This is a genomic window from Pseudomonas sp. 21615526 (genome assembly GCF_013386245.1).
Taxonomy (GTDB): domain Bacteria; phylum Pseudomonadota; class Gammaproteobacteria; order Pseudomonadales; family Pseudomonadaceae; genus Aquipseudomonas.
Genome location: NZ_JACAOM010000079.1, coordinates 1 through 50,267 on the forward strand (window position 1 = coordinate 1; position 50,267 = coordinate 50,267).

Below are 50,267 nucleotides of genomic sequence, written 5' to 3' on the forward strand. Positions count from 1 at the left end.
TCGATGCACCTGAACTTCGGTATCGATGTGATCAACCAGATCAAAATCGAAAACCCGCACTTGTGGGATGCCGAGATGAAGGAAGAAGCGACCCAGATGATCCTGCAAGGGACTCAGCTGGAGATTGAATACGCGCGTGACACCATGCCACGCGGTGTGTTGGGCATGAATGCGGCGATGATGGAGGATTACCTCAAGTTCATCGCGAATCGTCGTCTGTCGCAGATTGGTCTGAAGGAAGAGTATCCAGGGACGACTAACCCATTCCCGTGGATGAGCGAGATCATGGACTTGAAGAAAGAGAAGAACTTCTTCGAGACCCGTGTGATCGAGTACCAGACTGGCGGCGCGCTGAGCTGGGATTGATTCCTTAGCCAACTGAAAAGCCCTGACTTGTTCAGGGCTTTTTTGTATTTGCAGAGTGCCAAATCCTACAGCCCAGTAGGAAATTTCGTAGACGTGCTAGTGGCCACTCAGTATCGTCCGAGGACTTTCTACCCTCGGCGACTGTATGGATATTACAAAAGACAGCATCGACTGGAGCGACGAGGAATTAGCCGCGGCAGTCGAGACCTACTTGAAGATGTTGGCGTTGGAGAAGAGCGGCCAACCCTTTAATAAAGCCCATGAAAACCGATTGCTACGTCAGGGACCAATCGCAGGTCGTACAGAAGGCTCCATCGAGTTTCGCATGCAGAATATCTCTGCGGTTCTGGTCCAAATGGGCCTGGATCGAATCAAGGGGTACAAACCTGCAAATAACGTGGGCTCGGGAGTAGAACAACAGATTCGCAAAGCCCTCACTGCCCTTCGTATATTTGAATCAGATGAAACAGCGCAAACTGCAGATGAACAAATCCTCGTCCGCCGAGCCTCCAAGCTACTGCAGCAGCCCATCGAGAAGGTGCCGGACGGAATTGCGAAGCCACAGAAAGTGTCCATTGTCGGTACGGCTTTTGTTCGCGATCCCAAAGTACGCGCTTGGGTATTGAATGAGGCCAATGGCATTTGCGAAGGCTGCGGTTCAAACGCTCCCTTCGAAGTGGATGGCTTGCCATTTCTTGAAGTACATCACGTCAAGCACCTCGCCCAGAAGGGTTCGGATCGCATCACCAATGCTGTAGCCTTGTGCCCGAATTGCCATCAGCGTTGTCACCGATCAAGTGACCGCGGTGACTTCACCAAAGGGCTTTACTCGAAAATCGAAAGATTGAAAGAAGAGTAAACTTCTGTGGTCACAACTGATGTATTACCAAAATTACGAGATAGGACCGAGACCCGCCCGTGAACCCAGACATGCTCGAATCCGGCCCCTTGGATGCCAAAGTACTCTCCGTCTTTGACTTCGACGGCACCCTGACCCACCACGACAGCTTCGTGCCGTTCCTGAAGTTCGCCTTTGGTAAAGGCGAGTTCGTGCGCAGGATGGTGAAGCTGGCGGTGCCTGGCGCGCAGTTTCTGTTGCGCGTCATTAGCCGTGATGAGCTCAAGGCGCAGTTGATCCGCACCTTTATGACCGGCGTGGATAAGGCGTGGGTTCAGCAGAAAGCGGAAGCGTATTGCCAGGCCTATTGGAACAAGTTGATGCGGCCAACCGGGCTGCAATCGGTGGCCGATGAGGTGAAGTCCGGGGCGGTGGTGACGCTGTGTTCGGCATCGCCAGCGTTGGTGTTGCAGCCGTTTGCGGATCGGCTTGGGATCAAGTTGATAGGCACTGAGCTTGAGGTGGTTGACGGAGTATTGACGGGCAAGCTCACCGGGAATAATTGCCGGTGTGAGAATAAGGTGCTTCGGCTTGAGGCGGTTTATGGGGATCTGGGGGAGTATCGGCTCAGGGCCTGGGGTGATACGCGCGGGGATCGGGAGTTGTTGGCGGCGGCGCAGGATGCGCATTTTCGGCATTTTCATGCGAAGAAGAAACGAATCAAGCAACGCTGAATCGCCTGGACGACCTATCGGTGTGCGCTGGATTGACTGCCTTAGGCGGCGATCCAGTTTTCCACGATCAAGCCATTCACTCGCTTGAACTCACCTTCGTTGTTAGTCACCAAGACCAATCCTGAGCTTCTGGCGTGGCCCGCGATGTGCAGGTCATTTACGCCGATTGGAGTGCCCTTCTTTTCGAGATCGGAGCGGATCGAGCCGTAGTGAAAAGCGGCCTTGTCATCGTAGTGAATGACGTCAAGCCGGGAGATGAAGTCCTCCACCGCCCGAGTATTTCTCTCAACAAACTGGCTTTTTTCGGCCCCGTGCATCAATTCCGCAAGGGTGATCGAAGAGATCACCATACGACCTACATTCGCATTGAATTTTTCCAGTATTTCCATAGGCCGACGCTTGATGATGTAGATCACGATGTTCGTATCAAGCATGTACTTAATCATCAAAGGACTCTCGCTCTTGCTGGGTTTGGTCGGCGCGCTCCTCCATAAAATCATCAGATACCGATTCGCTTGCAAGGAAAAAGCTGTCCCAAGTGTTTTCAACCGGCGAAATAATCAGTTCGCGCCCCACGGCACGCACCTCTACAGTTTTCACCCCAGCGGGAAAACGCATGTCAGCAGGGATGCGGATATTTTGTGTACGGTTATTGGTGAAGATCGTTCCAGTAGACATAAGGAACACCTCTCAAGGCATGGGAAGACAGGTAAGAATGATAGTTTGCAGATGCTCTATTGCATAGCTCTATAGCAGCTACCCGACAAGCGTAGCCGAACAGGTAGCTGTTGGTGGCGGCGCAGGAGGCGCATTTTCATGCGAAGAAGAGTTTGGGCAAGTTGCGGCGGTGATGCGGGTGGATAGGGTCTGCGGGTAGACCGAGTTGATCCCATCACAGCCTCGCTGGGGCTCGACAGCTCCCACAGGGGGTCTCTGTATGTCCTCAGGGTTGGATGAGCGGATTAGATTGGCGCTTTCAGATCCACGCCCAATGCCGTTGCGAAGGCTTTGACCAGCGGGCTTCGTGGGGCGTTGTGGCGCAGGATAAGGTTGAACGCTGTGCTCAGGTGGATCTGCTCCGGGCATAACACGCGCAGGCGCCCTTCCTTCACCAGCGGCGCGGCGTAGTGTTCCGGGAGGAAGCCCAGGAAGCGGCCGGTGAGGATGAGGATGGCCACGGCTTCAACCTGTGAGGCCGAGGCGGACTGACTGTCGTAGCTGACGAAGTTGGCCTTGTCGCTGTGGATCGCGTAACGATGGTTGACCACTTCATGCTGGCGCAACACATCTGCGTTGATGTCACTCGCTTCAAACAGCGGATGCCCGACGGCGCAGTACGCGTGGGACTTTTCTTCGTACAGCGGGAAATAATCGAATTCTTCCCGTCGCTGGTACACCGGGACGATGCCGACAATCAGCCGCCCTTCCACCACGCCCCGTTCAACTTCGTCCAGTTGCGAGGCATGTAGACGTAATCTTATTTTTGGCGACTCTGTATGTAATCTTCCCAGCGCGTTAATCAATGGTGAATTAACGTCGGAGACGGTGTTATCAATAACGCCCACACTAAGGTCGCCGATCAGTTCATTCTGCGCCGAACTAAGCTTGTCTCTGAAACTGTCTACCGAGGCAAATAATTCAATGGACGCTTGATAGACTAATTTGCCTTCTTCGGTCAGGCCAAACCCTTCCCGCCCTCGCGTACACAGGCGCATGCCGATGCGAATTTCCAGGTCGGAAATCTGCTTGCTGATCGCCGCCAGGCCCACATTCAGCTCGTTCTGCGCCGCGCTGAAGCCGCCCGCTTCGACCACAGCCTTGAACACCCGCAGCAATTTGAAGTCCAGGCCGCTGAGTTGCAGGGGCGGTCTTGTGCCGGGTTTTGGCGGTATGTTTCCAGAATTGGAAAGTGGGGTTTCCATAATACGTGTTGACCTCAAGTGCCATATTCAACAGGCTTTGACCTACTCCATGAACATCGCCGGGCGGCAATAATGAACATACTTAACCGCCCTTGGCAACCTTGAATATAGCGGGTTGAACAGCTTTTACCGGCTGATTTAACGCCCATAAAAACCTGACACTACGATCAGGACTTTTCGTTTTGCTACTGCCCTCCGAATCCATAAGGCCAAGCCACGTCCATCGGGCTTGTCACTTCTAAAAACAAGCGTGAGGAACACCATGTCTCAGCCCACCGATCGCCTCTGGGGTGCTCGTTTCAAGTCCGGCCCGTCTGCTGCTTTGGCGGCGCTGTCCCGTTGCCCCGAGCGCTATTTTCGCCTGACGCCCTATGACCTGGCTGGCTCCCGGGCCCATGCCCGTGAGTTGCAGCGCGCCGGGTTGTTGGATGAGTCGGAAACCTTGCGCACCCTGGAAGCGCTGGACCGGATTGGTGAGGACTTTGCCGCTGGCCGCCTGCACCCGACGCTGGATGACGAGGATGTGCACACCTTCATCGAGCGGGTGTTGACCGAGCGTTTGGGCGCCCTGGGCGGCAAGTTGCGCGCCGGGCGTTCGCGCAATGACCAGACGGCCAACGATTTGCGCCTGTTCCTGCGAGACCACGCGCGCACCATCACCACCGAGGTGTTGGGCTTGCAGCAGGCGCTGGTGGACCAGGCCGAGCAGCATATCGAGAGCATCTGCCCGGGCTTCACCCATTTGCAGCAGGCGCAGCCGATTGTGTTCGCCCATCACTTGCTGGCCCATGCGCAATCGATGCTGCGGGATGTGCAGCGCCTGGTGGATTGGGATGCGCGTACGGCGTTGTCGCCGTTGGGTGCTGCGGCGATGGCGGGCTCGGCGATTGCGCGCCAGCCGGAGCATTCGGCCAAGGAGATGGGTTACACCGGGCCGTGCGAAAACTCGATTGATGCTGTAGCCAGTCGTGACCACGTGGCGGAGTTTCTGTTTGTGGCGGGCATGCTCGGGGTGAATATTTCGCGGCTGTCGGAGGAGTTTTGCCTGTGGTCGTCGCGGCAGTTTCGCTGGGTGCAGTTGGACGATGCCTACGCCACCGGTAGCTCGATCATGCCGCAGAAGAAGAACCCGGACATTGCCGAATTGGCGCGGGGTAAAGCGGGGCGGTTGATTGGCAACCTGACCGGGCTGATGTCCACGCTCAAGTCGTTGCCGCTGTCGTACAACCGCGATTTGAGTGAAGACAAGCACAGTGTGTTGGACAGCGTGGATACGTTGCTGCTGGTGCTGCCGGCGATGGCCGGGATGGTCGCGACGATGAAGGTGCAGGTGGAAGAGCTGCGGCGTCAGGCGCCAATGGGTTTCACATTGGCAACTGAGGTGGCGGATTGGCTGGCCACTCGTGGTGTGCCATTCAAGGAGGCCCATGAGATTACCGGTGCCTTGGTGCAGGCCTGTGAGAAGCATGAAATTGAATTGTGGGAAGCCTCGCCGGCGTTGTTGGCAGAGGTGGATACGCGGCTGACGCCGCAAGTGCGTGAGTGCCTGACCCTGGAAGCGGCGATTGCGGCGCGCAGTGGTTGGGGCGGTACGGCGCCGGATCGGGTGCGGGAGCAGATTGGGCGGTTGAAGGTGGCCCTGGCTGCGCAACAGAAGTGGGCAGAAAACTACACCGGCTTTCGAATTTAAAGATCGTTCCCACGCTCTGCGTGGGAATGCCTCTTGTGACGATCCGCGTCACGCTTTGGGGACGCAGAGCATCCCTTGCTGCATTCCCACGCAGAGCGTGGGAACGATCAGTGTATTCAGTTGTTTTGGAGAGTCACCATGAAACAAACCCCGGCAGAGCGCTTGCAAGCCGAGCGCCAGCAGACCGAGAGCCAGTTCGATATCACCCAGTACGAGCACGTGCCGCGTCGCTATTACGGGCGGATGTTTTTTGCCACGTTGATCGTGATCGCACTGGCTGCCTTGCTGCGTGCATTCGCCAACGGCCAGATCGAATGGTCCTACATCGGTCAGTTCCTCACGTCCGAGGCGATCATCTGGGGCCTGGTGAACACCATCATCATGTCGATCCTGGCCATGGCGCTGGGCGTGGTGATCGGGGTGATCACGGCGATCATGCGCATGTCGGCCAACCCGATCCTGCGTTACGTGGCCATCACCTACACCTGGCTGTTCCGGGGTACGCCGCTGATTCTGCAACTGCTGTTGTGGTTCAACCTGGCGCTGATTTTCCCGGTGATCGCGATTCCCGGGCTGTTCAGCATCGACACCGTGGACCTGATGACGCCGTTCGTGGCCGCCCTCCTCGGCCTGAGCATCAACCAGGGTGCCTACACCGCTGAAGTGGTGCGCGCCGGCCTGTTGTCGGTGGACACCGGTCAGTACGAAGCCGCCAAGTCGATCGGCATGCCGAGCCTTCAGGCGCTGCGTAGGGTGATTCTGCCCCAGGCGATGCGGGTGATCATTCCGCCTGTAGGCAACGAGTTCATCAGCATGGTGAAAATGACCAGCCTGGCGAGTGTGATCCAGTACTCGGAGCTGCTGCACAACGCGCAAAACATCTACTACGCCAACGCCCGGGTCATGGAGCTGCTGATTGTTGCCGGCATCTGGTACCTGGCGGTGGTGACTGTTCTTTCATTCGGTCAGAGCCGCCTCGAGCGTCGTTTTGCCCGCGGCGCCGGCAAGCGTTCGTAAGCCCTGACTGAGGAGATTTGCCCCATGAGAAGCATCGTCAAGGCCGTGAACCTGAACAAGTATTACGACCAGTATCACGCGTTGCAGGACATCAACCTGGAAGTCGAACAAGGCGAAGTGCTGTGCATCATCGGCCCGTCCGGTTCCGGCAAAAGTACCCTGCTGCGCTGCGTCAATCAGCTGGAAAAAATCGACAAGGGCGGCCTGTGGGTCGATGGCGAACTGGTGGGCTACCGGGTCGTCGGCAACAAGCTGCACGAATTGAATGAATCACAGATCGCCCGTCAGCGGTTGGCCACCGGCATGGTGTTTCAGCGCTTCAATCTGTTCCCGCACATGACTGTGTTGCAGAACATCATCGAGGGCCCGTGCCAGGTGCTCAAGCGCTCGCCCAAGGAAGCCACCGAGGACGCGCTGGAGTTGCTGGCCCGCGTCGGCCTGGCGGACAAACGCAATGCCTACCCGGTGGAGTTGTCCGGCGGCCAGCAACAACGTGTGGCAATTGCCCGTGCGTTGGCGATGCGCCCCAAGCTGATGTTGTTTGACGAACCCACGTCAGCCCTCGACCCGGAGCTGGTAGGAGAAGTGCTGTCGGTGATGCGCGATTTGGCCACCACCGGCATGACCATGATTGTGGTCACCCATGAGTTGGGCTTCGCCCGCGAAGTGTCCAACCGCATGGTGTTTATGGATGCCGGCCAGATTGTGGAAGCCGGCAGCCCGGAAGAAATTCTAATAAGCCCACAAAACCCGCGTACCCAAAGCTTTATTTCTGCCGTTCGCACTTAACTAAAAAACTAACGAGAACGCCCCCATGAAAAATCTGTTTCTTCCAAGTTTGCTCGTAGGCCTGATGGCCTCCACTTCGGTTTTGGCGGCATTGCCGGCAGCGATCAAGGACAAGGGTGAGATCAGCGCGGCCATCGTGCCGAACTACCCGCCGATGGATTTCAAGGACACCGCCACCAACAAGCTCACCGGCCTGGACTTTGACCTGGGCAACGCCCTGGCCGAGCGTTTGGGGGTGAAGATCAAGTGGCAGGAAACCGGCTTCGAACAAATGCTCAGCGGCCTGACTACCAAGCGCGTGGACATTGTGCTGTCGGGTATGACCGACACCGCCGAGCGTCAGAAGGCGGTGACCTTTATCGACTACTTCACCAGCGGCCCGCAGCTGTACACTCTGGCCAAGCGTGAAGACCTGAAGGAATTGACTGACCTGTGCGGTAAAAAAGTCGGCACCAGCCGACGTACGACCTGGCCGTCGGAAATTGCCGCGTGGAGCAAGGAAAACTGCGAAAAGGCCGGTAAGCCAGCCATCGTGGTGATTGGTACCGAGGGCTCGGCGGATGCGCGGGCTCAGTTGCAGCAGAACCGTCTGGATGCGGCGATGCAGGGCAGTGAAACCATTCCTTACCTGATGTCGCTGGACAAGGGTAAGTACAAGCCGGTGGGCCTGGCGATTTCCAAGCAGTTCACCGGGCTTGGGATTGAGAAGAGCAATACCGAGTTGGTCACGGCCATCAGTGAGGCGTTGCAGGGCATGATTGATGACGGGACCTACGGCAAGATTCTGCAGAAGTGGGATCTGGAGCAAGGTGCGGTGGAAAAAATCAGCATCAATGCCGGCCAGTAACTCGATCTAAATGTGGGAGCGGGCTTGCTCGCGAATGCGGTGGATCAGCCAGTACAGTTGGCACTGACACACCGCATTCGCGAGCAAGCCCGCTCCCACACTGGATCTTCATCGCCTTGAAAAAAGAATAAGGACATCCGCCCCACCGTGGCCACGTACTCCCTGGTAATCCGCCGCCTGATGATCTGCTCGGTGACCATCGTCGTCAGCCGCGCCATGACCAGCCCATTGCTCGCCCTGTTGCTGAGCACCCGCCTGGGCCTCAACCAGCAAGACATCGGCTTGCTGATGGGCATCGCCGTGTTCATCGCCACCCTGCTGGGCCTCTATGGTGGCTACATCATCGACCGCCTGGAAAAGCGCAAGCTGCTGATCCTGGCGATGCTTTCCAGCTCCATCGGTTTTCTGTTGCTGACCTTCGCCAGCAACCTGTACCTGACCACCCTGACCCTGGTGATCACCGAAGCCGCTTCGGCACTGTTCCTGATCGGCTCCAAGGCGATCATCAGCGAGAACCTGCCGGTGGGCCAGCGGGCCAAGGTGTTTTCCCTGCGCTACACCCTGACCAATGTCGGCTACGCCACCGGCCCGATGCTCGGCGTGGTGATTGCCGGGCAGATGCCCCTGGCACCGTTCCTGATCGCCAGCGCGATTGCCTTTGGCAGCCTGTTCCTGATGATCGGCATCCCACCGACCCAGCGCGACGACAGCAACAAACCCTTAAGTTTTCTCAGCACCCTGAGGACCCTGCGCAGCGATCGCACCTTGATCCTGTTCACCAGCGGCAGCCTGTTGAGCACCATTGTCCACGGGCGCTACACCCTCTATCTGTCGCAGTTTCTGCTGGTGGCCTACAAGCCGGAGAACGCGCTGAAAATTCTCTCTGCGGTGCTGGCGTGCAACGCCATCACGGTGATCCTGATGCAGTACCAGATCGGCCGCTTCCTCAAGCGTGAACAACTGCGCTACTGGATCGTGCTCGGCACCTCACTGTTTATTGCCGGGTTGATCGGCTTCAGCATGGCGGACGGCCTGGTGTCGTGGTGTGTCGCGATGTTTGTGTTCACCCTCGGGGAGATGATCATCTACCCGTCCGAGTTCCTGTTTATCGACACCATCGCCCCGGACGCCCTGCGCGGCAGTTATTACGGCGCACAAAACCTGGCGGCATTTGGCGGGGCGCTGAGCCCGGTGATCTGCGGCTACCTGCTGATCAACGCATCCCCCGCCTCTATGTTCTATGTACTCAGCGGGCTGACGGCGGTGGGTGGCACCTTGTGTTTCCTGAGTGGCCGGCGTGTGGTGGTCCGTGCGTAATTTCTACTGATATTTGCTCGATATCCCGCTATTAATAGCGAAATCTCTCACGGACCCGAGCCCCATGAAATTCGACACGGCCTACAGCCTGAGTCTCGACGACAAGCTGTCGATCTATGACGTGCGCGACCTGAATTTCGACGAAACCGCCGCCTTCGATTCCGACAAGGACAGTTTCCTGTGCCCCAACGACGAATGCCGGGCGGCGTTTGCGGCGGGCAATGTGTTGGGCACGTTCAATGCAAAAAACGTCAATTACCTGCGTACGCCCCACTTCAAGAACATCCCCAGCACCCGGCATATTGAAGGTTGCCGGTACGCCAGTCGCCCTGCCGGAAAAGGCGAATCTGAGGATGGGCCGGAGGAAAACTTTCCGTCGGAATTTGTCCTGACGCGGCGCCAGTACGAACGCAAAACGCCGGTCATCGGTGCTGAGGCTGGCACCGCACAAGAGCCGCCGAAAACGCCGGCAACCCGCAACGCCTTGTCTCACAGCTCAAGCGACACCACCCCGGACAAGACCAGCGTCTTTGCCCACCCAGTGGAATGCTACGTGTCGAATATCGGCGACAAGGACAAGCTCAAAAGCATGCCCTTGAAGATCGGTGATCACAGCGCGACCTACTGGACGTTTTTCAAGAAGATCGAATACCTGCAGGACAACAAAGGCCTGATCTACTGGGGCAGGATCAAGGAGATCAAGGACTACACCAGCAGCTTTCGCATCGACTTCGAAAAGAAGGCCTGGCTCGACAAAAAGCCCTATTCCATCAACGTTTACCTGAGCAAAAAACTGATCGAGAACTACCGCAAGCGCAAGGCGTTCCTGGAGCAGATCAAGGCCGCGGTGGACAGTGATCGAGCGCTGTATTGCTTCTTCTACGGGGTAACGCCGGAGCTGAAACAGGTGCCAAGCAAGAAAAACCCCGAGCAGACGTTCGGGGTGTTCAGTGCCAATATCGAGAACCTGGATCACCTGATTATTCGCGAGGCGCCGGGGTTGGGAGAACGGTAATGCGATTCCAGGTCAGGCCCTTCGGCTGAATAAACGGTACTTTTCACGTGCAAGTGCGGCGCCCGCAGGGTCCAAGCCGCCTACCGTGACCAACCAGTGAATCAGCATTTCCTCATCCGGTAAATGAAGCCCCTTCACATCTTTCAAGCTTCGAGGCGTATGGTTGATTCGAGCGTCGTAATGCAGAGCGCTCCAAGGCATTGCAACAAGATCCACGCCTTCTGCGTCCATCTCAAAACTCCGCAATATTTCGTTGATTTGAGTCTGCGCACTCCGATCACCCCGCTGCTGTAGAGAGTACGACTCGACCAAACTGACGAATTGCTGTTCAGGCACAGACGGATCAACCAAATCCAAAACATCAGACTTTAAGGCGAGATCCAAAACACCACTCATCCACCGATTAATAAAGGTGCGCACGAAGCCATCGGCGTCGGCTTTTTTCATATCAAAAAACAGCATGCAATAGCGGGTTTTCAGATGTATCGCCAACAGCACATGTTTACGTTGCACCGTCGCGGCATGGACCAGCCACTGATGAGGGTCGGCGTACAGGTCATCGCCCTGGCGCTCTTGTGTCGGCGGTTTTTGAACCGGGGTAATTTTTTTGCCTTTGTGAACCCGGCTAAAAAAATTACCAGCCGCCTGCGTACAATTAAAACTAAGCATCAAGATATTTCCTGAACATTCTTACTGAAGTCTAAGACGAGACTCAGTCGCCTTGTACGTGTGCAGCAACCCACTCGATTTCGTAACGCTGCCTGACCGAGTAGCCGATAGCGCTCAATGTCTCTTCGCTTAATACCGACAACTCTGAATCACTCAACAAATCATGCCTGATCATTTGCGCAAGGCTCTCGCGGGCTTTCGAACGACTGTAGAGATCAAACATTCGGACGACATCGTTATCGCGATCCCTGGTGAGGCTATACAGCATCCTGTACCGAGCCTCGGCAGAAAGCGTTTCGCGCTCGCTGATGGTCTTTGCATCAGCCAGTACGCCTAGGTAAAAGCGTTCAAGCGCCAATGCCCTGAGGACCTTGAACTTCTGCCAATCGCTTTCGGAAATGGACATGACATCCCCCGGTCACTTTCTTTTGAATAGAGAAGTAACCCTAGCCTGCGGCTAAAAGAACGCAAAATCCACTTGCGTCAGACCAGCATGCTCACCATCACCACGCCCAACAACCCGATATACACCCGCGCATGCAGTGCATCCGGGATGCGACCGATCCACGGCGTGGCCAGGCGAATGCCCAGCAGCGAGCCCAGGGTGAGGATGGCGAACGCCAGCAAATCGACATAGCCGACATACCACGTGCCCAATTGCACCTTGGCGAATCCCGCCATGAGCATGTAGGTAAATGTACCGGCCAGCGCCACCGGCACGCTCAGCGGGTTGGCCATGGACGTGGACTGGGACATGCTCAAGCCACAACGGCGCAACAGCGGCACGGTCATCACGCTGCCGCCCACCCCCAGGAAGGTCGCGATCAGGCCAATGGCGATGCCGCCGCCCGTCACTTCCATGCCGCTCAGGCGTCGTGGCTGGAGTGTGTCGTCCTGGCTGAGAAAGCCCCTGCGCAACAGACAATCGACGATGGTGATGGCCAGGTAGGCGATAAAGGCGTACCGCATGAAATCGCCGCTGGCGAACATTGCAGCCCCTGCCCCCAGCACGGCGCCAACCCCGATGTACCCGCCCAACGGCCACAGGTAGTGGCAAATCAGATTACCTTTGCGACGGTGTTTTCCAGTGGCGATCAGCGCGTTGACGATCATCACGCAGGTCGAGGTGGCGACCGCGATATGCATCGCTGATCCACTCACGCCCGCGTCGTGGCTGAGCTTGAGCATGCCGTACAGCAACGGCACCACCACGAACCCGCCACCGAAGCCGAACAGCACAGCGGTTACGCCGGTCATGCAGCCGAACAGTGCCAGTAATAGATAGAACATCGAGAATCGCCTTCAGTATCAGGGAGAGCTGTCGACGATAGAGACTCAAGGCTTGGCCCGCTTGCGCATGTCGGCCAATAATGTGCGAGATATTGCCACTTCCGGAATCAGCTCCATGCGCAACGTTTCCATCGCTCAGCTCGACCTGACCCCGCGAACGGTCGTGGCAATCGGCACCGACTATCCCCACGGCTATCTGCTCAAGCGCCACAGCCATCGGCGCGGCCAGTTGTTGTATGGCGCCACCGGGGTGATGCAAGTCAGCACCCAGCAAGGCAACTGGGTTGTGCCGCCCCAGCGCGCGGTGTGGATTCCCGCCCAAGTGCCCCATGAAGTGCTGATGCTCGGCGTGTCGACGCGCAGCCTGTATATCGAACCGCACGCCGTCACCGACTTGGGCACCGACTGCCACGTCATCAACGTTTCCCCCCTGATGCGCCAGCTGCTGATGGAGGCGGTGGAGCTGCCGCTGGAATACGACGAGGCCGGGCGCGACGGTGCGCTGGTCAGCCTGCTGTTGCATGAACTGGCACGCGCCACGCACTTGCCCCTGCATATCCCGCTGCCGGAGGAACCACGGCTGCTTGAGCTGTGCCTGACGTTTCTGCAGCGGCCGGACGTGCACCAGTCACCGGTTCAATGGGCGCAACAATCGCACCTGAGCCTGCGCACCTTCAGCCGGCATTTCCGCCAACAAACCGGCCTGAGCTTCGTGCAGTGGCGCCAGCGAGCCTGTGTTGTGCAGGCCTTGGCGCGGTTGGCCAGCGGTGCAAGCGTCACCCGGATCGCCCTGGACCTGGGCTATGAAAACCCGGCGGCATTTTCCAGCATGTTCCGCCGGGTGCTTGGGCAGTCACCGAGCACCTACCTGGAAGGGGCGAAATAGAGCGGCGGCAGCGCTATCGGAAAATCCAGTTGATGAGCGGTCAAAACAACTGTACAAAAACACAGTATAGTTTGCCCTCCCCCGTCGAACCTGGAGAAAGTCCATGTCCTCTCTGGCAATGAGCAGCACTGTAGAACAGCAGATCGTCCTTCATCAATTCACCCCACGGCACAGCGTCCAGGCCCGCCTGATGCTGGGCTGGAGCCGGGAAGACCTGGCCCGGGAAGCGGATGTGGAAGTGGACGCCCTTCAACGTTTTGAAAGCCATGGCGACGTGGACGATGCTGTCCGCCTGAGTGTGGCGTTTCGCCTGGAGGCTGAAGGGTTGGTGTTTTTCCCGGGCTTTGCGCCGGGTTGGGGGATGAATGTGCGGGGCTCTTTGCCACTGTCGTCAGAGCATTCAGTGCTTGAAACGGTTGAGTAAGATTTCTCTTCGCGCTGACGCTTATCCCTATTTAGGTATATCCTCTCATGAGTTCATGGAAGCCACTCCTCTGGGTGGGCGGTAGCAAGAAAGATCTGCAGCAAATGCCTGGGCCTGTTCAAGATGTGTTTGGCTTTGCGCTCCACCTCGCCCAAGGAGGAGGCAAGCACTCACAGACCAAGGCATTGAAAGGGTTTGGCGGTAACGCGGTACTTGAGGTGGTGGAGGATTTCGACAGCAACACTTATCGTGGTGTGTATACCGTCCGTTTCGACTCAGCTGTTTATGTCCTTCATTGCTTCCAGAAAAAGTCGACGAAAGGCATCGCTACAGCACAGCACGACATACAACTGATCAAACAGCGACTCAAGGCGGCGCAGGATCATGCACAAGCATCACAACGCGATTGAGATCGAAGAAAGCACCGGCAATGTCTATGAAGACATCGGGCAGCCCGACGCCAGTGAAATGCAGGTCAAGGCACAGCTGGCGACGAAGATTGGTGAGATTCTCAAGGCACGTAGCCTCACTCAGGCACAAGCCTCCGTCATTCTCGGTTTATCCCAACCCAAGGTGTCTGAAATGCTGCGTGGCAGGTTTCGGGGTATCAGTGAAGCCAAAATGCTTGAGTGTTTGTCGCGCCTGGGGCGCGATGTGCAAATCGTTATTACGGCTGCGCCAGCTTCACGTACTCAAGGACGTATTGAAGTGCTATTCGCCTGAGTTGCCCTAGGTTCTGGCTCCCGCAAGTTCACGCCTGCAACTGCAACGCCCGACGGATCATTTGTGGCGGTTGGCCAAACGCTCGCAGGAAGGCTCGACGCATGCGCTCCGGGTCACCGAAGCCCGTCTCCCGGGCGACAACGTCGATGGAGTGGCTGCCGGATTCGAGCATCAACCGGGCGGCTTCAATGCGCAGGTGTTCTACCGCCTTGGCCGGCGATTGCCCGGTTTCGGCGCGGAACAGTCGGCTGAACTGACGCGGGCTGAGGTGTGCCGCTTGCGCCAGTTGCTCTACCGAGAGGTCCTCGTGCAAGTGCCCTTTGGCCCACGCCAGGGCGGTTTGTACGCGGTCAGACTTTGGGTCCAGTTCCAGCAACGCCGAGAACTGTGACTGGCCACCGGCACGGCGATGGTAAACCACCAGTTTTTTCGCCACGTCGCGGGCCACTTCCACGCCCAAATCGTGCTCGACCAGGGCCAGGGCCAGGTCGATGCAGGCGGTCATCCCGGCAGAGGTCCAGAGCGGGCCATCGACGGTGAAGATCCGGTCTTCCTCCAGCTTCACATTGGGGTAGCGCTGGCGAAACGTCATGGCGTGGTACCAGTGGGTGGTTGCCTTGCGCCCTTCCAGCAGGCCGGCCGCTGCCAGGTGGAACGAACCGGTGCAGGCCGATGTAACCCGGCGCGACGCCGTCAATGATGCTTGCAGGTACTCCACCATGCCAGGAGTGGGCTCAAGTAGTTCGTTGTCCCCCAGCACCAGGATCGTGTCGTAGACCTGCTGTCCGAACGCCAGGCTATCAATGGCAAAGCCCATGGAGCTTTTTATCGGCCCGCCATGCTCCGACAACAAGTCCACGCGGTAGAACGGTCGCCCCACAACGAAGTTGGCAAACTCGAACACGCTGCTGGTGGACAGGCTGAGCACCTGGAAACCGGGAAAAAGCAGGATACCGACGGACACCATGGCCAAACCTCATGTCTCTAAAGGAGGGATATATGACATTGCAGCCATCACATTACACCCATAATCTTGGTTCCAACAAGGCCGATCCCCTCCCCGGCCCATTTGGAGCAACTGCCATGTCGCAACACAAAGGTTATGCCCTGATTACCGGTGCCTCGTCAGGAATTGGTGCGGTGTATGCCGACCGCCTGGCCCGTGCCGGCTACGATCTGATTCTGGTGGCCCGCAACCAGCAACGTCTGGAGCAGTTGGCAACACGCTTGAAAGCCAATACCCAGCGTGACGTGCAGGTGATAGCGGCCGATCTCAATCTGCCAGCCGACTTGGCGCGAATCGCCCGGATCGTGCACGAAGACAGCCGTATCAGCCTGCTGGTGAATAACGCCGGTGTGGGCGCCACGGCTTCGCTGCTGGAGTCGGATGCCGACAAAATGGACGCGATGATTCTGCTGAACGTACTGGCGCTGACCCGCCTGGCCAAAGCCGCGGCAACCAACTTTGTCGCCCAGGGCCGTGGCACGATTATCAATATCGGCTCGATTGTCGCTCTCGCTCCCAAAGTGCTGAACGGCGTGTATGGCGGTACCAAAGCGTTCGTGCAGGCGTTCAGCGAATCGCTGCAGCATGAGCTGAGTGACAAGGGCGTGGTGGTCCAGGTAGTGCTGCCAGGCGCTACCGCCACGGAGTTCTGGGACATCGCCGGCCTGCCTGTGAACAACCTGCCGGAAGCCATGGTGATGACCACCGAGAACCTGGTGGACGCCGCCCTGGCAGGCCTTGCCCAGGGTGAAGCCGTGACGATTCCGTCCCTGCCGGACAGCGCCGATTGGGACACCTACGAAAGCGCACGGCTGGCCCTGGGCCCGAACCTGTCGCACCGTGAACCCGCCGCTCGTTATGGGTTGAAGTAATCCGGACTAGCGCAGGCCGGGTGTAAACGCAGGCTTCCTGATTGCATGGGAGGCCTGCTCATACCCGTAGGCGACCGACAGCAACGTGGCTTCGCTCAAATTTGCCCCATAAAAGTGAACAGCCGTTGGCATCCCTTCGTCGTCCATTCCCGATGGCATGGAGATACCGGGATAACCGGCCACTGCCGAGTAGTAGTAACTGTACGAGTGAAAATTGGACACTATTGCATCAAGCTTATGCTCGGCCAGTGGCTTATCGATGGTGCTTTTGAAAATCGGGCCGATGGCAGCCCATAACTCATTGCGCGCCTCATCACTGATATCCATCCCGTTGATCATGGTGAGCATCTGTTGATCCGGCACACCCGGACCGCTGTTGCGCTCGTTGAATTCAATCAGCTCAGCCAGCGACTTCACCGGCAAGCCCGCCCGTCCGGCCAGGTAGGCTTCAAGCTGGTGTTTAACGTCCGATAACAACGCGTCGTTATATTGTTCATGGGTTTCGTACGGGACGCCCTCACCCAGTTGACCCACGGGTACCAATGTCGCGCCCTTGCCCCGCAGCAACGTAATGGCATCCTCGAAGTGCTGCCTGTCGGCTATTTTCGCCGGGTCGTTGGCATCTTCTGCTGATAACTCAGGCAACGGCGTATAGCCGATGCGCTTGCCCACCAAGGCGTCAGGCTTGATTCCCTGGGTGTAGCGGTTGGTATCCGTCATCGCATCCAGTGCTTGCGCCGCATCACGTACGTTACGGGTGAAGGTGCCCACCGTGTCCTGGCGGGAACTGGTCATCACCCCTTCAGTGCTCACTAACCCTTCGGTCGGTTTGAAACCAATAACACCGTTGTAAGCCGCCGGCGTAATGATTGAACCATTGGTTTCGACCCCCAATGCCAAGGGCACAATCCCTTGAGCAACGGCTACCGCAGAGCCCGTACTCGATCCCGCCGCCTGGCCATCCAGCCGATGCGGGTTGAGGGTCAAGCCGCCCCTGGAGCTCCAGCCATCAACCGGAGCCTCAGAGCGAAAATTGGACAATTCGCTCATGTTGGTTTTTCCAATAATCACAACGCCAGCCTTCAGCAGGTTGTCCACCACCTTGGCGTTCCTTGAAGCGGGCCTGCCCACCAGCGCCATGGAGCCACCGCTGGTCTGCATCTTGTCGCCGGTTTCGAACACATCCTTGAGCGCTATCGGAACGCCATGCAAAGGCCCGCGCACTTTGCCTTCGGCCCGTTCCAGATCCAGCGCACGGGCTTTCACACGAGCGTCAGGATTGATTTCAATGAATGCATTGCCGCCCTGCAAGCCCTTGTCCATGTTGGCGATCAGCTTCAGCGAATCCCTCACCACCGAATCGGAACTGGCCCCATTGGGCCGGGTCATGGCCGCTGCCAAATCGTCGGCACTCCTGTAGGCCTGTGGCGGGTTCACCACTGCATCGAAAAGCCCCGCTGCCCATCCCGCGCCCAAACCTGGTCCGATCATAAATACTCCCCGCCTGCCTGAATGTTGGGAATACCGTTCGATATCCCTGCCTCAGTCTAAGAAGCGAAATACTCGATGACTCGGGGGCAACTCTTACCGCGGCGTACGATCACTCTCCCCATGGCGTAGGCCCTTAAAGCCGCCCTAGAGCCTGCTGGCAACCTCGCACCAACGCCGCCAGACGATCTCTGGACCAGTGCGCACCATAGAACCAGACGACCCTCGACACCCCGTCGACGTCGGTGCCCGCGGGCACGCTGAAGCGTGGGTTATCGGCAGTCGCTGCTTTGTGGAAAGCAACACCTTGCGCATCCGCCACCACCCCATCCAGGCGGTTTTCCGTGACCCGGTCGTTAATCTCATTGCCGGGGTCCAGGGTGAAGTGACGTGTGTCATCGGTCACCCGCGCCGTCACAGGCACCAATTGCGCACCGGCTGCACGCAGTACGTCCAGTACCCGGGCAAAGTGCGAGCTGTGTTTGGCGGGTTTGCGCACATCACCGGTAACGTACTCGCTGGCAAAACCAATACGGCTGCCAGCCAAGGGCGGTGTGTTGATCAGATGACCCGAATCAGCGACGGGTGGAATCTCCACCATCACCCGCCCCTCAGGGTCGACACCGCTGAGGGCAATCAGTGATAACGCGGGATCACGCACGCTGTGCATCATGGGGCCAGGGAGGTCGAGCCTGGGGCCGTAACCGCCCGTGGAGCCAAACTCCAGGCCGCCCTGGTGAGTGGCCGAATTGACGATCGTACCGGCCGCATGACTGCCAAACACAACACCCTGGCTGGCAGTGGGGGCGCAAGGCTGGGGAGTACAACTGTCCCCCGATCCTGAAGGCTTGAACAGGCAGCGCACGCCCGGCCCCGTGACCTTCCTACTCTTATCGTCCATACACTCCCACGCCCCGGAATAAAGTTTCGAGGCGTGATTGCATCCCTTCAGCGAGGTGGATGTCTGTCGGAAATGGCTGGTTATGGCTCGTTCAAAATCCCTGAGCGCGCGATCAGACGGTGATTATCCGCTGACGTGCGCTTCACTGCCCTGATGCTCGACTTCCAGCCACCAGGCCTGCCCGCGCTCCGGCTGGTTGAGCATGAACGCCTGCCCCATCGCCGGTGTGGTGATCGACACGTTACGCTCCCATGCCAGCGCCATGATGCGGTCGAAGGGTTCGTGCCATGCATGAAACGCCAGGTCGAACGTGCCGTTATGGATCGGCAGCAGCCAGCGGCCCTTCAAGTCGATGTGCGCCTGCAGGGTTTCTTCCGGTTGCATGTGCACGTGGGGCCAGTCGACGTTGTAGGCACCCGTCTCCATCAGGGTCAGGTCAAACGGGCCGTACTGCTCGCCGATACGCTTGAAGCCCTCGAAATAGCCGGTATCACCGCTGAAGAAAATTCGCCGTGAGCCGTCGATCATCACCCACGAACACCACAGCGTCTGGTTGCCATCGAACAGGCCGCGCCCGGAAAAGTGCTGGGCCGGCGTGGACACAAAACGAATCCCGTCCACTTCAGTGCCCTGCCACCAATCCAGCTGCCGCACCTTGCTGGCATCCACGCCCCACTTGACCAGGGTATCGCCCACACCCAGCGGCGCGAGGAAATAGCGGGTCTTGTCCGCCAGTTGCACCACCGCCTTGTGGTCCAGATGGTCGTAGTGGTTGTGGGAAAGAATCACCGCCTCGATCGGCGGCAGGTCCTCAAGGCTGATCGGCGGCTGATGGAAACGCTTGGGGCCCGCCCAACTGAACGGCGAAGCACGCTCGGCGAACACCGGGTCGGTCAGCCAGAACTTGCCGCGCATTTTCAGCAGCACGGTGGAATGGCCGAGGCGGAAAACGCTATGGTCCGGGGCGGCAAACAGTTGCTCGCGAGTCAGCGGCTGCACCGGGATCTCACCCACCGGGCGCGTGCTGCGGGGCTTCTGGAAGAGCATCTTCCACATGATGCCCAGGGTCTTGCCCAAGCCGCCATGCTGGATGGGCTTCTGATTGGTGAAGTGACCTTGATGCTGTTCGGAAGACTTGGGCGCTGTAGAAGAACTGTCGAGACGGGTTGAGATCGTGGCCATTACCGAGGAACTCCTGCAGACTGCTCTAAAAATTACACTGCACAGTGTAGTTTCTAGATTGCAACAAAACCGGGAGCAAGTAAACTACCGAGTGTAAGTTTCCCTTCAGAGCCGAACTCCCACCATGACTGTACCCCTGCGCCTCACCGACCGTAAACGCGAAGCCATCGTGGCAGCCGCCATTGCCGAGTTTCGTGACAACGGGTTCGAGGTCACCAGCATGGACAAGATTGCCGCCACGGCGGGGGTTTCCAAGCGCACGGTGTACAACCACTTCCCGAGCAAGGAAGAGCTGTTCGCCGAGATCCTGCATCAACTGTGGGCCAGCAGTGTTGCGCAACTGGACGTCAGCTACGCCAGCGACCGCCCGCTGCGGGAGCAACTGCGCGGGTTGCTGCAGGCCAAGATGACGATGATGTCGGACGCCAACTTCCTCGACCTGGCCCGGGTCGCGATTGCCGCTACCATCCACTCGCCGGAACGTGCCCAGGACATGGTCAACCGCCTGAGCAAGCGTGAAGAAGGCTTCACCCAATGGGTGCGCGCCGCCCAGGAAGACGGCCGGCTGAGCTGCACCGACCCATGCTTCGCCGCCCACCAGGTGCAAAGCCTGCTCAAGGCCTTTGCCTTCTGGCCACAGATCACCCTCGGCCAGCCGACCCTGGACGCCGACGCTCAAGCGAACGTCATCGAGTCGGCCATCGACCTGTTCCTCGCAGGCTATGAGGTCGTGCCACAGCACTGACCTGTTGCAGGAACGACATCCAAGGTCGTTTTTTATCTGATTCGCCGCGTGTCCTTTGCAAATGGCCTGGAAGGACACTGATTATTCCCACGCGAATAACTGACAATATTCACACGTATTATCCGACCAGTGGTTTTCCCGATCACGTGTGCCGTCGTACCTGCAAAAAAAGAATCGACCCAGGAATCTATGGAAAACCAACGAGGCAAAGGGCTGTCATTTGCCAGACGTATCTACAGGCCAAGGATCATCGGCCTGGGCATCGGCTGCATCAGCGTCATCGCCGCGCTCTACCCACTGCAAATGCCAGGCTGGGTCTGGGCGTTGCTGCTGTTCAATGGTTTTGGCTGGGCGCACCTGGCCTATCAACTTTCGACCCGCTCCGATTTCCCCTACAAGGCGGAACGGCGAAACCTGCTCTACGACTCACTGCTCGGCGGGTTCTGGGCGGCGACTACACAATTCACGCCACTGACGGCCGTGACCATCCTGTCGATGATGACCATGAACAACGTCGCCGCCGGCGGCAAACGCCTGTTCCTCCACGGCATCGTGGCGCAACTGGCAGGCATCGGCGTGTCCTGGCTGCTGTTTGGCATCCACTTCAATCCCGACGTCAGCCTGGTCCAGGTCTACGCCTGCCTGCCGATGCTGACCCTGTATCCCATGGCGCTGGGCATGGTCTGCTACCGCCTGGCGATCAAATTGTCGGAACACAAACGCGCCCTGAGCGCCTTGAGCCGCACCGACAGCCTCACCGGCCTGCTCAACCACGGTTCGTGGAAAGACCTGCTGCACCTGAAGTTTCACAAGTGCCAGCAACAACATGGGAACGCCACCATCGCACTGATCGACATCGACCATTTCAAGCAGATCAACGACAGCTATGGGCACATCATCGGTGACCAGGTTCTGCGCCAACTAAGCCTGGAACTTCGACGCAACCTGCGGGCAAACGACCTGGCCGGGCGATACGGCGGCGACGAGTTCTGTGTGATTCTTCCGGACATGCCCATGGAACAGGCCGCGCAAGTCATGGAACGCATGCGCGAGGTGTTCAGCAATTACCGCAACCCGGAAATCCCCGAGCTGCGGGTCAGCCTGAGCATTGGCCTGGCGTCTTTCCAGAGCACCTTCACCGACGCGGCCATGTGGCTCAACGCAGCGGACCGCGCGCTGTACGCGGCCAAGGACACCGGCCGTAACCGAGTCAATATCAGCGACTACGTGGTCGCCCATTCCGCCTGAATCCCGCCCTCTGCATCTCGTCTGAATTAAACGCGCCCGTCGCCGACCGATAGCATAATGCCGCCATTGGTCGACTGGCATAGAACTTCTTGCCGGCCATACGACTCAGAACCCGCTGTTCCACCCCGCTGCCAGCACAAGGAAGCTGGCAATGAGCACGTTTGCCGTATGGCCAGGCCTTACGGTGGCAGGCGCCCCCATGGATACCCCTGACGCTTGCTTCCCCCGAGCACACGACCATGCTATTCAACGCCCATAAAAAAACCATCAGTACCCTGCAAGCCACCATTGCCCAGCAAGCCAGCCTTCTCGACGCCATCGACCGCTCAATGGCGGTGATTGAATTTGATCTGCAAGGCACGGTCCTGCGGGCCAACGAGAATTTCCTCAAGGTCATGGGCTACACCGCCGACCAAGTCGTGGGCCAGTCCCACCGCCTGTTCTGCACCCCGGCCTTTGCCCGCAGCGCCGAGTACGGCCAGCTATGGACGCAACTGCGCAACGGCCAATTCCAGTCCGGCACCTTTGAGCGCGTGACCAGCAACGGCCAGCCGATCTGGCTGGAGGCCAGCTACAACCCGGTGCGCGACGAGTCCGGCAGCGTGGTGAAAGTGGTGAAGTACGCCATGGACGTCACCCCGAAAATGCAGGCCGAGAGTGAAGCCAACGCCAAGTTGCAGGCCATCGACCGCGCCATGGCGGTGATCGAGTTCAACCTCGACGGCACCATCATCAGCGCCAACCAGAATTTCCTGCAGCGCATGGGCTACAACCTGGCGCAGGTGCAGGGCAAGCATCACCGCATGTTCTGCACACCGGAGCTGGCCAACAGCAGCGCCTACAGCGATTTCTGGCGACGGCTGAACCAGGGTGAGCTGTTCAACGGCCAGTTCGAACGCATCGACAAAAACGGCCAGGTGGTGTGGCTGGAAGCCAACTACAACCCGGTGTACGACGCCAGCGGGCGCCTGTGCAAGGTGGTGAAATACGCCTCCGACGTCACGGCCATGGTGGAGAAACACGCGGCCGACGCGCAAAGCGCCACCCAGGCTTATCACATCTCGCTGCAAACCCGGGACATCGCCGAAAAAGGCGCCGAGGTGATCCAGCAGACCGCCACCGGCATGCGTGAGATTGCCGCCAATATCGACGGTTCTTCCGCGCTGATCGCCAAGCTGGGCGAGCGTTCGCAGCAGATCACCGCCATCGTCAACACCATTCGCGGGATTGCCGACCAGACCAACCTGCTGGCATTGAACGCTGCCATCGAAGCCGCACGCGCCGGCGAACAAGGGCGTGGCTTTGCGGTGGTGGCCGATGAAGTGCGGCAATTGGCGGCGCGCACCAGCGGTTCAACCGCAGAGATTTCGTCGATGATCGAGATGATCCAGACCGAAACCCGCCAGGCCATCGACAGCATGGACGGTACCCGCGACCGCGCCGCCCAGGGCGTGGACCTCGCCAACCAGGCCGGCACCGTGATCCTGCAGATTCGCGAAGGCGCCAGCGAGGCGGTGCAGGCTGTGAGTGCGTTTGCCAATGAACGGGGCAACAGGTAAGCGACAGGCTTCTTCATGTGCCAGGCCGAGGGCTCGGTCTATAGTGGTGGCTTGTCTTACGCCACGGATTCGAGCCCGCCATGACCCCGGATAAACCTGAAGCCAACGTTGACCACCTGCGCTTTCATCGTAAACACGCCCATCTCGCGCCGACCTTTGGCAACGACACCTTTGCGTTGAAAGCCGAAGCCTTCGCGCGCTTCTTTGGCACCCCGACGTTCCTGGGGGCGCAGACGGCAATCGTGATTCTGTGGGTCGTGCTCAACATGACCGGCATCACGCACTTTGACGTCTACCCGTTCATCCTCTTGAACCTGGCGTTCAGCCTGCAATCGGCCTACGCCGCGCCGTTGATTTTGCTCGCCCAGACCCGCCAGGCCGCACGGGACAAGGCCCAATCCGACGCCGACGCCCAGCACCGCGAAGCCCTGGCCGTGGCCAACACCGAACGCCAGGCCCAGGCGGCGCAGACCACCAAGCAACTGCTGGAACTGTTGGAGCAGAACACCAAGCTCACCGAGATGACCAAACAACTGACCGAACGCATCGAAGGGCTGACCAGCGAAATGCACGACCAATTCGTGCGCAAGACCTGACCCTGCCACGCATCCAGTGTGGGAGCTGGCTTGCCTGCGATTGCATCACCGCGGTATGCCTGATGCACCACAGCGCCTGTATCGCAGGCAAGCCAGCTCCCACAGTTATCTCACCGGCAAGCGCACATGCTGGCCCAACTGATCAAATAACGTCACCACCGAGCGCAAGGCCCGGCAATCGGGGCGCGTCAGCAGCCACAGGGCGGTGTCGTGCCCCACCAGCGGCGGGCTCAACGGTTCCAGACCCGCGCCCAGCAGGTAATCCGGCAACGCGGCCACGCCGAGTCCCGCGCGCACCAGCTCGGTTACCGAAACCATGCTGTTGCAGCGATAGGCTGGCATCACTCCCGGCAAGTGCTGGCGCCGCCAGGTGACGGTGGGGTGATCCGGCAGGAAGTCATCCGGCGCGATCCAGTTCAGGGCCGCCAGTTCCTCCCCCGCATGCTGGCGGGAATAGTCGGCACTGGCGCACACCCGATACGACACCGTGCCCAGGCAACGTCCTACCAGATGCTCGGGCGGTGCCTTGGTCAGGCGCAGGGCGATATCCGCATCGCGGCGGCTGAGGTTGGCGAAGTCATTGGACGTGCTCAGCTCCAGGGTCAGCGCCGGGTAGCCCGGCATGAACTGCGCCAGGGCCGGCAGCAACAGTGACTGCAATACCGAGTCCGTGCACGTCAGGCGCACCGTACCGCTGATCACTTCACCGCCCTGCTCCACTCCCACCCGTGCTGCCTCCAGCGCCTGTTCGGCACGTTCGGCCTGCTCGGCGAGGGTGGTGGCCAAGGTGGTGGGCAGGTAGCCGGCGCGGCTCTTTTCGAACAGCGTCTGGCCCAGCGCCGTCTCCAGCCGCCGCACCGCGCGAAACACCGTAGACACGTCCACTCGCAGCAACGCCGCCGCCCGCGCGAGCGTGCCGCCGCGCACCAGGGCGAGGATCAGGGAAAGGTCGGGGTAGTCGATCTGATAGTGCACCGCTGCATTGAACATGTGTGTTAACGCCAATATTGATTGCGTGAGCGCCAATCTATAGTGAGCGCCAGGACTCAACAAGCCACGGATACCCTCGATGAATAAAACCACCCTGCACCTGGCCCTGATCGGCGACTACGATGCACAGGTCACCGCCCACCAGGCCATTCCCCTGGCGTTGCAACAGGCCGGCGCGGCGCTGGGCCTGACGGTGCGGTTCGACTGGCTGGCCACCGACACGATCAAATCCACCGAACAACTGCAGCACTACGACGGCTTCTGGTGCGTCCCCGCCAGCCCTTACCGTGATCTGGACGGCGCCCTGCTGGCCATCCGTTATGCCCGTGAACAGCGGCGCCCTTTCCTCGGCACCTGCGGCGGTTTTCAACACGCGGTGCTGGAATATGCCCGCAACGTGCTGGGCTGGGCCGACGCAGAACACGGCGAACTGGCTCCCGATTCGCCCCGTGCAGTACTCACGCCCCTGACCTGTGCGCTGGTGGAAGCGACCGACACCATCCGCTTGATGGCCTATACCCGCATCGCCGAGGCCTACGCCACCCTCGATATCCATGAAGGCTACCGTTGCCGCTATGGCATCAATCCAGACTTCGAAAGCGCATTGCTGGAAGCCGACCTGATTGCCAGCGGCCATGACTCGGCGGGTGACCTGCGGGCGGTGGAGTTGCTGGGCCATCCGTTTTTTGTCGCCACCCTGTTCCAGCCGGAACGTGCGGCGCTTAAAGACGTCACCCCGCCGCTGGCCATTGCGCTGCTGAAGGCCTGCGCATGATCGCCAAGACACCCAAACCGCCGTACTACGCCGTGGTGTTCAGCTCATTGCGCACTGAAGGTGACAACGGTTACGGACAAGCCGCCGACCGCATGCTGGAACTGGCCCGGCAACAACCCGGTTTTCTCGGCGTGGAATCGGCGCGCGGGGACGACGGGCTGGGCATCACGGTGTCCTACTGGAGCAGCGAAGCGGAGATCCTGGCCTGGAAGCAGCACGCCGAACACACTGAGGTGCGCGAACAGGGCCGCGCCACCTGGTACTTGGCGTGCCATACACGAGTGTGCAAGGTGGAGCGGTCTTACGCGTTCGAGCGCTGAAACCTCAGCCCGTGTAAAACACTTAATGTGGACAAGGGAGGCTCTGTGGTGAGGGCGCTTGCTGTAGTGAGGGAGCTTGCTGTGGCAGGGAGCTCCCTCACCACAGCAAGCTCCCTGCCACAGCAAACTCCCTCACCACAGCAAGCTCCCTGCCACAGTAAGCTCCCTAGCCACAAAAAGCGCTCCAGCCGCAGGGCTATGCGGCACTCAACTGACCAGACTGCGCACCGCACTGATCTGTGGAATCTCCACCCGACGCATGTACACCCGCAGCGGTTCCGTGATGTTGATGCGATCGTCGATGTTCTGGTCCAGCAACAACTGGATCCGCTCGCGGGACAAGGTCATGGCCTGCCCGTCGACCGGCAGCCAGACAAACTCGGCGGTTGGGATAATGCCGTCATCGGCCACGTCCATGCCGAAGGAGTCTTCGCTGAAACGGACGATGTACTGGCCAGTCTTGCGGTTCAGGCCGACAAAACCCTGGAGTTGGTCGGCGGCCTGGCAGATAAGCTCGGAGGTGATGCGCATGGTAAACCTCACTGAAAAGTCCTACTTGGACTGGAAAGATGGTTTACACGCGTGGCAGGAAAATCTGCCCTCTGATGGGGCAATTCAAGGCAAGAGTACTGTATCGCACCGCACAAAAGTGCAGAAAAATGGCCGGTGAACACGTTAATGTCGGTTTGGTGATAGCGCCATTCGCAAGCAATTGTTAAAAAGGAGCCCTTCTCAAAGTTACCTCCACGAAAGGACTTCGCATATGCCTGTCACGTTTACCAAGAGTGCCCTGCTGCTGGCCCTGATGCTGGGCCTTGGCCACGCACAGGCGGCAAGCCCGATCAGCCCTACCGAATTAGCCACCAACGAAGGCATTCCGCACCCCGCCGTGATTGCCCACCGTGGCGCCTCCTTCGATGCACCGGAATCCACCGCCGCCGCCTACAAAGTCGCGCGCGACCTGGGTGCCGACTACTTGGAAATGGACCTGCAGCGCAGCAAGGACGGCGTGCTATTCGCCCTGCATGACAACAACCTGCAACGCACCACCGACGTCGCCACCAAGTTCCCGGAGCGCAAGGACAGCCCGGCCAACGAATTCACCTGGGCCGAGCTTAAAACCCTGGACGCCGGCAGCTGGTTCAACGCCGCCTACCCGGACCGTGCCCGCCCGGGCTTCGTCGGCCTGAAAATCCTCAGCCTGGACGAAATCATCAAGATCGCCGAAGGCAACCCGCAGCACAAACCCGGCCTGTACATCGAAACCAAGGAGCCGAAGCAATTCCCGGGCATCGAGGCCGACCTGAAGAACAAACTGCTGGATAAAGGCTGGTTGAGCTCCACCGGCTCCAACCAGGCCCAGAAAAACATCGGCGTCGGCCAGGGCAAGGGCCGCGTGGTGCTGCAAACCTTTGAGAAAGACAGCCTGAAAGAACTGCAAAAAGAGATGCCCAACACCCCGAAAATCCTGCTGTTGTGGGTAGGTGAAGGCAGCATCGAACCGAAATCCAAGGTGCCCTTCGCCGAGTCCGGCGAGCCGAGCAAAGCCGCCTACTACGCCAAGCAGGAGCCGAAGGACGCCGCCGAGTTCGAAAAATGGATCGACGAGGCCAAGAGCCTGGGCGCCATCGGTACCGGCCCTTCGGCACAACTGACCAACCTGGGCGACCAGAGCTATTCCGACCTGGTCAAACCCGAGATGAACCAGTTGACCCACGACAAGGGCTTGCTGGTGCACGTGTACACCGTGGATGAGCCGGTGGACTTCGACAAGGTCATGAAAGCCGGCGTCGATGGCATCTTCACCAACCGCGCTGCCGAACTGCTGAAGTACTACAAGCGCTGGCCGTCCTCGAGTGTGGCCGACCTGCTGCAGGACAACGGTTACTGAGTGAGTTCCGAATGGTCAGGTCGCCTGTGGCTGGGGCCTGACTACGGGCTGATCCTGGGTGTACCGGGGCGCACTGCGCCCCATGCACACTATGCCCATCAGCTGATGTTCTCCGCGGGCGGGCCGGTCACGGCCAGCCTCGATGGCCGTGCCACCACGGCCCATCGCCTGTTTATCCCGTCCAGAATGCCCCACGCCATCCTCCAAACCCATGGTGAGGTGTTGATGGTGTATGCCGAACCCGGCGCCTTTGACTTCGACTCTTTGCAGGCCGCCCTGGCCGACAGTGAACGGTCCCTGGAAGCACTCGAGCGCACGCTGCGCCAATTGCCGAGACGCGCACTGGAAGATGCCAGGGTGGAGCGCGCGCTGTCGGCGCTGGATCAGCAACTGAGTGGCAAGGTCTCGGCCCAAGCCCTGGCACAGGCGGCGCACGTTTCGTTAAGCCAGCTGGAACGTTTGTTCGCCAACCAACTGGGTTTGCCGGTACGTCGCCTGGTGTTGTGGCGGCGCTTGCGAGTGGCGCTGGGACTGGCGCTCGGCGGCAGCACCCTGACCGAGGCTGCCCATGGCGCCGGGTTCGCCGATTCGGCGCACTTTTCCCGGACCATGAAGCAACTATTTGGCGTCACGGCCGGGGCGTCGTTGCGCAACCTGCACGTACGAATCCTGGACTAGACCCGCGGGAACCGGCGGCTCCTTGCTCAAGCGCACCGTCCTGAACGGGTCGCGCAACTGCGCCACATACTCCCGCGGAAAATCCGGCCGGCTGCCAATCCCCAAGTCGCCCTGCCCCATTCGATAGTCATGGCTGTAAAACGCCGTACCCAAGAGCCAATCCCACAGATTGAAAAACAAGCCGAAATTCACATCCCCAGCCCGGCCATATTTCATGTGATGAAAACGATGCACCGGCGCCCAGGCGAACACCCAGCGCAGCGGCCCCAGGCGCATGTCGACATTGGAATGCTGCAACAGCAGCTGCACGGCAATCGCCAGGGCCAGCAGCAGCGCCACCTCCGTGGGAATGCCCAGCAGGATCAACGGCGCCAACCCGGCCGTGGCTTCCAGCATCTGGTGCAACGGATGCTTCATCAAGCCATTGAAGCCATACAGCCGTTGCACGCTGTGGTGCACCGCATGCAGGCGCCACAAGGCAGCGACTCGGTGGCTGGCGTAATGCATCAGGGTGATGCCCGCATCGGCAATGAAGATCGCCAGCAGCAATTGCGCCCAGAGCGGCCACGCCCGCGGCCATACACCGTCGACGGCCAACAGCGCGGTCAGCACCGGCAAGATCAACAAGCCCGCCGCATTGAGGCCCTCATTGACCAACGCGTGAATCAAGTCGCGACGACGATCACCCTGGTTGCGATTCCACTGCGGCTCATAGGGCAACCACCACTCGGCGATAAACGACACCGCCACCGCCAGAACAAATACCAGCCCCAGCCACTGCAGCGCATCCCTCTGCACCAGCCACAGCGCCCACCCGATAAACCCCGCCCAGAACAAGGGCGCATACACCCAGGCCATTAACTGTTTCATCTGTGCCTCCCGTAAGTGAGACGCCAGCATGAAACCCCGCACTCGCCGCCGATTGAACAAACGGCGCAATTTTAAGGGTGAGTTAAGTTGCGCTGGTTAACCTGATCCCACTTAAACAGCTCACCCCAAAGGATCACACCATGAAAAACCTGACCGCTCTGTTCGCCGCTGCCGCCTTGACCCTTACCGCCGGTTTGGCCCAGGCCGATGTTCGCCCGGACCAGATTCCGAGCCTGCTCAAGTCCGGTGCCGTGATGGATTTTGAAAAGCTCAACGCCAAGGCCGTGGCCCAGCACAAAGGCGCCACCATCGTTGACACCGAACTGGAAGACAAAGCCGGCCGCCTGGTCTACGAGACCGAACTGCGTGACACCAGCAACGTGAAGTGGGACGTGAAGCTGGATGCCAAGACCGGCGAAGTCCTGGAAAACAAGCAAGACACTTGAGTTGAACCGCAAAAACGCCGCGCCGCCTTTGGGCCGCGCGGCTTTTTTATGCGCGCTCGTCGCCCAGAAGAGCAATTAGTCTAATTAGCGTGAACGAATTTGTACCTTACGCCGCCAAGCTCGCTAGAATCCCAACCATCAGCCAAGGCACAACGCCAGCAGCATCAGGACCGGAACCGTTCGCCATGGGGCAAAAAGCCGTCGACATTGCCACCATTGGCAGAATCAGCGCCGTCCCGGCGATTCTCCAGGTAGTCAGCGAGATGACCGGCTTGCGTTTTGCGGCCGTGGCCCGGGTCACCGACGATTCCTGGACCGCCTGCGCCGTGCGCGACCAACTGGACTTCGGCCTGCCCGTGGGTGGCGAGCTGGACCTGACCACCACCCTGTGCCACGAAATACGCGACTCCCACGTCTCGATCGTGATTGACAAAGCCAGCGAAGACCCGCTGTACCGCGACCACCACACGCCGCGTATCTACCACTTTGAAAGCTACATCTCGGTGCCGGTGTTCCGCACCGACGGGCGTTTCTTCGGCACCATCTGTGCCCTGGACCCGAACCCGGCGCAACTGCGCAGCAGCACGATCCAGTCGACCATGGAGTCGTTTGCCCGGGTGCTGTCGCTGCAGATCGAAGCCGAAGAAAGCCTCCAGCAGACCGAGGCCGACCTGCAGCAGGAGCGGGAAACCGCCGAACTGCGCGAACAATTCATCGCCGTGCTCGGCCACGACCTGCGCAACCCGCTGTTCGCCATCAACGTCGGCGCCGAACGGCTGCTGCGCAAACACCCGGACCCGGCCACCGACACGCTGGTGCGGCACATGCTGGCCAGCGGCCGCCGGGCCTCGCAACTGGTGGAAGACGTACTGGACTTTGCCCGTGGCCGAATGGGCAGCGGCATCCCGGTGAACATCAGTGAATGCACCGGGCTTGAAGACACTTTGCAGCATGTGGTGGAAGAGGTGCAGCACGTGCACCCCAAGCGGCTGATCCACGCCCGCATCGGCAATCTCAAGGGTGTGAAAGGCGACCGCGAGCGGCTCGCGCAATTGCTCTCCAACCTGGTGGCCAACGCCATCAGCCACGGCAATCCGCAAGGGCCGGTTGAAGTCAGTGCGCAGGTCAACGCCGGCACGTTTGAGTTAACGGTGAAAAACCTTGGGCTGATCAGTGAGCAAGCCATGCCGCTGCTGTTCCAGCCCTACTCCCGACCGACGGGCGCCCTGCCCCAGGCCGGGTTGGGCCTGGGGTTGTACATCGTCAAGCAGATTGCCGACGCCCATGGCGGGCGGCTGGAAGTGTCTTCCAGCGAGCAGGACGGCACGGTGTTCAGCTTCAGTTTGCCCGCGGGCGATTGACGGCCACCTCAAACCGTCACAAAAGCGTCAAATTCAGTTGCCATGATGCGCTCAGGTGAACCTGTGAAATTTCCTACAGGCACTTTCCCTGCGAGCCTCCATGAACCACAGCATCGACCACAGCCACCAGGACTCCGACCTGTTTGGCTTGCTCTACGGTTTTCGTTTCCGCCCCGGTGAAAAGGGCGAACAGATTGATTCAGCCACTGCCCTTGCGGCCTTGCAGCAACCCGGAGACCCCAACGAATTCCTCTGGCTGCATTTGAACCTGGCCCACGCCGCGTGCGAGCGCTGGATGCAGGCGCACCTGAACCTGCCGGAAGAATTCTTCGAAGCCTTGCACGAAGGCTCACGCTCCACCCGCATCGAACACGTGGACTCAGCCTTGCTGGCGGTGGTCAACGACGTGGTCTTCAACTTCAGCAGCATGGTGTCTTCAGACATTTCCACCTTATGGGTGTGCGCCCGCAGTCGGCTGCTGATCAGCGCGCGCCTGCAACCGCTGCATTCGGTGGACAAGCTGCGCTCGTCGGTTAAGGCCGGTGAACACTTTCGCTCGCCGCTGGAACTGTTGGTGCATTTGCTGCGGGACCAGGGCGAGGTGCTGACACAGATCGTGCGCAAGACCAGCCTCAGCGTCGACCAGATCGAGGACCAGTTGCTGTCGTCACGCCTGTCCACCAACCGCGCCGAACTGGGTGCCGCGCGCCGGGTGCTGGTGCGCCTGCAACGGTTGCTGGCGCTGGAGCCGGGCTCGTTGCTGCGGCTGCTCAATCGTCCGCCCCAGTGGCTGCAGAAGGAAGACGTGAAAGAGCTGCGCAAATCCACCGAGGAGTTTGCGCTGATCATCAACGACCTGATGGCGTTGGGTGAGCGCATCAAGCTGCTGCAGGAAGAGATCGCCGCCAACCTCAACGAACAGAGCAACCGCACGTTGTTCACCCTGACCGTGGTCACGGTGCTGGCGTTGCCGATCAACATCATTGCCGGTTTTTTTGGCATGAACGTTGGTGGCGTGCCGCTCTCCACAGACCCGGAAGGCTTCTGGATTCTGGTGGCGCTGGTGGCGACATTCACCCTGATTGCCGGACGCTGGGCGTTTCGCAAGCGCAAGGATTATTGAATTTGAAATGCGATCAAGTGTGGGAGCTGGCTTGCCTGCGATAGCGGTGGTGACTGATACACCGCTATCGCAGGCAAGCCAGCTCCCACATTTTATCGGCGGTGTTTTATAGACCGGCGGCAACTTCAATTCCCTAAACACTGATTTGCCGCAGCATCTCTGTAACATTCTGCAACGATCATGACGGATATCCTCCCTCAACACTGGATGTTCCGGCATGGCAACCCCTTCGCTGACCGCCTCCACCGCCTCCGTCTCCAACGATCCCAAACCGCGCCTGGACAAAAAACCCGGCCTGGTGACGGTGATCATTTTCTTCGCCGTACTCGCCATGGGCCTGTTGTTCACCGCCTACAGCCTGATGCACGACATGCACGAGCTGGGCACGGTGGTCACCACCTGGACGCCGTTCCTGCTGCTGGGCGTGGCGCTGTTGATCGCCCTGGGCTTCGAGTTCGTCAACGGCTTCCACGACACCGCCAACGCGGTGGCCACGGTGATTTACACCAACTCATTGCCACCGCATTTCGCGGTGGTGTGGTCGGGCTTTTTCAACTTCCTCGGCGTGCTGCTATCCAGCGGCGCGGTGGCGTTCGGCATCATCGCCCTGCTGCCGGTAGAGCTGATTTTGCAGGTCGGCTCCTCCGCCGGCTTTGCGATGATCTTCGCGCTGTTGATCGCCGCGATCCTGTGGAACCTCGGCACCTGGTGGCTGGGGTTGCCGGCGTCGTCGTCCCACACCTTGATCGGCTCGATCATCGGCGTGGGCGTGGCCAACGCACTGATGCATGGCCGCGACGGCACCAGCGGTGTGGACTGGGGCCAGGCGATCAAGATCGGTTATGCGCTGCTGCTGTCGCCGCTGATCGGCTTCGCCTTCGCTGCCCTGCTGTTGCTGGCGCTGCGGGCCTTCGTGAAAAATCGCTCGCTGTACAAAGCGCCGAAAGGCGATACCCCGCCGCCTTGGTGGATTCGCGGCATGCTGATCGCCACCTGCACCGGTGTGTCGTTTGCCCATGGTTCCAACGATGGCCAGAAGGGCATGGGCCTGATCATGTTGATCCTGGTGGGCACCCTGCCGATGGCCTACGCGTTGAACCGCACCATGCCGGCCGGTGAGTCGTTGCAGTTTGCCGCGGTGGCCGAAGTCACCCAGGCCGCCCTGGTAAAAGCGGCGCCGCAACTGGCCCCCGCCGACTCTCGCGGCACCTTGTCGACCTACGTACGCACCAAGGAAGCCACCCCGGAACTGGTGCCCGCCCTGGCGGCCATCACCGGGCATATCGGTGAGGAAGTGAAGAGCTACGGCTCCCTCGCCGCCGTTCCGGCCGAGGCCGTGGGCAACGTGCGTAACGACATGTACCTGACCAGCGAAACCATCCGCCTGATGGACAAGGGCAAGGTCGGCAACTTCGACGCCGACACCCAGAACAAGCTGCAACTGTTCAAGCAACAGATCGACAACGCCACACGGTTTATCCCGCTGTGGGTCAAGATCGCCGTGGCCATCGCCCTCGGGCTGGGGACCATGGTCGGCTGGAAACGTATCGTGGTGACCGTGGGCGAGAAGATCGGCAAGACCCACCTGACCTACGCCCAGGGCGCATCCGCCGAGATGGTGGCAATGCTGACCATCGGCGCGGCAGACATGTATGGCTTGCCGGTGTCCACCACCCACGTGTTGTCGTCGGGTGTGGCCGGGACCATGGTGGCGAACGGCGGTGGCTTGCAGATGAAGACCATCCGCAACTTGCTGATGGCCTGGGTGCTGACGTTACCGGCGGCGATTCTGTTATCGGGTAGCCTGTACTGGCTATTCACCCAATTGTTCTGACACAACCCGATAAAAATGTGGGAGCGGGCTTGCTCGCGAATGCGGTGGCTCAGTCACAGACTTATTGACTGACACTCCGCTTTCGCGAGCAAGCCCGCTCCCACATTGGGTTCAGTGGTGAGTTCAGGTGCTAAACAACCCACCCATCAGCTTCAACCGCTTCTTGTACACCCGCCGCGCCTCCAACGCTTCCTCCAGCGTCACCGCCACAAACCCCGCCCGCTGGTTCGGTTGCATCTGCCCGATCAGATCCAGGTCGGCACTGATCACCGTGCCAATCATCGCGTAGCCCCCGCCCGACACCGCGTCCCGGTGCAGCACGATCGGCTCCAGGCCCGCCGGCACCTGGATCGAACCGATGGGGTAGCAACTGTCGACGATGTTCGACGGATCGGACCCGGCGCCAAACGGCTGTTCCCGTGGCTGAAAGCTCAAGGCATTGCCGCCCTTGAAGCGATAGCCGATGCGGTCGGCCTCCGACCCTACCGTCCAGGGCTCGGCAAAAAAGCTGCTCTTGGCGGCGGGCGTCAGGCGCTCGTAATACAGCCCTGGCACCACCCGCAGGGTCACGTCCCCACCCACCGATTGGCGCAACGCCATGGGCAAACTGTTCCCAGCCCGGCCTTTGCCGCTGGCTTCGCCCACGGGCAGTTCATCACCCTCCACCAGCCGCCGCCCCTGAAACCCGCCCAATGCGCCGAGGGTGTAAGTCGAGCGGCTGCCCAACACCAGCGGCACATCGATGCCACCGGCCACCGCCAGGTAAGTCCGCGCGCCGGCCCTGGGAAATTCAAAGCGCAGTACTTGCCCGGCGCGCACTTCAAACGCGGTGTCCTGATGCACCACCACGCCGTCCAGGCGCGGCGACATCAGCGCCCCGCACAACGCCACCAGGGCATCCTGCTGAAACTCCAGCTCCGGCCCGATCAACGTGCATTCCAGCCCGGCAGCGCCGATGGGGTTGCCCACCAGGTGGTTGGCCGCGCTCAACGCGTATTGGTCCAGGGCGCCGGATGGCGGGATGCCGAGGTGGTAATAACCTTCGCGGCCAAGATCCTGCACGGAGGTGGCGAGGCCGGGTTTGAGTACCTTGATCATGCCAGCGCCTCCTGCAGGGTTTTCGGGTAGCCGATGGGGTCGGCGAGAAAGGCGTCGAGGGAAAACTCCACCGGGCGGATGCGCAGGTCGAAGCGCCCTGCGTCCACTTCTGCCACGGCCAGGTCATAGGCGTCGCGGTCCATGGGTTTGAACTGCACGATGTCGCCGGGGCGGAAGAACACCATGTGCTCTTTCAGGTAAGCCAACTGCTGTTGCGGGTCGTAGATCGGCGCCGGGGTGACGCCGAACATCTGGTAACCGCCGGCGCCGCGTACCGAATAGATACAGCCAAAGCAGCCGCCATGGCCGAGGGTCAATTTCGGCGTGTCGGTGCGTGGGCGCAGGTACTTGGGCACCTGCAACTGCCGCTCGCGTTCCACCATCTGGAACATGAACGGCAAGCCCGCCACAAACCCCACCATCGAGACAAACCACGGCGCGCCACTGTGGGCCGCGATAAACGCGTCCACATCCGCCAGGCCGTTGATCCGCGCTGCGTATTCCAGGTCGGTGCCGGTCGGGTCCTGATGACGGTCGCGAAAGCGCATCAGGGTTTCATGGGTCCAGGGGTCGTTGTACAGCACCGGGATTTCGATGATGCGGGTGTGCAAGGTACGTTCGGCCACGGCCTGGGCTTCGGCGCTTTGTACCGCGTCGAGCAGCACGTGGGGCGCGATGCGGTCCGGGTCGAAACGAATCTGGAACGAGGCGTTTGCCAGGCAGACGTCCAGCACACCGTCCAGGGCCAGGCGTTCCACCGCGCGGGTGACGGCCATGCCCTTGAAGAAAGCCTCCAGGGACATGCTCTCGCTGACCTCGGCAAACAGGTGTTCATCACCGCCAAAGCTGTAGCGGATCGGGGAAGATTCAGCCATGTCTGTTCCTCTTGGAATCATTGTAGAAAGGCAGGCAAAAAATCAGTCAGACCCGGTGTCTGGGCACCGGTGTCGGTCAGCGGGGTGTGCGTACTTCGATGCCCGCCTGATCCAGCGCTTCACGGGTAGCTTCCACCAGTTCAAGGGCGCCGGGGGTGTCGCTGTGCAGGCAGATGGAATCGAATTCGATAAACAGGTCTTCCCCTTCCACCGTACGTACCAGCCCGGTCTGGCAAGCCCGTAGTACGCGCGCCGCAACCGTCGCCGGATCCAGCGCCCGCACATTGCGGGTAAACACGATGGAGCCGGTGAGATCGTACTCACGGTCGGCATAAAACTCCCGCACCACCGGCTGGCCGAGTTCCTTGGCGATACGCCAGATCACCGAATTCGGCATGCAATACAGCAGCAGCGTGGGCTCCAGCCGTTGCAGGTTTTCCACGAGCAACCGCGCCGCTTCTTCATCCCGCGCCAGGTGCATATACAGCGCGCCGTGGGGCTTGATGTGTTGCAGCGTGAGGCCCTGCACCCGGGCGATTTCCCGCAGGGCGCCGAGTTGATAGAGCATGTCGTCCACCAGCTCCTGGGCCGGGGCGTTGATATGGCGTCGGCCGAAACCTACGAGGTCGCGAAAACCCGGGTGCGCGCCAATCGCCACGCCCAACTGCTTGGCGCGTTCGACGGTACGGCGCATGGTGCCCGGGTCGCCGGCGTGAAAGCCGGTGGCGATGTTGGCCGAGCTGATGTAGGCCATCAGTTCACTGTCGACGCCATCGCCGATGGTCCAGGGGCCGAAGCCTTCGCCCATGTCCGAGTTGAAATCCACTGCCTGCATCGGGGTCGCTCCGTTGAAGTTCTTGCGATGGAAATTAGGCTGCCCCTTGACCCCTTGGGAAGATCTATTATCAGATGACCCATCTTCTGAAAATCAGATACCCGATACTGATCGTTCCCACGCTCCGCGTGGGAATGCCGCCCTGGACGCTCTGCGTCCGCCTTTGAAATCGTGACGCGGAGCGTCACAGGATGCGTTCCCACGCAGAGCGTGGGAACGAGCGGAGAAACCAATGTCCCTGACCCTGCGCCAAATCCGCTACTTCGTCGCCACCGCCGAAATCGGCCAGATCTCCCAGGCGGCGATTCACCTGAACATCTCCCAATCGGCGGTGACCACCGCGATCAAGGAGCTGGAAGCGATGCTCGGCGCGCAGCTATTCGTGCGCTCGGCCCAGGGCATGAGCCTGACCGACGCCGGGCGGCATTTCCTCAACCGGGCGTATGTGATTGTGCGCAGCGTCGACGATGCCCTGAACAGCCCGTTGCCGGACTACCGCGCCAGCGGCGTATTGCGGGTGGCCGCCAGCTACACCGTGCTCGGTTACTTCCTGCCGCACCACTTGCAGCGCATGGAACACTGGCACCCGGACGTGACCATCGAGGTGTTCGAACAGGAACGCCAGGCCATCGAACACGGCCTGCTCAACGGCCAGTTCGACATGGCCGTGGTGCTCACCGCCAACCTCACCCACGCGGATATCGTCTCGGAAATCCTCTTCAACTCCGAACGCCGCCTGTGGCTGCCCAGCCATCACCCGTTGTGCGAACGCCCCGCCGTGAGCCTCGCCGATGTGGCCAGGGAGCCGTACATTTTCCTCACCGTCGACGAAGCCGAACAAAGCGCCATGCGCTACTGGGAACAGGCCGGGCAAACCCCCACGGTGCGGCTGCGCACCAGTTCGGTGGAGGCAGTGCGCAGCATGGTCGCCAACGGCAGCGGCGTGGCGATCTTGTCAGACCTGGTGCATCGCCCGTGGTCACTGGAAGGCAAACGCATCGAAACCGTGAGCGTCACCGACAAGGTCACGCCCATGAGCGTCGGCCTGGCCTGGCACCGCGAGCGCGATTTCACGCCGGCGATGCAGGCGTTTCGGGATTACTTCCATGATGCATTCCTGGCGCCGCAGCAGTTGTCTGCCCGGCGTTGAAAGCAGCCTGCAAGGTGGCGGCCAGCCAATCCATGAACACCCGCACCCGCAGCGGCAAATGCCGTTGGCCGGCGTATAGCAGGGACACGTCCAGTGCCGGCGCCGGATAGTCCGGCAGCACCGCCACCAACTCGCCGCTGGCCAGTTGATCGTGAATGCCCAGGGCGGGCACCTGGGTCAGGCCAAAACCACCGATGCACGCCGCCCGGTAAGCGTCGGTGCTGTTGACCGTGACGCGCCCGGCCATGGGAATCCGCTGCACCTTGTTGCCTTGTACGTATTCAAACCCTGGGGAGCGTGAGCCCAGCGGGCGTACGTAATGCACCAGTTGATGGTGAGCCAAATCAGCGAGCGTCCTGGGTACGCCGTGGCGCTTCAGGTACGCAGCACTGGCGCAGTTGATCATCGGCATGCTGCACAACAAGCGGGCTACCACCGACTGGTCCGGCTGCGCACCGACGCGCAAGACGCAGTCGAAACCTTCCGCCAGCAAATCAACCTGGCGGTCGGTGCTGCTGATTTCCAGCTCGATCAGCGGGTGCAGGTCCATGAACTCGGGCAGGCGCGGCAGGATCAATTCCCGGGCCATGACATTGGGCATGTCCACCCGAATGCGCCCCGCCAGCTGCGCTTCATCCTGGCGAAACAAGCCTTCCAGCTCTTCCATGTGCGACAGCAAATCCTTGCTGCGCTCATACAGCACGCGCCCGTCCTGGGTCGCCTGGACCTTGCGCGTGGTGCGCTGCAACAGGCGCGCGCCCAGCAACTCTTCCAGCGCCTGCACATGCTCGGAAACCGTGGAGCGCGGCAAGCCCAGGCTCTCGCCCGCCTGGGTGAAACTCGACAGTTCGGCAACGCGCACGAAGGTACGCAGCAACTCTAGTTTGTTCATGGGATTGTTCGCCTTATCCGGCCAGTGATTCCGGCATAGCTCTGTTTATCACGTTATGGCCGGACAAATACACTCAGTCCCACGAACCATCACACGCTCGAGGACTTCATCATGACCCGTAAAATCGCACTCATCACCGGCGCGAGCCGCGGCCTGGGCAAAAGCGCTGCGCTGCACCTGGCGGCACAAGGCGTCGACATTATCGGTACCTACAACAGCGCGGCGGACGAAGCCCAGGCCGTGGTCGCCCAAGTCGAAGCGCTGGGCGGCAAGGCGGCCATGCTGCAACTGGACGTCAGCCAGAGTTCCACCTTCGAGGCGTTCACCGCCCAGGTCGGCTCGGTATTGAAGGACGTGTTCGGCCAGGCGCACTTCAACTTCCTGATCAACAACGCCGGGATCGGCGCCCACGCCAGCTTCGCCGACACCACCGAAGCACAGTTCGACCAACTGGTGGCGATCCACTTCAAGGGCCCGTTTTTCCTGACCCAGAAACTGCTGCCGCTGATCAGCGACGGTGGCCGCATCATCAATATCTCCAGCGGCCTGGCGCGCTTCAGCCTGCCGGGTTATTCGGCCTATGCCTCGATGAAAGGCGCGGTGGAAGTGCTGACCCGCTACCAGGCCAAGGAACTGGGTGCCCGTGGCATCACCGTGAACACCCTGGCCCCCGGCGCGATTGCCACCGACTTCAGCGGCGGCGTGGTGCGCGACAATCCGGACGTGAACGCGATGGTCGCCAACAACACCGCCCTCGGTCGCGCAGGCTTGCCGGATGATATCGGCGGGGCGATTTCCACCCTGCTGGCCGACGGCAGCAACTGGATCACCGGGCAACGGGTCGAGGCCTCGGGCGGGATGTTTCTGTAACGCGCTCGGATTCTCCGCTAGCATCAATGCTTTCGGATACCTGACAGGCAATCACCCATGAGTTTTGATCCAGGACTGGCCGGTGGCATGGGCGTACTGGCCGCCGTGGTCGACAGCGGCAGTTTCGCCCGCGCCGCCGACAGCCTGGAGATGACGCCTTCGGGGGTCAGCCGGGCCATTTCGCGGCTGGAAAAACGCTTGGGCATCCGCCTGTTCGACCGCACTACCCGCTCGGTGCAATTGACCGACGAAGGTCGGCGTTTCTACCAGGAAATCGCCCCGCTGCTGGCCGGCCTGGAAGAAGCCGCCAGCTCGGCGGCCGACAGCGCCCTGACGGTTCGCGGGCGGTTGCGGGTGAACATCGACCCGTACTTTTCGCGGCTGGTGCTGGGGCCGGTACTGGGTGAATTCATGAGCCAATACCCGCAGCTGCAGTTGGACCTGCACACGCGGGATCAACTCGGGGACCTGGTGGCGGATGGCTTTGACCTGGCCATCCGTTTTGGCATTCCGCAATCGTCATCGCTGATCGCCCGCAAGCTGATGGAAGTGCGGGTGCTGACGTTGGCCTCGCCAGCTTATCTCGAGCGGTATGGTCGCCCTTCACACCCCAAGGACCTGGAAGACGGCCAGCACGTGTGCATCGACTTTCGCGACTCCCAGACCGGCCGGCCGTTTGGCTGGGAATTCCACCGGCCGGGCGAGCAGGTCAACGTCGCCACCAGCGGGCGGCTGGTGGTCAACGATGCAGGGACCTTGTACAGCGTGTGCGAACACGGCCATGCCGTAGCGCAAATGCTCGACCTTGGGCTGGCACCGGCGCTGGAATCCGGCGCGTTGATCGAGTTGTTTCCCGACTGGCCCGACGAGCGCTTCCCGTTGTATGCCTTCTACCCGTCGCGGCATTTGCCGGCGGCCAAGGTGCGGGCATTCCTCGATTTTGTGGCCTCCCTACAACCCCTGTAGGGGCTGGCTTGCCGGCGATGACGTATCCAAAATCGCCATCGCCGGCAAGCCGGACTCCTACGCGGTGCGCATCCGTTTCTGCAGGATCCGCTCCCGCGCGGCGTCATACGCCCAGTGATACACATAGGTGTATGGCAGGAAAAACAGCAACACGCCGATGTCGAGGATAAACGCCTGCATCAGGCTGATGTTCAGCCACCAGGCAATCAACGGCACACAGATCGCCACCAGCCCGCCTTCAAACATCAACGCATGCAGCACGCGGGTCCACACCCCGCCAGACAGTTGCAGGCGCGCCTTGAGACGGTCGAACAGGCCGTTGAAAATCACGTTCCAGGCCAGTGCCATAAGGCTGATGGCCAAGGTCACGACGCCCATCTCCAGGGCCGGTTTATCCATGATCCACGCCAGCAGCGGTGTACAGATCAACAAGGCCAAACCTTCAAAACCAATGGCCTGCCAAACGCGTTCAGTAATCGACTTGGTGGGTGTCATGACCCGTTCTCCGTGAGTGACGATGGTTGCCATCATTACCCTTTGACTCGATACTTCATAACCAGTAACCATCGATCAAGGCGATAGTCATGGCATCCCACGAAGTGCTTCAGGCGTTTGTGCAGGCGGCGACCCACGGTTCGTTTTCAGCGGCGGCGCGCAAGTTGGGCAAGAGCCAGTCCACCGTCAGCGCGGCGGTGGCCAGCCTGGAGATTGACCTGGATGTGGTGCTGTTTGATCGCAGCAGCCGCAAGCCGACGCTGACCCCGGCCGGGCATGTGCTGCTGCAACGCGCCGAGCAGGTGTTGGAAGCCAGCAGCCGCCTGGAGTTGGCGGCCAGTCAGTTATCCCAGGGGTTGGAGCCGAAGCTGAGTATCGCGATGTCCGATACGTACCAGTCGGACCGTTTCGAAACCGCCCTCAGCGCCTTCGAACAGCGCTACCCGGACCTGGAGCTGGAATGCCTGATCGCCGAATGCGAGGACTTGATTGCCCTGGTGCAAAGTGGCCGGGCGCAGATTGCGTTTATCGAGATGCAGGAGGTTTACCCGCCGGACCTCACCAGCACCACCGTGGAAGAGCGCACGGAAATCGCGCTGTTTGTCTCACCCAGACATCCGCTGGCGAACCTTGCGGACATCGACCAGCAAACCCTGGAACAACACCGCGAACTGCGCCTGGCGAGCATCATCAACCCGAATGAAACCCGCGGCCTGGGCCGAGTGTGGTCAGCGCCCAGTTACCTGATGCTGATGGAAATGGCGCAGCTGGGTTTTGGCTGGGCACCGCTGCCGCGCTGGCTGGTGGAGCGGTTTGGCGGCGGCCATCTGTGTGAAATCAAGGCCCGGGGCTGGCCTCGTTCGGTGGCGGTGGATGCGTTGTGGTCACGCCAGCATCCGCCCGGCCCGGCCGGCAGTTGGTTGCTGGGCAAGATGCTGGAATAACGCCGAAACACACTATTCGCAACAATGAAGATCAAATGTGGGAGCTGGCTTGCCTGCGATAGCGGTGTGTCAGTCACCACCGCTATCGCAGGCAAGCCAGCTCCTACATTGAATTTGCGGTGAATTCAAAGGCGCCGTCAGGCGGCTTCAATCTGCGGCGGGCGGTTGTTCTGGAAATACTCATGCAAGGCCCGCAACGCCGGCAACTCCAGGGCCTGGGCGGCAAAGCACAAGCCCACCCGACGCGTCGGTGCCGGCAGGTGCCAAGGGCGAATCACCACCCCGGCCCGCTCCGCCGCCAGCGACTGCGGCAACATCGCCACGCCGACACCGGCCGCCACCATGTGCAATGCCTGGGTCAACGAACCGGCATGCCCGGCCACCGCCTGGGGCGAGCGGCCGTACAAGGCCATCAGCCGTTGGTGGGAATCATGCTGCGGGCAGGTAATCCAGTCTTCGATCGGCGCCCAGGCCTGCTCCTTGCCGCCCGCCGCCATCGGGTGCGCAATCGGCAGTGCCATCACGTAGGACTCTTCCCAAAGCGGCAGGAATAATTCGTCCTCGCAGCACATTTCCTCTACCGCCAGGCGCCCTTCTCCTTCGCAGCCTTCCTGCAAGGTCAGCAGCAAACCCGGCAGGCCCTGGTGCGCCATGCGCAGGAAGGTTTCGATCTGGCTGTCGGCAATATCGCCTTCCACACCCAGTTCCAGGGCGATGCGGTTTTCGCGCCCGCGAAACAAGCGGCTCAACGCATCGGCCTCGGCCACCATGCGCCGGGCTTGCGGGTACAGCACCCGCGCCTCGTCACTGACCTCGACCCCACGAGGCTGGCGCAGAAACAGCGCCACGCCCAGTTCTTCTTCCAGTTGCTTGATGGTCACCGACAACGTCGGCTGGCTGATGAACAGGCGCTGGGCGGCGGCGGTGATATTGCGTTCCTCGAATACCGCGAGAAACGCCTTGAGATGACGCACATCCATAGTTAATACCGATGACAGACAGAGGAATAAGGCATTTTTCAGCCAGCCGAGGGCTAAATATACTGCGCTCCACGTTCAGTTATTTGTTTTTCTTATTTCAGGAGTTCCACCATGAGCAAGCCATTGATCATCATCACCGGTGCCAGTTCGGGCATTGGCGAAGCGACTGCGCGCTTGCTGTCGGCCGCCGGCCACCCGCTGTTGCTGCTGGCCCGCCGCATCGACCGGCTGAATGCGCTGGAGTTGCCGAACACCTTGAGTCGCGGTGTCGACATCACCGATCGCGCTGCGCTGGTGGCAGCGGTGAAAGAAGCCGAAGCGCAATTCGGCCCGGCCGATGCACTCATCAACAATGCCGGCGTGATGCTGCTGGGCGCGGTCAGCGAACAGGACCCGGCACAGTGGGAGCAGATGCTCGACGTCAACGTAAAGGGCCTGCTGAACGGCATCCATGCAGTGGCCGGCAGCATGGTCGAGCGCAAGGGTGGCACCATCATCAACGTCAGCTCGGTGGCCGGGCGCAAGACCTTCCCCAACCACGTCGCCTATGTAGGCACCAAGTTCGCCGTGCATGGAATTTCGGAAAACCTGCGGGAAGAAATGTCGCCGCACAATGTGCGTGTGATCACCATTGCGCCGGGCGCGGTGGAAACCGAACTGCTGAGCCACACCACCGACGAAGCCATCAAGACCGGCTACCAGGCGTGGAAACAGGACATGGGCGGCACCGTGTTGAGCGCCGATGATGTGGCTTCGGCGATTGCCTATGCCTACCAGCAGCCGCAGCATGTGTGCATTCGCGAGATCGTGTTGGCGGCGACGCGTCAGCAGCCGTAACTCATTCATCAAGACAACATCGAACAAATGTGGGAGCGGGCTTGCTCGCGAATGCGGTGTGTCAGTCAACATTTCAGTGACTGATCCACCGCATTCGCGAGCAAGCCCGCTCCCACATTTGGATCTCCGGCGCCTGCACTATTTGAGTTCGGCCAATCGCCGCTCGATAAAGCGCTTTTCGGGCACTTGCTGGGTCAATGCCAGTGCCCGTTCAAACGCCCGCCGCGCGTCCTCCACTCGCCCCAATCGCCGACAAAACTCGCCCCGCGCCGAGTACGCCAGGTGATAGTCCACCAACTCCCCCCGCGCCAGAATGCCGTCCACCAATTGCAAACCGGCCTGCGCCCCATCGCGCATCGCAACGGCCACCGCGCGATTCAGCTCGATCACCGGCGATGGCATCGCTCCAAGCAACACGTCATACAGCCCGACGATCTGCGGCCAATCAGTCTCATCGGCGCTCACGGCTTCAGCGTGTACCGCCGCAATCGCTGCCTGCAGGCTGTAGGGCCCGAAGCGGCGTGTGGTCAGGGATTTCTCCACCAGGGCGCATCCTTCAGCAATCAACGACGCATCCCACAGCGAACGGTCCTGCTCATCCAGCAGCACCAATTCGCCGCCCGCCGAGGTGCGTGCCGGGCGCCGGGACTCGTGGAGCAACATCAGCGCCAGCAAGCCCATCACTTCCGGTTCCGGCAACAACTCCATCAGCAAACGGCCCAGGCGAATCGCTTCGCGGGTCAGGTCTTCACGGGTCAGGTCGGCGCCCATGGACGCTGAATAGCCTTCGTTGAACACCAGGTAAATCACCCGCAGCACACTGTCCAGGCGCTCGGGCAACTCCGCCAGGGATGGCACCTGATAGGGGATCTTCGCTTCGCGGATCTTGCCCTTGGCCCGCACGATGCGCTGGGCGATGGCAGTGGGCGTGGCGAGAAACGCCCGGGCGATTTCCTCGGTGGTGAGGTCGCAGATCTCACGCAAGGTCAGCGCCGCCTGGGCATCCGCCGCCAGCGCCGGGTGGCAGCAGGTGAAGATCAGGCGCAAGCGGTCGTCTTCCACGTCTTCAACGCTCCAGTCTGCCGCTTCCAGCGCATCGGCTTGCGCCTGCAACAACGGGGTAAAACGCGCCTGGCGACGTAAACGGTCGATGGCCTTGAAGCGCCCGGTCGAGACCAGCCAGGCCCGGGGGTTATCCGGCACACCGTCCTGCCCCCAGCGCTCGACTGCGACGAAGAACGCCTCGTGCAAGGCTTCTTCAGCCAGGTCGAAATCGCCAAGCAAGCGAATCAGGGTCGCCAGGATGCGCCGCGATTCGCTGCGATAAACCGCTTCAACCCGGGCCTGCACCGTCAATCGCGCAGGCCTTCGGTCACCAGCGTCACCAGCCGGTCGAGGCTCTGTCCCCAGCCCTCGTGAAAGCCCATGGCTTCGTGGGCCTGCTTGGTTTCGGCGCTCCAGTGCATGGCGCGGGCGGTATAGAGGGTTTTGCCGTCGACGTCTTCAAAGGTAACTTCTGCGGTCATGAATGGCTGGCCCGAAGGGATCCAGCCGGGGGTGAAGGCGTCGGTAAACACCAGCCGACTGGGGGCGGTAATCTCCAGGAATACGCCCTGGGTTGGGTATTCGCTGCCGTCCGGCGCGCGCATCAGCGTGCGAAATTGCCCACCCACCCAAAGGTCCATTTCGCACTCGGGAGTGGTCATGCCGTGTGGGCCCCACCACTGCTGCAACAAGGCCGGCTCGGTCCAGGCGCGAAACACGCGGCTGCGAGGGGCATCAATCAAGCGACTGATGGACAGTTCAAATTCGGCGGGTTTGGGTTGAATGCTCATGGGAAACCTCCTGGGTTTTATTGTTGTGATCAGAGATTCAATTCACGCACGGGGCGCACTTCCACACTGCCGACCCGGGCCGCCGGTATGCCACCGGCCACCTGGATCGCTTCATTCAGGTCCTTGGCTTCGATCAGGTAAAACCCGGCGAGCTGCTCCTTGGTTTCGGCAAACGGCCCGTCGGTGATCGACAACTTGCCGTTGCGCATGCGCACGGTGGTGGCGGTGCTCACCGACTCCAGCGGCTCGGCGGCGAGCATGCGCCCGCTGGCCTGCACGGACTGGCCATAGGCGAAACATTCCGGGTCCTTGGGGCTGTCGGGCGAATCGTGCAGCACCTGTTCGCTGCTATAGATCAGGCAGAGGTATTTCATGGGATTCTCCGTTTTCGGACAACTGACTATAGTTCGCGGCGCTCAAGGTTTCAGGTCGAACAGACCGGCGCCGGTTTCCATGTCGAACGGTGCCGACCAATGTTCATGCACCACTTTCCACTCGCCGCCAACGCGCTGGTAGCCGGCGCTGACGCGCATCCAGCAGGTCTTGAGTACGCCGTCGGGCCCGGTGCCGCCACAGTGCGCGAGCCAGTGGGCAAAGGCGCTGTTATCGCCGGCGACGATACGCATCTCATGGAAGTCAAAGACCCCAGGGCCCGGGCAGAACTCCATGCACGCCTTCCAGTGCGCCTGATAGGCGGCCTTGCCCTTGAACTGCAGGGCGCTAACGGCGTCGAACGCGACGATATCGTCGGCGTAAAAGCTGACAATCTTCTCGACATCCTTGGCGGTGACCGCCTGTTTCCATTGTTCGATCAAGCTGCTGATTGCGGTGCTCATGGCGATACTCCTTGCGGGAAAAATCACTGAAGACACCCTTAGTCGACTGAGCCCCGGGCCAATCGACAGTCCCGCAAAAAATAATTGCGACTACCGCAAACCCGCTAGAATCCGCGCTTCTATGTAGGATTTCGGATGCTACGCCGATGGAAACCCGCCTCGTCGCCTATCAGACGTTGACTGCCCTGCAACAACAGCAACTCAACGTCCTGGAAGTGCATCCCGAACAACTGGGTTTTTCCGGCGATATCTACTGTGCGCTGAACACCCTGCTGGTCAATCCGAATCCCGGCGTGGCAGGCTTTGCGTTACTCGCCGACGAGATTCCCGTGGCCTTCCTGCTGCTCAAACGCCCACCCTGCCTGCCCCATTGGGCGGATGAACACAGCGCCACGCTGCATGCGTTGCAAGTCGATCGCCATCAGCAAGGCCTGGGGTTTGGCAAAGCCTGCCTGCAAGCCCTCCCCGCCGCCGCGCGCCTGGTTTGGCCGCAGATCAAGGCGCTGGAGCTGTCGGTGGACACGGACAATGTGGCGGCGATGGGGCTGTATTTGCAGCAGGGCTGGGTGGACAGCGGGGAGGCGTATAAGGGGCGGATTGGGTATGAGCGCCGGTTGGCGTGGGTGTTTTAAACAATAAGGAGCTGGTGAAGATGCTAACAACCCTGGAACAACTCGAAACCCTCTACGGCCTCCCCCACGAGCGGGCCGTGCGCAAGGAAATCCCGTTTCTCAACGAGGATTACCAGGCCATGGTCCGCGCGTCACCCTTGGTGGTGGTGAGTTCATCCGGCCCGGACGGCATCGACGGTTCGCCCCGTGGCGATGTGCCAGGTTTTGTACGAATTATCGACGAGCGCACGTTGGCGATTCCGGATCGGCCGGGGAATAACCGCCTCGACACCCTGCGTAATCTGGTGGTGGACCCGCGTATAGCGTTGCTGTTCATCATCCCGGGGATTGGCGAGACGTTGCGGGTCAATGGCCGGGCGCAGATTTCCATCGAGCCAGAGTTGCTGGAGAGCTTTGCGGTAAATGGCAAAGCGGCCCGTTCGGTGATTCTGGTGCAGGTGGAGGCGGCATATTTCCATTGCTCCAAAGCCTTTGTGCGCTCCGATTGCTGGAACCCGGAAAAGCATCTGGATCGCTCGGCACTGCCCTCCGCCGGGGCGTTTCACAAGCGCTTGAATGATGGGGCGTTCGACGCCGAAGCCTATGACCGCGAGATGCCGGAGCGGGTCAAGGCCACGCTGTATTGAGAGGCCATTGCAGGAGCGAACGTGCTCGCTCCTGCCGGTGGCGCGGTCAGGCGGATTCGGCGTTGATGGGGATCCAGATTTCCACGGAGCCCGTGCCTTTACCCACATCGAAATCGGCGCTGTAGCGCTCAAAATCAGCCCCGACCACCTTGTACCCGGAGGCCGGCAGCCATTCGAACATGATGCGTTCATAGGTCTGCGCCAGCGCCTGCACCGGGCCAAAATGCGGGAACACGGCATAGCGATGGGCCGGGATTTCAATCGACTGGAAGTTGCTCGGTACATCGCCCTTGGCCGGTACTTCAACGCCGGCCAGGTAGTCAAATTCATCGTGTTTGGCGTTGTAGCACACGCCATAGGTTACGCCGCCGACGCGTTTCTTGATCTCTTTGAAGCAGCTGTCGAACAGCTCCCACAACTTGGGAATATCGCCAATCGTGGCCTTTGAATAACGCCCTTGCACACCCGCGATCACCAGGGCCTTGCCCTCTTCCATGCGCGGCTGTAACGGCAGTTTTGTCTGTTGATCCATCTGAACAGTCTCCTTCTTATGAGGGAACAAACCCGCGTCGAGTATAGGGGCATATCCCCGTCGCACTCCAAACAGAAATTTTTCCCACAGCATCTGGACAATTGGCCATCACCGACCGTATTGTCTGCCCCGCAGGCCACCGCAGTGGCCGACGTCGCTCGGACGGTTCCGGGCGCTTACGTATTTCGAGGCAACAATGGCCGAACCCCGTTCGCCGCGCCGCTTTGCGCGCATAGATCGACTCCCCCCTTACGTGTTCAATATCACTGCCGAGTTGAAGATGGCTGCGCGTCGGCGCGGCGAAGACATCATCGACTTGAGCATGGGTAACCCGGACGGCGCCACTCCACCGCACATTGTGGAAAAAATGGTCACCGTCGCCCAACGCGAAGACACCCACGGTTACTCCACTTCCAAAGGCATTCCGCGGCTGCGCCGGGCGATTTCGCGCTGGTACAAAGACCGCTACGAAGTGGACATCGACCCGGAAACCGAAGCCATCGTGACCATCGGTTCCAAGGAAGGCCTGGCGCACTTGATGCTGGCCACCCTGGACCAGGGCGACACGGTGCTGGTGCCCAACCCCAGCTACCCGATTCACATCTACGGTGCCGTGATTGCCGGCGCCCAGGTGCGTTCGGTGCCGCTGATTCCGGGGGTGGACTTCTTCGCTGAACTGGAACGTGCGATTCGTGGCTCGATCCCCAAGCCGAAGATGATGATCCTCGGCTTCCCGTCCAACCCCACCGCACAGTGCGTGGAACTGGACTTCTTCGAACGGGTGATCGCCCTGGCCAAGCAGTACGACGTGCTGGTGGTGCATGACCTGGCCTACGCCGACATCGTCTACGACGGCTGGAAAGCTCCGTCGATCATGCAAGTGCCGGGCGCCAAGGACATCGCGGTGGAGTTTTTCACCCTGTCCAAGAGCTACAACATGGCCGGCTGGCGCATTGGTTTCATGGTGGGCAACCCGGAACTGGTCAACGCCCTGGCGCGGATCAAGAGTTACCACGACTACGGCACCTTCACCCCGCTGCAAGTGGCGGCGATTGCGGCGCTGGAAGGCGATCAGCAGTGCGTGAAAGACATTGCCGAGCAGTACCGTCAACGCCGTAACGTGCTGGTGAAAGGCCTGCATGAGCTGGGCTGGATGGTCGAGAACCCGAAGGCGTCGATGTACGTCTGGGCGAAGATTCCCGAGGCGTACGCCGCAATGGGTTCGCTGGAGTTTGCCAAGAAGCTGCTGCTTGAGGCGAAGGTGTGTGTGTCGCCGGGGATTGGCTTTGGTGAGTATGGCGACGACCACGTGCGCTTTGCACTGATCGAAAACCAGGACCGGATTCGCCAGGCGGTGCGGGGCATCCGGGCGATGTTCCGGGCGGATGGGCTGGTCAAGAAAGCTGACGCCTGACCCGATCCAACGGCAGGAACCCAATCAATGTGGGAGCG

Annotated in this window: 58 protein-coding genes; 34 read left to right on the forward strand and 24 right to left on the reverse strand. The window is 60.4% G+C overall.

Translation table 11 applies throughout. The features are described from left to right. From HX786_RS22170 to HX786_RS22180, 3 genes are all read left to right on the forward strand, one after another. Positions 1 to 366 (forward strand): ribonucleotide-diphosphate reductase subunit beta (locus HX786_RS22170; RefSeq protein ID WP_073525043.1); only part of this gene is annotated, 366 nt, incomplete at its 5' end. Positions 367 to 511: 145 nt separating this feature from the next. Continuing rightward, positions 512 to 1,225, forward strand: coding sequence for an HNH endonuclease signature motif containing protein (locus HX786_RS22175; protein ID WP_177035194.1), 714 nt, complete (start codon positions 512 to 514; stop codon positions 1,223 to 1,225). A 71-nt stretch (positions 1,226 to 1,296) separates the two neighbouring features. After that, entirely contained in the window at positions 1,297 to 1,938 is a 642-nt protein-coding gene (locus HX786_RS22180; RefSeq protein WP_087693117.1) for an HAD-IB family hydrolase, read from the forward strand. 41 nt (positions 1,939 to 1,979) lie between these two features. Here the strand turns inward: HX786_RS22180 and HX786_RS22185 are convergent, their stop codons facing one another. The 3 genes from HX786_RS22185 to HX786_RS22195 all read right to left on the reverse strand — a co-directional run bounded on the left by HX786_RS22185 (position 1,980) and on the right by HX786_RS22195 (position 3,860). Then, positions 1,980 to 2,384, reverse strand: coding sequence for a type II toxin-antitoxin system VapC family toxin (locus tag HX786_RS22185; RefSeq protein WP_008432929.1), 405 nt, complete (start codon positions 2,382 to 2,384; stop codon positions 1,980 to 1,982). Next, positions 2,377 to 2,616 (reverse strand): type II toxin-antitoxin system VapB family antitoxin, encoded by a 240-nt coding sequence (gene vapB / locus HX786_RS22190; RefSeq protein ID WP_008432930.1) that lies wholly within the window; start codon positions 2,614 to 2,616, stop codon positions 2,377 to 2,379. Before vapB ends, HX786_RS22185 begins: the two co-directional genes overlap by 8 nt. Before the next feature lie 284 nt (positions 2,617 to 2,900). Then, positions 2,901 to 3,860, reverse strand: coding sequence for a LysR family transcriptional regulator (locus HX786_RS22195; protein WP_087693116.1), 960 nt, complete (start codon positions 3,858 to 3,860; stop codon positions 2,901 to 2,903). Between the two features lie 262 nt (positions 3,861 to 4,122). On the opposite strand from HX786_RS22195, the gene argH reads away from it, so the two are divergent. The 6 genes from argH to HX786_RS22225 all read left to right on the forward strand — a co-directional run bounded on the left by argH (position 4,123) and on the right by HX786_RS22225 (position 10,535). Next, positions 4,123 to 5,550 carry an argininosuccinate lyase gene (gene argH, locus HX786_RS22200; protein ID WP_102369728.1) on the forward strand — a complete coding sequence of 476 codons (1,428 nt, stop codon included), beginning with the start codon at positions 4,123 to 4,125 and terminating at the stop codon, positions 5,548 to 5,550. 138 nt (positions 5,551 to 5,688) lie between these two features. Beyond that, a complete protein-coding gene (locus tag HX786_RS22205; RefSeq protein WP_177019354.1) occupies positions 5,689 to 6,567 on the forward strand; it encodes an amino acid ABC transporter permease in 879 nt (292 codons plus the stop codon). A gap of 24 nt (positions 6,568 to 6,591) precedes the next feature. Beyond that, complete coding sequence (locus tag HX786_RS22210) at positions 6,592 to 7,356, forward strand: amino acid ABC transporter ATP-binding protein (protein ID WP_003211502.1); 765 nt, start codon at positions 6,592 to 6,594, stop codon at positions 7,354 to 7,356. A 25-nt stretch (positions 7,357 to 7,381) separates the two neighbouring features. After that, positions 7,382 to 8,203: an ABC transporter substrate-binding protein gene (locus tag HX786_RS22215; protein ID WP_102605193.1), complete on the forward strand. Its 822-nt coding sequence runs from the start codon at positions 7,382 to 7,384 to the stop codon at positions 8,201 to 8,203. A 147-nt stretch (positions 8,204 to 8,350) separates the two neighbouring features. Next, positions 8,351 to 9,520: an MFS transporter gene (locus tag HX786_RS22220; protein WP_003211499.1), complete on the forward strand. Its 1,170-nt coding sequence runs from the start codon at positions 8,351 to 8,353 to the stop codon at positions 9,518 to 9,520. A gap of 64 nt (positions 9,521 to 9,584) precedes the next feature. Next, complete coding sequence (locus tag HX786_RS22225; protein WP_178912590.1) at positions 9,585 to 10,535, forward strand: hypothetical protein; 951 nt, start codon at positions 9,585 to 9,587, stop codon at positions 10,533 to 10,535. A 12-nt stretch (positions 10,536 to 10,547) separates the two neighbouring features. Here the strand turns inward: HX786_RS22225 and HX786_RS22230 are convergent, their stop codons facing one another. The 3 genes from HX786_RS22230 to HX786_RS22240 all read right to left on the reverse strand — a co-directional run bounded on the left by HX786_RS22230 (position 10,548) and on the right by HX786_RS22240 (position 12,494). Further along, positions 10,548 to 11,204 (reverse strand): hypothetical protein, encoded by a 657-nt coding sequence (locus HX786_RS22230; RefSeq protein ID WP_023659241.1) that lies wholly within the window; start codon positions 11,202 to 11,204, stop codon positions 10,548 to 10,550. A gap of 43 nt (positions 11,205 to 11,247) precedes the next feature. Next, a complete protein-coding gene (locus HX786_RS22235) occupies positions 11,248 to 11,610 on the reverse strand; it encodes a hypothetical protein (RefSeq protein WP_178912591.1) in 363 nt (120 codons plus the stop codon). Between the two features lie 77 nt (positions 11,611 to 11,687). After that, positions 11,688 to 12,494: a sulfite exporter TauE/SafE family protein gene (locus HX786_RS22240; RefSeq protein WP_178912592.1), complete on the reverse strand. Its 807-nt coding sequence runs from the start codon at positions 12,492 to 12,494 to the stop codon at positions 11,688 to 11,690. A 115-nt stretch (positions 12,495 to 12,609) separates the two neighbouring features. Here HX786_RS22240 and HX786_RS22245 point away from each other — a divergent pair, with 115 nt between their 5' ends. The 4 genes from HX786_RS22245 to HX786_RS22260 all read left to right on the forward strand — a co-directional run bounded on the left by HX786_RS22245 (position 12,610) and on the right by HX786_RS22260 (position 14,527). Beyond that, positions 12,610 to 13,380, forward strand: coding sequence for a helix-turn-helix transcriptional regulator (locus HX786_RS22245; RefSeq protein WP_177067317.1), 771 nt, complete (start codon positions 12,610 to 12,612; stop codon positions 13,378 to 13,380). A 103-nt stretch (positions 13,381 to 13,483) separates the two neighbouring features. Then, complete coding sequence (locus HX786_RS22250; RefSeq protein WP_023659239.1) at positions 13,484 to 13,804, forward strand: helix-turn-helix transcriptional regulator; 321 nt, start codon at positions 13,484 to 13,486, stop codon at positions 13,802 to 13,804. Positions 13,805 to 13,851: 47 nt separating this feature from the next. Then, entirely contained in the window at positions 13,852 to 14,214 is a 363-nt protein-coding gene (locus tag HX786_RS22255; protein WP_003211487.1) for a type II toxin-antitoxin system RelE/ParE family toxin, read from the forward strand. Then, positions 14,189 to 14,527 (forward strand): helix-turn-helix domain-containing protein, encoded by a 339-nt coding sequence (locus HX786_RS22260; protein ID WP_003211485.1) that lies wholly within the window; start codon positions 14,189 to 14,191, stop codon positions 14,525 to 14,527. The genes HX786_RS22255 and HX786_RS22260 overlap by 26 nt, the downstream gene beginning before the upstream one ends. A gap of 28 nt (positions 14,528 to 14,555) precedes the next feature. Here HX786_RS22260 and HX786_RS22265 read toward each other — a convergent pair whose 3' ends face one another. Further along, entirely contained in the window at positions 14,556 to 15,494 is a 939-nt protein-coding gene (locus HX786_RS22265) for a GlxA family transcriptional regulator (protein ID WP_008432938.1), read from the reverse strand. A gap of 116 nt (positions 15,495 to 15,610) precedes the next feature. Here HX786_RS22265 and HX786_RS22270 point away from each other — a divergent pair, with 116 nt between their 5' ends. Next, positions 15,611 to 16,405, forward strand: a complete 795-nt coding sequence (locus tag HX786_RS22270; RefSeq protein ID WP_178912593.1) for an SDR family oxidoreductase — start codon at positions 15,611 to 15,613, stop codon at positions 16,403 to 16,405. 6 nt (positions 16,406 to 16,411) lie between these two features. On the opposite strand, the gene HX786_RS22275 is transcribed toward HX786_RS22270, so the two are convergent. The 3 genes from HX786_RS22275 to HX786_RS22285 form a co-directional block, all read right to left on the reverse strand. Continuing rightward, positions 16,412 to 17,794, reverse strand: coding sequence for an amidase family protein (locus tag HX786_RS22275; RefSeq protein WP_256351031.1), 1,383 nt, complete (start codon positions 17,792 to 17,794; stop codon positions 16,412 to 16,414). A 235-nt stretch (positions 17,795 to 18,029) separates the two neighbouring features. Continuing rightward, on the reverse strand, positions 18,030 to 18,794 hold the full coding sequence (locus HX786_RS22280; RefSeq protein ID WP_177027670.1) for an amidase family protein: 765 nt from the start codon (positions 18,792 to 18,794) through the stop codon (positions 18,030 to 18,032). A 123-nt stretch (positions 18,795 to 18,917) separates the two neighbouring features. After that, positions 18,918 to 19,976 (reverse strand): MBL fold metallo-hydrolase, encoded by a 1,059-nt coding sequence (locus tag HX786_RS22285; protein ID WP_003211475.1) that lies wholly within the window; start codon positions 19,974 to 19,976, stop codon positions 18,918 to 18,920. Between the two features lie 124 nt (positions 19,977 to 20,100). Here HX786_RS22285 and HX786_RS22290 point away from each other — a divergent pair, with 124 nt between their 5' ends. The 4 genes from HX786_RS22290 to HX786_RS22305 all read left to right on the forward strand — a co-directional run bounded on the left by HX786_RS22290 (position 20,101) and on the right by HX786_RS22305 (position 24,124). Then, entirely contained in the window at positions 20,101 to 20,721 is a 621-nt protein-coding gene (locus HX786_RS22290; protein ID WP_003211473.1) for a TetR/AcrR family transcriptional regulator, read from the forward strand. A 189-nt stretch (positions 20,722 to 20,910) separates the two neighbouring features. Then, a complete protein-coding gene (locus HX786_RS22295) occupies positions 20,911 to 21,969 on the forward strand; it encodes a diguanylate cyclase (RefSeq protein WP_003211472.1) in 1,059 nt (352 codons plus the stop codon). Positions 21,970 to 22,208: 239 nt separating this feature from the next. Then, positions 22,209 to 23,528 (forward strand): PAS domain-containing methyl-accepting chemotaxis protein, encoded by a 1,320-nt coding sequence (locus HX786_RS22300; protein ID WP_178912594.1) that lies wholly within the window; start codon positions 22,209 to 22,211, stop codon positions 23,526 to 23,528. An 80-nt stretch (positions 23,529 to 23,608) separates the two neighbouring features. Beyond that, positions 23,609 to 24,124: a DUF1003 domain-containing protein gene (locus HX786_RS22305; protein WP_003211469.1), complete on the forward strand. Its 516-nt coding sequence runs from the start codon at positions 23,609 to 23,611 to the stop codon at positions 24,122 to 24,124. A gap of 105 nt (positions 24,125 to 24,229) precedes the next feature. Here HX786_RS22305 and HX786_RS22310 read toward each other — a convergent pair whose 3' ends face one another. Beyond that, positions 24,230 to 25,114 carry a LysR family transcriptional regulator gene (locus HX786_RS22310; protein WP_178912595.1) on the reverse strand — a complete coding sequence of 295 codons (885 nt, stop codon included), beginning with the start codon at positions 25,112 to 25,114 and terminating at the stop codon, positions 24,230 to 24,232. 79 nt (positions 25,115 to 25,193) lie between these two features. Between HX786_RS22310 and HX786_RS22315 the strand changes: the two genes are divergently transcribed. Then, positions 25,194 to 25,889: a CTP synthase gene (locus HX786_RS22315; RefSeq protein WP_102369737.1), complete on the forward strand. Its 696-nt coding sequence runs from the start codon at positions 25,194 to 25,196 to the stop codon at positions 25,887 to 25,889. Beyond that, positions 25,886 to 26,209: an antibiotic biosynthesis monooxygenase gene (locus HX786_RS22320; RefSeq protein ID WP_134327189.1), complete on the forward strand. Its 324-nt coding sequence runs from the start codon at positions 25,886 to 25,888 to the stop codon at positions 26,207 to 26,209. Before HX786_RS22315 ends, HX786_RS22320 begins: the two co-directional genes overlap by 4 nt. A gap of 207 nt (positions 26,210 to 26,416) precedes the next feature. Here HX786_RS22320 and HX786_RS22325 read toward each other — a convergent pair whose 3' ends face one another. Then, the gene (locus HX786_RS22325) at positions 26,417 to 26,740 is read right to left on the reverse strand and encodes a DUF2025 family protein (protein ID WP_008432956.1); all 324 of its coding nucleotides are present in this window, start codon (positions 26,738 to 26,740) and stop codon (positions 26,417 to 26,419) included. A gap of 232 nt (positions 26,741 to 26,972) precedes the next feature. Between HX786_RS22325 and HX786_RS22330 the strand changes: the two genes are divergently transcribed. Both HX786_RS22330 and HX786_RS22335 read left to right on the forward strand, forming a co-directional pair. Continuing rightward, positions 26,973 to 28,100, forward strand: a complete 1,128-nt coding sequence (locus tag HX786_RS22330; protein ID WP_008432958.1) for a glycerophosphodiester phosphodiesterase — start codon at positions 26,973 to 26,975, stop codon at positions 28,098 to 28,100. After that, positions 28,101 to 28,778 (forward strand): helix-turn-helix domain-containing protein, encoded by a 678-nt coding sequence (locus HX786_RS22335; RefSeq protein ID WP_178912596.1) that lies wholly within the window; start codon positions 28,101 to 28,103, stop codon positions 28,776 to 28,778. Here the strand turns inward: HX786_RS22335 and HX786_RS22340 are convergent. Continuing rightward, positions 28,719 to 29,648 carry a sterol desaturase family protein gene (locus HX786_RS22340; protein WP_178912597.1) on the reverse strand — a complete coding sequence of 310 codons (930 nt, stop codon included), beginning with the start codon at positions 29,646 to 29,648 and terminating at the stop codon, positions 28,719 to 28,721. The genes HX786_RS22335 and HX786_RS22340 overlap by 60 nt on opposite strands. A 140-nt stretch (positions 29,649 to 29,788) precedes the next feature. Here HX786_RS22340 and HX786_RS22345 point away from each other — a divergent pair, with 140 nt between their 5' ends. The 4 genes from HX786_RS22345 (at position 29,789) to HX786_RS22360 (ending at position 34,412) form a co-directional block, all read left to right on the forward strand. Then, positions 29,789 to 30,094: a PepSY domain-containing protein gene (locus tag HX786_RS22345; protein ID WP_003211453.1), complete on the forward strand. Its 306-nt coding sequence runs from the start codon at positions 29,789 to 29,791 to the stop codon at positions 30,092 to 30,094. A 185-nt stretch (positions 30,095 to 30,279) separates the two neighbouring features. Next, positions 30,280 to 31,455, forward strand: a complete 1,176-nt coding sequence (locus HX786_RS22350) for a GAF domain-containing sensor histidine kinase (protein ID WP_134327194.1) — start codon at positions 30,280 to 30,282, stop codon at positions 31,453 to 31,455. A 100-nt stretch (positions 31,456 to 31,555) separates the two neighbouring features. Next, a complete protein-coding gene (locus tag HX786_RS22355; RefSeq protein WP_102369741.1) occupies positions 31,556 to 32,578 on the forward strand; it encodes a transporter in 1,023 nt (340 codons plus the stop codon). Between the two features lie 217 nt (positions 32,579 to 32,795). Beyond that, a complete protein-coding gene (locus HX786_RS22360) occupies positions 32,796 to 34,412 on the forward strand; it encodes an inorganic phosphate transporter (RefSeq protein WP_178912598.1) in 1,617 nt (538 codons plus the stop codon). Between the two features lie 123 nt (positions 34,413 to 34,535). Here HX786_RS22360 and HX786_RS22365 read toward each other — a convergent pair whose 3' ends face one another. From HX786_RS22365 to HX786_RS22375, 3 genes are all read right to left on the reverse strand, one after another. Continuing rightward, on the reverse strand, positions 34,536 to 35,510 hold the full coding sequence (locus HX786_RS22365; RefSeq protein ID WP_177022225.1) for a biotin-dependent carboxyltransferase family protein: 975 nt from the start codon (positions 35,508 to 35,510) through the stop codon (positions 34,536 to 34,538). After that, complete coding sequence (locus HX786_RS22370) at positions 35,507 to 36,385, reverse strand: allophanate hydrolase subunit 1 (protein WP_008432967.1); 879 nt, start codon at positions 36,383 to 36,385, stop codon at positions 35,507 to 35,509. The genes HX786_RS22365 and HX786_RS22370 overlap by 4 nt, the downstream gene beginning before the upstream one ends. A gap of 76 nt (positions 36,386 to 36,461) precedes the next feature. Continuing rightward, on the reverse strand, positions 36,462 to 37,220 hold the full coding sequence (locus HX786_RS22375) for a 5-oxoprolinase subunit PxpA (protein WP_003211441.1): 759 nt from the start codon (positions 37,218 to 37,220) through the stop codon (positions 36,462 to 36,464). A gap of 232 nt (positions 37,221 to 37,452) precedes the next feature. Between HX786_RS22375 and HX786_RS22380 the strand changes: the two genes are divergently transcribed. Then, complete coding sequence (locus HX786_RS22380; RefSeq protein ID WP_177019369.1) at positions 37,453 to 38,370, forward strand: LysR family transcriptional regulator; 918 nt, start codon at positions 37,453 to 37,455, stop codon at positions 38,368 to 38,370. Here HX786_RS22380 and HX786_RS22385 read toward each other — a convergent pair. Continuing rightward, positions 38,291 to 39,262, reverse strand: a complete 972-nt coding sequence (locus HX786_RS22385; protein WP_008432970.1) for a LysR family transcriptional regulator — start codon at positions 39,260 to 39,262, stop codon at positions 38,291 to 38,293. The genes HX786_RS22380 and HX786_RS22385 overlap by 80 nt on opposite strands. Positions 39,263 to 39,373: 111 nt before the next feature. On the opposite strand from HX786_RS22385, the gene HX786_RS22390 reads away from it, so the two are divergent. Together HX786_RS22390 and HX786_RS22395 are read left to right on the forward strand one after the other, a co-directional pair. Beyond that, a complete protein-coding gene (locus HX786_RS22390) occupies positions 39,374 to 40,132 on the forward strand; it encodes an SDR family NAD(P)-dependent oxidoreductase (protein WP_003211435.1) in 759 nt (252 codons plus the stop codon). 57 nt (positions 40,133 to 40,189) lie between these two features. After that, entirely contained in the window at positions 40,190 to 41,098 is a 909-nt protein-coding gene (locus HX786_RS22395; RefSeq protein WP_178912599.1) for a LysR family transcriptional regulator, read from the forward strand. A gap of 57 nt (positions 41,099 to 41,155) precedes the next feature. On the opposite strand, the gene HX786_RS22400 is transcribed toward HX786_RS22395, so the two are convergent. Continuing rightward, positions 41,156 to 41,593: a multidrug/biocide efflux PACE transporter gene (locus tag HX786_RS22400; protein ID WP_177039797.1), complete on the reverse strand. Its 438-nt coding sequence runs from the start codon at positions 41,591 to 41,593 to the stop codon at positions 41,156 to 41,158. Positions 41,594 to 41,682: 89 nt separating this feature from the next. Between HX786_RS22400 and HX786_RS22405 the strand changes: the two genes are divergently transcribed. Next, a complete protein-coding gene (locus HX786_RS22405) occupies positions 41,683 to 42,537 on the forward strand; it encodes a LysR family transcriptional regulator (protein WP_178912600.1) in 855 nt (284 codons plus the stop codon). 137 nt (positions 42,538 to 42,674) lie between these two features. On the opposite strand, the gene HX786_RS22410 is transcribed toward HX786_RS22405, so the two are convergent. Beyond that, on the reverse strand, positions 42,675 to 43,517 hold the full coding sequence (locus HX786_RS22410; protein WP_003211429.1) for a LysR family transcriptional regulator: 843 nt from the start codon (positions 43,515 to 43,517) through the stop codon (positions 42,675 to 42,677). Positions 43,518 to 43,628: 111 nt separating this feature from the next. Here HX786_RS22410 and HX786_RS22415 point away from each other — a divergent pair, with 111 nt between their 5' ends. Continuing rightward, positions 43,629 to 44,354 (forward strand): SDR family oxidoreductase, encoded by a 726-nt coding sequence (locus tag HX786_RS22415; RefSeq protein ID WP_008431641.1) that lies wholly within the window; start codon positions 43,629 to 43,631, stop codon positions 44,352 to 44,354. Positions 44,355 to 44,492: 138 nt separating this feature from the next. On the opposite strand, the gene HX786_RS22420 is transcribed toward HX786_RS22415, so the two are convergent. From HX786_RS22420 to HX786_RS22435, 4 genes are read right to left on the reverse strand one after another with little or no spacing between them, the layout of a single operon-like run. Next, the gene (locus tag HX786_RS22420; protein ID WP_178912602.1) at positions 44,493 to 45,704 is read right to left on the reverse strand and encodes an RNA polymerase sigma factor; all 1,212 of its coding nucleotides are present in this window, start codon (positions 45,702 to 45,704) and stop codon (positions 44,493 to 44,495) included. A gap of 2 nt (positions 45,705 to 45,706) precedes the next feature. Then, positions 45,707 to 46,189 carry an SRPBCC family protein gene (locus tag HX786_RS22425; protein ID WP_003213108.1) on the reverse strand — a complete coding sequence of 161 codons (483 nt, stop codon included), beginning with the start codon at positions 46,187 to 46,189 and terminating at the stop codon, positions 45,707 to 45,709. A gap of 29 nt (positions 46,190 to 46,218) precedes the next feature. Then, a complete protein-coding gene (locus tag HX786_RS22430; RefSeq protein ID WP_178912601.1) occupies positions 46,219 to 46,563 on the reverse strand; it encodes a YciI family protein in 345 nt (114 codons plus the stop codon). Between the two features lie 42 nt (positions 46,564 to 46,605). After that, positions 46,606 to 47,025: a nuclear transport factor 2 family protein gene (locus HX786_RS22435; RefSeq protein WP_003213104.1), complete on the reverse strand. Its 420-nt coding sequence runs from the start codon at positions 47,023 to 47,025 to the stop codon at positions 46,606 to 46,608. Positions 47,026 to 47,171: 146 nt separating this feature from the next. Here HX786_RS22435 and HX786_RS22440 point away from each other — a divergent pair, with 146 nt between their 5' ends. Together HX786_RS22440 and HX786_RS22445 are read left to right on the forward strand one after the other, a co-directional pair. Beyond that, complete coding sequence (locus HX786_RS22440) at positions 47,172 to 47,657, forward strand: N-acetyltransferase (protein WP_087693160.1); 486 nt, start codon at positions 47,172 to 47,174, stop codon at positions 47,655 to 47,657. 20 nt (positions 47,658 to 47,677) lie between these two features. Further along, complete coding sequence (locus HX786_RS22445) at positions 47,678 to 48,283, forward strand: pyridoxamine 5'-phosphate oxidase family protein (RefSeq protein WP_003213099.1); 606 nt, start codon at positions 47,678 to 47,680, stop codon at positions 48,281 to 48,283. Between the two features lie 46 nt (positions 48,284 to 48,329). On the opposite strand, the gene HX786_RS22450 is transcribed toward HX786_RS22445, so the two are convergent. Continuing rightward, a complete protein-coding gene (locus HX786_RS22450) occupies positions 48,330 to 48,815 on the reverse strand; it encodes a GyrI-like domain-containing protein (protein WP_003213098.1) in 486 nt (161 codons plus the stop codon). A gap of 196 nt (positions 48,816 to 49,011) precedes the next feature. On the opposite strand from HX786_RS22450, the gene alaC reads away from it, so the two are divergent. Next, positions 49,012 to 50,229 (forward strand): alanine transaminase, encoded by a 1,218-nt coding sequence (gene alaC, locus HX786_RS22455; protein WP_003213096.1) that lies wholly within the window; start codon positions 49,012 to 49,014, stop codon positions 50,227 to 50,229. The last annotated feature ends 38 nt before the right edge of the window (positions 50,230 to 50,267 follow it).

Bases quoted from the DNA above. Each gene is read 5' to 3' on its own strand.
- HX786_RS22275 (WP_256351031.1), bottom strand. From the start codon at position 17,794: ATGACCCGGCCCAATGGGGCCAGTTCCGATTCGGTGGTGAGGGATTCG.
- HX786_RS22345 (WP_003211453.1), top strand. From the start codon at position 29,789: ATGAAAAACCTGACCGCTCTGTTCGCCGCTGCCGCCTTGACCCTTACC.
- HX786_RS22425 (WP_003213108.1), bottom strand. From the start codon at position 46,189: ATGAGCATTCAACCCAAACCCGCCGAATTTGAACTGTCCATCAGTCGC.
- HX786_RS22305 (WP_003211469.1), top strand. From the start codon at position 23,609: ATGACCCCGGATAAACCTGAAGCCAACGTTGACCACCTGCGCTTTCAT.
- HX786_RS22195 (WP_087693116.1), bottom strand. From the start codon at position 3,860: ATGGAAACCCCACTTTCCAATTCTGGAAACATACCGCCAAAACCCGGC.
- HX786_RS22280 (WP_177027670.1), bottom strand. From the start codon at position 18,794: ATGGACGATAAGAGTAGGAAGGTCACGGGGCCGGGCGTGCGCTGCCTG.
- HX786_RS22350 (WP_134327194.1), top strand. From the start codon at position 30,280: ATGGGGCAAAAAGCCGTCGACATTGCCACCATTGGCAGAATCAGCGCC.
- HX786_RS22300 (WP_178912594.1), top strand. From the start codon at position 22,209: ATGCTATTCAACGCCCATAAAAAAACCATCAGTACCCTGCAAGCCACC.
- HX786_RS22315 (WP_102369737.1), top strand. From the start codon at position 25,194: ATGAATAAAACCACCCTGCACCTGGCCCTGATCGGCGACTACGATGCA.
- HX786_RS22340 (WP_178912597.1), bottom strand. From the start codon at position 29,648: ATGAAACAGTTAATGGCCTGGGTGTATGCGCCCTTGTTCTGGGCGGGG.
- HX786_RS22235 (WP_178912591.1), bottom strand. From the start codon at position 11,610: ATGTCCATTTCCGAAAGCGATTGGCAGAAGTTCAAGGTCCTCAGGGCA.
- HX786_RS22430 (WP_178912601.1), bottom strand. From the start codon at position 46,563: ATGAAATACCTCTGCCTGATCTATAGCAGCGAACAGGTGCTGCACGAT.
- HX786_RS22405 (WP_178912600.1), top strand. From the start codon at position 41,683: ATGGCATCCCACGAAGTGCTTCAGGCGTTTGTGCAGGCGGCGACCCAC.
- HX786_RS22260 (WP_003211485.1), top strand. From the start codon at position 14,189: ATGCACAAGCATCACAACGCGATTGAGATCGAAGAAAGCACCGGCAAT.
- HX786_RS22320 (WP_134327189.1), top strand. From the start codon at position 25,886: ATGATCGCCAAGACACCCAAACCGCCGTACTACGCCGTGGTGTTCAGC.
- HX786_RS22255 (WP_003211487.1), top strand. From the start codon at position 13,852: ATGAGTTCATGGAAGCCACTCCTCTGGGTGGGCGGTAGCAAGAAAGAT.
- HX786_RS22450 (WP_003213098.1), bottom strand. From the start codon at position 48,815: ATGGATCAACAGACAAAACTGCCGTTACAGCCGCGCATGGAAGAGGGC.
- HX786_RS22445 (WP_003213099.1), top strand. From the start codon at position 47,678: ATGCTAACAACCCTGGAACAACTCGAAACCCTCTACGGCCTCCCCCAC.
- HX786_RS22230 (WP_023659241.1), bottom strand. From the start codon at position 11,204: ATGCTTAGTTTTAATTGTACGCAGGCGGCTGGTAATTTTTTTAGCCGG.
- HX786_RS22325 (WP_008432956.1), bottom strand. From the start codon at position 26,740: ATGCGCATCACCTCCGAGCTTATCTGCCAGGCCGCCGACCAACTCCAG.
- HX786_RS22250 (WP_023659239.1), top strand. From the start codon at position 13,484: ATGTCCTCTCTGGCAATGAGCAGCACTGTAGAACAGCAGATCGTCCTT.
- HX786_RS22395 (WP_178912599.1), top strand. From the start codon at position 40,190: ATGAGTTTTGATCCAGGACTGGCCGGTGGCATGGGCGTACTGGCCGCC.
- HX786_RS22240 (WP_178912592.1), bottom strand. From the start codon at position 12,494: ATGTTCTATCTATTACTGGCACTGTTCGGCTGCATGACCGGCGTAACC.
- HX786_RS22205 (WP_177019354.1), top strand. From the start codon at position 5,689: ATGAAACAAACCCCGGCAGAGCGCTTGCAAGCCGAGCGCCAGCAGACC.
- HX786_RS22225 (WP_178912590.1), top strand. From the start codon at position 9,585: ATGAAATTCGACACGGCCTACAGCCTGAGTCTCGACGACAAGCTGTCG.
- alaC (WP_003213096.1), top strand. From the start codon at position 49,012: ATGGCCGAACCCCGTTCGCCGCGCCGCTTTGCGCGCATAGATCGACTC.
- HX786_RS22385 (WP_008432970.1), bottom strand. From the start codon at position 39,262: ATGAACAAACTAGAGTTGCTGCGTACCTTCGTGCGCGTTGCCGAACTG.
- HX786_RS22440 (WP_087693160.1), top strand. From the start codon at position 47,172: ATGGAAACCCGCCTCGTCGCCTATCAGACGTTGACTGCCCTGCAACAA.
- HX786_RS22290 (WP_003211473.1), top strand. From the start codon at position 20,101: ATGACTGTACCCCTGCGCCTCACCGACCGTAAACGCGAAGCCATCGTG.
- HX786_RS22185 (WP_008432929.1), bottom strand. From the start codon at position 2,384: ATGATTAAGTACATGCTTGATACGAACATCGTGATCTACATCATCAAG.
- HX786_RS22375 (WP_003211441.1), bottom strand. From the start codon at position 37,220: ATGCAGGCAGTGGATTTCAACTCGGACATGGGCGAAGGCTTCGGCCCC.
- HX786_RS22365 (WP_177022225.1), bottom strand. From the start codon at position 35,510: ATGATCAAGGTACTCAAACCCGGCCTCGCCACCTCCGTGCAGGATCTT.
- HX786_RS22360 (WP_178912598.1), top strand. From the start codon at position 32,796: ATGGCAACCCCTTCGCTGACCGCCTCCACCGCCTCCGTCTCCAACGAT.
- HX786_RS22330 (WP_008432958.1), top strand. From the start codon at position 26,973: ATGCCTGTCACGTTTACCAAGAGTGCCCTGCTGCTGGCCCTGATGCTG.
- HX786_RS22390 (WP_003211435.1), top strand. From the start codon at position 39,374: ATGACCCGTAAAATCGCACTCATCACCGGCGCGAGCCGCGGCCTGGGC.
- HX786_RS22285 (WP_003211475.1), bottom strand. From the start codon at position 19,976: ATGGCCACGATCTCAACCCGTCTCGACAGTTCTTCTACAGCGCCCAAG.
- HX786_RS22215 (WP_102605193.1), top strand. From the start codon at position 7,382: ATGAAAAATCTGTTTCTTCCAAGTTTGCTCGTAGGCCTGATGGCCTCC.
- HX786_RS22210 (WP_003211502.1), top strand. From the start codon at position 6,592: ATGAGAAGCATCGTCAAGGCCGTGAACCTGAACAAGTATTACGACCAG.
- vapB (WP_008432930.1), bottom strand. From the start codon at position 2,616: ATGTCTACTGGAACGATCTTCACCAATAACCGTACACAAAATATCCGC.
- HX786_RS22265 (WP_008432938.1), bottom strand. From the start codon at position 15,494: ATGGTGTCCGTCGGTATCCTGCTTTTTCCCGGTTTCCAGGTGCTCAGC.
- HX786_RS22270 (WP_178912593.1), top strand. From the start codon at position 15,611: ATGTCGCAACACAAAGGTTATGCCCTGATTACCGGTGCCTCGTCAGGA.
- HX786_RS22295 (WP_003211472.1), top strand. From the start codon at position 20,911: ATGGAAAACCAACGAGGCAAAGGGCTGTCATTTGCCAGACGTATCTAC.
- HX786_RS22245 (WP_177067317.1), top strand. From the start codon at position 12,610: ATGCGCAACGTTTCCATCGCTCAGCTCGACCTGACCCCGCGAACGGTC.
- HX786_RS22310 (WP_178912595.1), bottom strand. From the start codon at position 25,114: ATGTTCAATGCAGCGGTGCACTATCAGATCGACTACCCCGACCTTTCC.
- HX786_RS22175 (WP_177035194.1), top strand. From the start codon at position 512: ATGGATATTACAAAAGACAGCATCGACTGGAGCGACGAGGAATTAGCC.
- HX786_RS22370 (WP_008432967.1), bottom strand. From the start codon at position 36,385: ATGGCTGAATCTTCCCCGATCCGCTACAGCTTTGGCGGTGATGAACAC.
- HX786_RS22415 (WP_008431641.1), top strand. From the start codon at position 43,629: ATGAGCAAGCCATTGATCATCATCACCGGTGCCAGTTCGGGCATTGGC.
- HX786_RS22355 (WP_102369741.1), top strand. From the start codon at position 31,556: ATGAACCACAGCATCGACCACAGCCACCAGGACTCCGACCTGTTTGGC.
- HX786_RS22180 (WP_087693117.1), top strand. From the start codon at position 1,297: ATGCTCGAATCCGGCCCCTTGGATGCCAAAGTACTCTCCGTCTTTGAC.
- HX786_RS22380 (WP_177019369.1), top strand. From the start codon at position 37,453: ATGTCCCTGACCCTGCGCCAAATCCGCTACTTCGTCGCCACCGCCGAA.
- HX786_RS22400 (WP_177039797.1), bottom strand. From the start codon at position 41,593: ATGACACCCACCAAGTCGATTACTGAACGCGTTTGGCAGGCCATTGGT.
- HX786_RS22410 (WP_003211429.1), bottom strand. From the start codon at position 43,517: ATGGATGTGCGTCATCTCAAGGCGTTTCTCGCGGTATTCGAGGAACGC.
- HX786_RS22435 (WP_003213104.1), bottom strand. From the start codon at position 47,025: ATGAGCACCGCAATCAGCAGCTTGATCGAACAATGGAAACAGGCGGTC.
- argH (WP_102369728.1), top strand. From the start codon at position 4,123: ATGTCTCAGCCCACCGATCGCCTCTGGGGTGCTCGTTTCAAGTCCGGC.